The sequence below is a fragment of the Wenjunlia vitaminophila DSM 41686 genome (genome assembly GCF_000380165.1).
GTDB classification, from domain to species: domain Bacteria; phylum Actinomycetota; class Actinomycetes; order Streptomycetales; family Streptomycetaceae; genus Wenjunlia; species Wenjunlia vitaminophila.
The window spans coordinates 1-48,609 of the sequence record NZ_KB904681.1 but is presented as its reverse complement, the minus strand read 5'-3'; the positions used below and the strand labels follow the sequence as shown (position 1 = coordinate 48,609).

The 48,609-nt window shown below is 70.8% G+C and carries 40 protein-coding genes; 13 read left to right on the top strand and 27 right to left on the bottom strand.

All coding sequences use genetic code 11. The features are described from left to right. Nucleotides 1–432: 432 nt before the first annotated feature. From A3IG_RS0118005 to thyX, 3 genes are all read right to left on the bottom strand, one after another. Nucleotides 433–2,118, bottom strand: a complete 1,686-nt coding sequence (locus tag A3IG_RS0118005) for a ribonuclease J (RefSeq protein ID WP_018384983.1) — start codon at nucleotides 2,116–2,118, stop codon at nucleotides 433–435. Between the two features lie 206 nt (nucleotides 2,119–2,324). Further along, complete coding sequence (dapA, locus tag A3IG_RS0118000; protein WP_026220383.1) at nucleotides 2,325–3,224, bottom strand: 4-hydroxy-tetrahydrodipicolinate synthase; 900 nt, start codon at nucleotides 3,222–3,224, stop codon at nucleotides 2,325–2,327. 210 nt (nucleotides 3,225–3,434) lie between these two features. Then, entirely contained in the window at nucleotides 3,435–4,193 is a 759-nt protein-coding gene (gene thyX / locus A3IG_RS0117995) for an FAD-dependent thymidylate synthase (RefSeq protein ID WP_018384981.1), read from the bottom strand. Between the two features lie 178 nt (nucleotides 4,194–4,371). On the opposite strand from thyX, the gene A3IG_RS0117990 reads away from it, so the two are divergent. Beyond that, nucleotides 4,372–4,923, top strand: coding sequence for a hypothetical protein (locus A3IG_RS0117990; protein WP_018384980.1), 552 nt, complete (start codon nucleotides 4,372–4,374; stop codon nucleotides 4,921–4,923). 13 nt (nucleotides 4,924–4,936) lie between these two features. Here A3IG_RS0117990 and A3IG_RS0117985 read toward each other — a convergent pair whose 3' ends face one another. From A3IG_RS0117985 to eccD, 6 genes are all read right to left on the bottom strand, one after another. Then, nucleotides 4,937–5,401: a tetratricopeptide repeat protein gene (locus A3IG_RS0117985; RefSeq protein WP_018384979.1), complete on the bottom strand. Its 465-nt coding sequence runs from the start codon at nucleotides 5,399–5,401 to the stop codon at nucleotides 4,937–4,939. 3 nt (nucleotides 5,402–5,404) lie between these two features. After that, entirely contained in the window at nucleotides 5,405–6,205 is an 801-nt protein-coding gene (gene dapB / locus A3IG_RS0117980) for a 4-hydroxy-tetrahydrodipicolinate reductase (RefSeq protein ID WP_018384978.1), read from the bottom strand. 98 nt (nucleotides 6,206–6,303) lie between these two features. After that, nucleotides 6,304–7,629 (bottom strand): M16 family metallopeptidase, encoded by a 1,326-nt coding sequence (locus A3IG_RS0117975; RefSeq protein ID WP_407701031.1) that lies wholly within the window; start codon nucleotides 7,627–7,629, stop codon nucleotides 6,304–6,306. Between the two features lie 143 nt (nucleotides 7,630–7,772). After that, nucleotides 7,773–10,028, bottom strand: a complete 2,256-nt coding sequence (locus A3IG_RS0117970) for a polyribonucleotide nucleotidyltransferase (RefSeq protein WP_018384976.1) — start codon at nucleotides 10,026–10,028, stop codon at nucleotides 7,773–7,775. A gap of 462 nt (nucleotides 10,029–10,490) precedes the next feature. Then, nucleotides 10,491–10,778 (bottom strand): 30S ribosomal protein S15, encoded by a 288-nt coding sequence (gene rpsO / locus A3IG_RS0117965; RefSeq protein WP_018384975.1) that lies wholly within the window; start codon nucleotides 10,776–10,778, stop codon nucleotides 10,491–10,493. A 156-nt stretch (nucleotides 10,779–10,934) separates the two neighbouring features. Beyond that, complete coding sequence (gene eccD / locus A3IG_RS0117960; protein WP_018384974.1) at nucleotides 10,935–12,401, bottom strand: type VII secretion integral membrane protein EccD; 1,467 nt, start codon at nucleotides 12,399–12,401, stop codon at nucleotides 10,935–10,937. Nucleotides 12,402–12,791: 390 nt separating this feature from the next. Between eccD and A3IG_RS0117955 the strand changes: the two genes are divergently transcribed. From A3IG_RS0117955 to A3IG_RS0117940, 4 genes are read left to right on the top strand one after another with little or no spacing between them, the layout of a single operon-like run. Then, a complete protein-coding gene (locus A3IG_RS0117955) occupies nucleotides 12,792–16,754 on the top strand; it encodes a type VII secretion protein EccC (RefSeq protein WP_026220382.1) in 3,963 nt (1,320 codons plus the stop codon). 48 nt (nucleotides 16,755–16,802) lie between these two features. Beyond that, a complete protein-coding gene (locus A3IG_RS30245) occupies nucleotides 16,803–17,246 on the top strand; it encodes a WXG100 family type VII secretion target (RefSeq protein ID WP_018384972.1) in 444 nt (147 codons plus the stop codon). A gap of 22 nt (nucleotides 17,247–17,268) precedes the next feature. Further along, a complete protein-coding gene (locus A3IG_RS0117945; RefSeq protein ID WP_018384971.1) occupies nucleotides 17,269–19,605 on the top strand; it encodes a DUF6571 family protein in 2,337 nt (778 codons plus the stop codon). Beyond that, a complete protein-coding gene (locus tag A3IG_RS0117940; protein ID WP_018384970.1) occupies nucleotides 19,605–20,306 on the top strand; it encodes a hypothetical protein in 702 nt (233 codons plus the stop codon). The genes A3IG_RS0117945 and A3IG_RS0117940 overlap by 1 nt, the downstream gene beginning before the upstream one ends. Nucleotides 20,307–20,395: 89 nt before the next feature. Here A3IG_RS0117940 and A3IG_RS0117935 read toward each other — a convergent pair whose 3' ends face one another. The 4 genes from A3IG_RS0117935 to eccB all read right to left on the bottom strand — a co-directional run bounded on the left by A3IG_RS0117935 (nucleotide 20,396) and on the right by eccB (nucleotide 24,219). After that, nucleotides 20,396–20,692 carry a WXG100 family type VII secretion target gene (locus tag A3IG_RS0117935; RefSeq protein WP_018384969.1) on the bottom strand — a complete coding sequence of 99 codons (297 nt, stop codon included), beginning with the start codon at nucleotides 20,690–20,692 and terminating at the stop codon, nucleotides 20,396–20,398. 73 nt (nucleotides 20,693–20,765) lie between these two features. Beyond that, nucleotides 20,766–21,104, bottom strand: coding sequence for a WXG100 family type VII secretion target (locus A3IG_RS0117930; RefSeq protein ID WP_018384968.1), 339 nt, complete (start codon nucleotides 21,102–21,104; stop codon nucleotides 20,766–20,768). 118 nt (nucleotides 21,105–21,222) lie between these two features. Next, a complete protein-coding gene (gene mycP / locus A3IG_RS0117925; RefSeq protein WP_026220381.1) occupies nucleotides 21,223–22,428 on the bottom strand; it encodes a type VII secretion-associated serine protease mycosin in 1,206 nt (401 codons plus the stop codon). A gap of 234 nt (nucleotides 22,429–22,662) precedes the next feature. Continuing rightward, entirely contained in the window at nucleotides 22,663–24,219 is a 1,557-nt protein-coding gene (gene eccB, locus A3IG_RS0117920; RefSeq protein WP_018384966.1) for a type VII secretion protein EccB, read from the bottom strand. 292 nt (nucleotides 24,220–24,511) lie between these two features. Here eccB and eccE point away from each other — a divergent pair, with 292 nt between their 5' ends. The 3 genes from eccE to A3IG_RS0117905 all read left to right on the top strand — a co-directional run bounded on the left by eccE (nucleotide 24,512) and on the right by A3IG_RS0117905 (nucleotide 29,497). Beyond that, the gene (gene eccE / locus A3IG_RS0117915; RefSeq protein WP_078500628.1) at nucleotides 24,512–25,801 is read left to right on the top strand and encodes a type VII secretion protein EccE; all 1,290 of its coding nucleotides are present in this window, start codon (nucleotides 24,512–24,514) and stop codon (nucleotides 25,799–25,801) included. Further along, nucleotides 25,801–26,577, top strand: a complete 777-nt coding sequence (locus tag A3IG_RS0117910) for a hypothetical protein (RefSeq protein ID WP_104530791.1) — start codon at nucleotides 25,801–25,803, stop codon at nucleotides 26,575–26,577. Before eccE ends, A3IG_RS0117910 begins: the two co-directional genes overlap by 1 nt. A gap of 328 nt (nucleotides 26,578–26,905) precedes the next feature. After that, on the top strand, nucleotides 26,906–29,497 hold the full coding sequence (locus A3IG_RS0117905) for a MinD/ParA family ATP-binding protein (RefSeq protein ID WP_018384963.1): 2,592 nt from the start codon (nucleotides 26,906–26,908) through the stop codon (nucleotides 29,495–29,497). A gap of 160 nt (nucleotides 29,498–29,657) precedes the next feature. Here A3IG_RS0117905 and map read toward each other — a convergent pair whose 3' ends face one another. Beyond that, complete coding sequence (gene map, locus A3IG_RS0117900; RefSeq protein ID WP_018384962.1) at nucleotides 29,658–30,425, bottom strand: type I methionyl aminopeptidase; 768 nt, start codon at nucleotides 30,423–30,425, stop codon at nucleotides 29,658–29,660. A 58-nt stretch (nucleotides 30,426–30,483) separates the two neighbouring features. Here map and A3IG_RS0117895 point away from each other — a divergent pair, with 58 nt between their 5' ends. Continuing rightward, on the top strand, nucleotides 30,484–30,759 hold the full coding sequence (locus A3IG_RS0117895; RefSeq protein WP_026220380.1) for a helix-turn-helix domain-containing protein: 276 nt from the start codon (nucleotides 30,484–30,486) through the stop codon (nucleotides 30,757–30,759). 130 nt (nucleotides 30,760–30,889) lie between these two features. On the opposite strand, the gene mycP (A3IG_RS32705) is transcribed toward A3IG_RS0117895, so the two are convergent. The 11 genes from mycP (A3IG_RS32705) to rimP form a co-directional block, all read right to left on the bottom strand. Next, entirely contained in the window at nucleotides 30,890–32,197 is a 1,308-nt protein-coding gene (mycP, locus tag A3IG_RS32705) for a type VII secretion-associated serine protease mycosin (RefSeq protein ID WP_236719047.1), read from the bottom strand. Between the two features lie 1,684 nt (nucleotides 32,198–33,881). Continuing rightward, nucleotides 33,882–34,355 (bottom strand): hypothetical protein, encoded by a 474-nt coding sequence (locus tag A3IG_RS30240; protein WP_018384959.1) that lies wholly within the window; start codon nucleotides 34,353–34,355, stop codon nucleotides 33,882–33,884. Nucleotides 34,356–34,492: 137 nt separating this feature from the next. Then, nucleotides 34,493–35,446: a bifunctional riboflavin kinase/FAD synthetase gene (locus tag A3IG_RS0117880; RefSeq protein WP_018384958.1), complete on the bottom strand. Its 954-nt coding sequence runs from the start codon at nucleotides 35,444–35,446 to the stop codon at nucleotides 34,493–34,495. Nucleotides 35,447–35,796: 350 nt separating this feature from the next. Further along, nucleotides 35,797–36,717 (bottom strand): tRNA pseudouridine(55) synthase TruB, encoded by a 921-nt coding sequence (truB, locus tag A3IG_RS0117875; protein ID WP_018384957.1) that lies wholly within the window; start codon nucleotides 36,715–36,717, stop codon nucleotides 35,797–35,799. Nucleotides 36,718–36,743: 26 nt separating this feature from the next. Beyond that, on the bottom strand, nucleotides 36,744–37,943 hold the full coding sequence (locus A3IG_RS30235; protein WP_018384956.1) for a DHH family phosphoesterase: 1,200 nt from the start codon (nucleotides 37,941–37,943) through the stop codon (nucleotides 36,744–36,746). 2 nt (nucleotides 37,944–37,945) lie between these two features. Further along, nucleotides 37,946–38,500, bottom strand: a complete 555-nt coding sequence (gene rbfA / locus A3IG_RS0117865) for a 30S ribosome-binding factor RbfA (protein ID WP_018384955.1) — start codon at nucleotides 38,498–38,500, stop codon at nucleotides 37,946–37,948. Between the two features lie 117 nt (nucleotides 38,501–38,617). Continuing rightward, nucleotides 38,618–38,911 carry a DUF503 domain-containing protein gene (locus tag A3IG_RS0117860; RefSeq protein WP_018384954.1) on the bottom strand — a complete coding sequence of 98 codons (294 nt, stop codon included), beginning with the start codon at nucleotides 38,909–38,911 and terminating at the stop codon, nucleotides 38,618–38,620. A 179-nt stretch (nucleotides 38,912–39,090) separates the two neighbouring features. Continuing rightward, complete coding sequence (gene infB, locus A3IG_RS32700) at nucleotides 39,091–42,129, bottom strand: translation initiation factor IF-2 (RefSeq protein ID WP_026220379.1); 3,039 nt, start codon at nucleotides 42,127–42,129, stop codon at nucleotides 39,091–39,093. A 135-nt stretch (nucleotides 42,130–42,264) separates the two neighbouring features. Further along, a complete protein-coding gene (locus A3IG_RS32695) occupies nucleotides 42,265–42,609 on the bottom strand; it encodes a YlxR family protein (RefSeq protein ID WP_078500624.1) in 345 nt (114 codons plus the stop codon). Nucleotides 42,610–42,673: 64 nt separating this feature from the next. Beyond that, nucleotides 42,674–43,663, bottom strand: a complete 990-nt coding sequence (gene nusA / locus A3IG_RS0117845) for a transcription termination factor NusA (protein ID WP_018384951.1) — start codon at nucleotides 43,661–43,663, stop codon at nucleotides 42,674–42,676. Nucleotides 43,664–43,665: 2 nt separating this feature from the next. Next, entirely contained in the window at nucleotides 43,666–44,277 is a 612-nt protein-coding gene (gene rimP, locus A3IG_RS0117840; RefSeq protein ID WP_018384950.1) for a ribosome maturation factor RimP, read from the bottom strand. A gap of 148 nt (nucleotides 44,278–44,425) precedes the next feature. On the opposite strand from rimP, the gene A3IG_RS30220 reads away from it, so the two are divergent. The 4 genes from A3IG_RS30220 (at nucleotide 44,426) to A3IG_RS30210 (ending at nucleotide 47,107) form a co-directional block, all read left to right on the top strand. Then, nucleotides 44,426–44,920: a hypothetical protein gene (locus A3IG_RS30220; protein WP_018384949.1), complete on the top strand. Its 495-nt coding sequence runs from the start codon at nucleotides 44,426–44,428 to the stop codon at nucleotides 44,918–44,920. A 5-nt stretch (nucleotides 44,921–44,925) separates the two neighbouring features. Continuing rightward, entirely contained in the window at nucleotides 44,926–45,471 is a 546-nt protein-coding gene (locus A3IG_RS30215; protein ID WP_018384948.1) for a ferritin-like domain-containing protein, read from the top strand. 29 nt (nucleotides 45,472–45,500) lie between these two features. Then, a complete protein-coding gene (locus A3IG_RS0117825; RefSeq protein ID WP_018384947.1) occupies nucleotides 45,501–46,475 on the top strand; it encodes an aminoglycoside phosphotransferase family protein in 975 nt (324 codons plus the stop codon). Nucleotides 46,476–46,537: 62 nt separating this feature from the next. Continuing rightward, nucleotides 46,538–47,107 (top strand): GNAT family N-acetyltransferase, encoded by a 570-nt coding sequence (locus A3IG_RS30210; RefSeq protein WP_040911840.1) that lies wholly within the window; start codon nucleotides 46,538–46,540, stop codon nucleotides 47,105–47,107. 55 nt (nucleotides 47,108–47,162) lie between these two features. Here A3IG_RS30210 and A3IG_RS0117815 read toward each other — a convergent pair whose 3' ends face one another. Next, a complete protein-coding gene (locus A3IG_RS0117815; protein ID WP_026220378.1) occupies nucleotides 47,163–48,008 on the bottom strand; it encodes a GNAT family N-acetyltransferase in 846 nt (281 codons plus the stop codon). 161 nt (nucleotides 48,009–48,169) lie between these two features. Further along, a partial coding sequence (locus tag A3IG_RS0117810; RefSeq protein WP_018384944.1) for a flavodoxin-dependent (E)-4-hydroxy-3-methylbut-2-enyl-diphosphate synthase occupies nucleotides 48,170–48,609 on the bottom strand: 440 nt, incomplete at its 5' end.

The window sequence follows — 48,609 nt, the reverse complement described above, 5'->3', positions numbered from 1 at the left end:
CCTCGGAGGTCACATACGCGGCAGAGCGGCGGTCCGTCACCGGGAAAAATCGGCGACCACCACCAGCGTCCCTGCATATGTTGTTTCAAAGGAACCACCCGACAGGCAGCCCCAGCCCACACCACGCGGGCCAGAACCCACCCATCCGGGGGTATCAACTAATCTGGCGTTGATTTTTGGTACGCTGTTGAGTTCTCAAGGAACGAACGCTTCCTTCAAGACCCTTTCACCGGTCTCTCCGGGCGCTTTCCGTTCGGTGATCCAGACTCTATCAGATCTCCTGAGGTCTGAATTTCCCTCCGCTTGGGGCGCACGGAACCCCGTGCACTCCCTCTGCGGTGCCGCAAACATACTGGCACGCTCACGGGGAAGCAAATCCGCCCCGGCCCGGGCTGGAACGCGGGGCCGGGGCGGATCCACTCCCGCGTCGGCTCAGACCTCCACGACCACCGGAAGGATCATGGGGCGGCGCCGGTAGGTGTCGGACACCCACTTGCCGATGGCCCGCCGCATCATCTGCTGGAGCTGGTGCGGTTCGGCGACGGCGTTCGAGGCCGCCGTGGCCAGCGCCTCCTCGATCTTCGGGATCACCGCGCCGAACGCCTCGTCGTCGATCCCGGAGCCGCGGGCCTGCACGTGCGGGCCGCCGACGACCTTTCCGGTGGTGGAGTCGACCACGACGAAGACGGAGACGATGCCCTCCTCCCCGAGGATGCGCCGATCCTTCAGCGAGGCCTCGGTGACGTCACCGACCGAGAGGCCGTCCACGTAGACGTAGCCGGCCTGGACCTTGCCGCTGATCTTGGCGACACCGTCCACCAGGTCCACCACCACTCCGTCCTCGGCGATGACGGCGCGCTCCCTGGGGACGCCGGTGAGGACGGCCAGGTCGGCGTTGGCGCGCAGGTGCCGCCACTCCCCGTGCACGGGCATGACGTTGCGCGGCCTGCAGATGTTGTACAGGTACAGCAGCTCCCCGGACGACGCGTGCCCGGAGACGTGGACCTTGGCGTTCCCCTTGTGCACCACGTTGGCGCCCCACCGGGTCAGCCCGTTGATCACGCGGTACACCGCGGTCTCGTTCCCCGGGATCAGCGAGGAGGCGAGGATCACGGTGTCGCCTTCGACGATCCTGATCTGGTGGTCGCGGTTGGCCATCCGGGACAGGGCGGCCATCGGCTCGCCCTGGGAGCCGGTACAGACCAGGACCACGTCCTCGTCCGGCAGGTCGTCCAGGGACTTGACGTCGACCACCAGACCCCCCGGCACGTGCAGGTACCCGAGGTCGCGGGCGATCCCCATGTTGCGGACCATCGACCGGCCGACCAGGGCGACCTTGCGGCCGTACTCGTGGGCGGTGTCCATGACCTGCTGGATGCGGTGCACGTGGCTGGCGAAGCTCGCCACGATGATCCGGCGCTCGGCCCGGGCGAAGACCTGCCTCAGCACCGGGGTGATGTCACGCTCGGGGGTGACGAACCCGGGCACCTCGGCGTTGGTCGAGTCGGCGAGCAGGAGGTCGATGCCCTCCTCTCCGAGCCTGGCGAACGTCCTCAGGTCGGTGATGCGGCGGTCCAGGGGGAGCTGGTCCATCTTGAAGTCACCGGTGTGCACGACCAGGCCGGCCGGGGTGCGGACGGCCACGGCCAGGGCGTCCGGGATCGAGTGGTTGACGGCGATGAACTCGCACTCGAACGGGCCGATGCGCTCCCGCTGGCCCTCGGTGACCTCCAGTGAGTAGGGGCGGATGCGGTGCTCCGCCAGCTTGGCCTCGATCAGGGCCAGGGTCAGCTTGGAGCCGATCAGGGGAATGTCCGGCTTCTCCCGGAGCAGGAAGGGCACCGCCCCGATGTGGTCCTCGTGCCCGTGGGTGAGCACGATCCCGTCAACCTCATCGAGGCGGTCCCTGATGGAGGTGAAGTCGGGAAGGATCAGATCGACCCCGGGCTGCTCTTCCTCCGGGAAGAGCACACCGCAGTCGACGATCAGCAGGCGACCGCCGTACTCGAAGACGGTCATGTTGCGCCCGATCTCTCCGAGCCCACCCAACGGGGTGATGCGCAGGCCACCCTCGGGCAGGGGCGGCGGTGGGCCGAGTTCAGGATGCGGATGACTCAAAAGACTCTCCTCACCACACGCGCCACATGCCCCGGGGTCCCCGAGTGCACGTGGCGCGCATGACCTTCGTTGCACTTGCTCTGCATGGGTGCTGTGTACGGGTTGTTGCTTTCCTTGCCCTCGCGAGCCATGACGGCGAATGAGGCGGTGCCTCCCCTGGCCGTCGGCGCGCGCACGTCTGTGGGGGTGGGAGCGACGGGGGTCTGCTAGAGCTCTACCCCGCCTGCTGCCAGATCCTTCTTGAGCTGGACGGTCTCGTCGTCGGTCAGGGCGACCAACGGAAGTCGCAGGGGGCCCGCGGGCAGGCCCAGCAGGTCGAGTGCCGCCTTGCAGGTGATGACGCCCTGGGTACGGAACACACCGGTGTAGACCGGGAGCAGACGCTGGTGGATCTCGGCCGCCTTGCTGACGTCCCCGCTGGTGAACGCGTCCACCAACAGGCGCAGCTCGGGGGTGACCACGTGGCCCACCACGGAGACGAAGCCGACCGCGCCGATGGAGAGCAGCGGCAGGTTGAGCATGTCGTCACCGGAGTACCAGGCGAGGCCCGAGCGGGCGATGACCCAACTGGCGGCCCCGAGGTCGCCCTTGGCGTCCTTGTTGGCGACGATCCGGGGGTGTTCGGCGAGCCGCACCAGGGTTTCGGTCTCGATGGGGACACCACTGCGGCCGGGGATGTCGTACAGCATGACCGGCAGGTCGGTGGCGTCGGCGACCGCGGTGAAGTGCCGGTAGAGCCCTTCTTGCGGCGGCCTGTTGTAGTAGGGCGTGACCGCGAGCAACCCGTGGGCGCCCGCGGCTTCGGCCCGGCGGGCGAGTTCGATGGTGTGGGCGGTGTCGTTGGTCCCTACTCCGGCGAGCACGAAAGCACGGTCGCCGACGGCCTCGAGGACCGCCCGGATCAGCTCCGTTTTCTCGACATCGCTGGTGGTGGGGGACTCGCCGGTGGTGCCGCTGAGGACCAGTCCGTCATTGCCGGCGTCCACCAGGTGGGCGGCGAGGCGCTGGGCGCCGTCGACGTCTACAGCGCCGTCCGCGGTGAACGGCGTGACCATCGCGGTCAGCACCCGCCCGAAGGGGGTTTGCGGTGTGGAGGTCGGAGCCATGGTTCCCACGCTACTCGCAGCAGGGCACACGGCGCCTCCCAGGGGCCGCGTGATCTTCGATCGTCGCTGGTCGGAGTGGGGGCACCGAGGCGGAGTCGGGGATTCCGGCACTGCCTGCTCGGGGGTCCAAGCAGTACCGGAATCACTGCCCACCCTAGATGAATCCCCTCAAAACGCGCAATTCGGGCATCGGTCGGGTGGGGCTGTCGATCAGGGGCCCACCCGACCGTTGGCGTTGAACGCCGCGTGGGTCAGCGGCATCAGCCCCGCCCACAGCCCTTCCATCTGCTCGCCGACCATCTCGATCTCCCGCTGGGGGAACGTGGGAACGGTGGCCCTCGGGTCCTTGGTGCGCAACGACAGGAAGCTCATCAGTGACCGTGCGTTGCAGGTCGCGTACATCGACGAGTACAGGCCCACCGGCAGGACCGATCGAGCCACCTCGCGGGCCACCCCGGCCTCCAGCATCTCCTGGTAGGCCGCGTACGAACGCTGGTAGGACTCGCGCATGGCCTCGTCGGCGAGCTTGAACTGCTCGGGGGTGCCGTCCACGAACTCGTACTTGCCGGGACGCCCGCGCTGCACCAGCTTCCGGTCCGGACCCGGCACGTAGAACACCGGCTGGAGCTCCCGGTACCTGCCGGACTCCTCGTTGTACGACCAGCCCACCCGGTGCCGCATGAACTCCCGGAAGACGAAGATCGGGGCGCTCACGAAGAAGGTCATCGAGTTGTGCTCGAACGGGGTGCCGTGCCGGTCCCGCATCAGGAAGTTGATCAGACCCTTGGAGCGCTCCGGGTCCTTGGTCAGCTCGTCCAGGGACTGCTCGCCGGCCGTGGACACCCGCGCGGCCCACAGCACGTCCCGATCGGACGCGCTGTGCTTGACCAGCTCGACGGTGACCTCACTGCGGAAGCGGGGGGTGGGCGGCTCAGTGGGGCTGGACGGTTCCTTGGGGGGCGTGGTCACCTGCGCGTTCCTCTCGCCGGACGATTCAGGGGCCGCCGACCAGACTAATGAGGCGCTCCGACAACGGAGCCGGCTGGGCCACCCTGACCAGTCCGATGTGGCTCCACCGGGGGCAGGCCGATAGCCTCACCGCCACAACCATTCAGGCGTCGCAGTGGAAAGCAGTGGTGCAGCAGCCGTGACCCTCTCCATCCTCTCCGCAGACCGCGACCAGGACGGACAGCACCAGGACAGAGCACTCCCGCACACCCCCCAGGAGGGGTGGGTCCGCCCGTACCGGCCCGGTCCCTACCGGGTGGTGGCCGCGGCCCTGATGCTGATGCTCGCCTCGTTCCTGCTGTTCGGAGCGTTGATCACCGCAATGTCCGGAGACCTGACCGGAGCGCTCGTCATCCTGGGCAGCGCGGTGGCGCTGATCGCGCTGACCCTGCGCACGCTCCGGACGGGGATCTGGGTCAGCACCCGCGGTCTGCGGCAGGTGAGGCTCTTCCGCACCACCACGCTGAGCTGGCAACGGATCGGTCACGTGCGCACGTCCCAGCAGCCGGTGCGGGTGCTGGGCCTGCCCCGCACCGTGAACGGCCAGGCGCTGGTGGTCACCCGGGCGGACGGGCGTGTCCTGCCGATGGTGCTCACCGACCACAACGTGGACTTCCTGGGACGCCCATCGGCGTTCGACCGGGCCGCGGACGCTATCGAGGACTGGGCAAACCCCGCGAGCCGGTCGTGAGTCACCCCCCGCGTCAGGTCCCGGAACGCTCGGCCTCGTGCAGGGCGATGGCCCGCTGCATGGCCTTGCGGGCCCGGGGAGTGTCCCGCGCGTCGTGGTAGGCCACGGCCAGGCGGAACCACGAGCGCCAGTCCCCCGGCGCGGCCTCCGTCTCGGCCTTGTACCGCTTGAACACCGCGTCCGCCGAGTCCCGGTCGATCCGTCCGCCAGCGGTGCGCACCAGCTCGTCAGGGGGCAGGCCGCCTTCGGCCTCCAGCTCCTCGGCGAGGCGCTGGCTGCGGCGGACGAAGCGGAACGCCTGCCACAGGAACCAGCAGCCGATCAGCGGTAGCACCAGCACCGCCACTCCGAAGGCCACGGTGACCAGCCGTCCGTCGCGGATCAGCAGCACCCCTCGACTGCCGGCGAGGACGAAGTAGAACACCAGCGCCGTCGCCATGACGACGAACGTGGTACGGCCCTTCGTGCCCTGGCTCATGGCTCACTCCACGTCCGTGCCGTGGGATCGGCCGCCGACCGGGTCGCCCGGCTGGTCGAACAGGAAGTGCTCGAGGCCGATGGTGAGCCCTGGTGCGCCGGGGACCCGGCGCACGCCGAGCAGAACGCCGGGCATGAACGAGCCGCGGTTCATCGAGTCGTGCCGAATGGTGAGGACCTCCCCCGCGTCACCGAACAGCACCTCCTGGTGGGCGACGAGGCCGCGCAGCCTGACCGCGTGCACCGGGACCCCGTCGACGTCCGCGCCGCGGGCCCCGGGCAGGGCGGTGGACGTGGCGTCGGGCTGCGCGCCGAGCCCCGCCTCCCGCCGGACCTCCGCGACGAGCTGCGCCGTGCGGACCGCGGTGCCGCTCGGGGCGTCGGCCTTGTCGGGGTGGTGCAGTTCCACGATCTCCACCGACTCGTAGAAGCGGGCCGCCTCACGGGCGAAGCGCATGGACAGGATCGCGCCGATGCCGAAGTTGGGGGCGATCAGCACACCGGTGCCCGGGGCGTCGGCGAGCCAGCCCCGCACCAGGTCGAACCGTTCGGGCGTCCAGCCGGTGGTGCCGACCACGCCGTGGATCCCGTTGCGCACGCAGAACTCGAGGTTGGTCAGCACCGACTCCGGCCCCGTCAGCTCGACGGCGACCTCGGCCCCCGCCTCGACCATGGCGGACAGGTCGTCCCCCCGACCGAGCGCGGCCACCAGCTCCAGGTCGTCCGCGGCCTCCACGGCCCTGACCGCCTCGGTGCCCATCCGGCCCCGAGCGCCAATGACACCCACGCGCAGCTTGCTGCTCAACGGTTCCTCACCTGATCGAATGCTGGGATGGCTGGGTCAGTGGTCCGCCCGCCCGACGGCCGGACGCCGCGCCGGAGGGCGGTACCCGCACGCCCCGGTCATGACACGGCCTCGTGCAGGGCGGCGGCCTGGCGGTCGTCGAACGGGCCGATGGCGGCCAGTGACGGGCGCTGGCCCAGCACCGTCGCGGCGACCTCCCTGAGCTCGTCCTGGGTGACCGCGGCGAGCCTGGTCAGCAGGTCGTCCACGGAAAGCTGTTCGCCCCAGCACAGCTCCCCCTTGCCGATCCGGCTCATCAGCGAGCCGGTGTCCTCCAGGCCCAGGACGGTGGAGCCGGCGAGCTGGCCGACCGCCCTGCGCAGCTCCTCCTCGGGCAGCCCGTGCTCGACGACCCGGTGCAGCTCGTCCCTGCAGATCTTGAGGACCTCGCCCGCCCGGTCGGGCTGGCAGCCCGCGTAGATGCCGAACAGGCCGAGGTCGGCGTAGCTGGAGGTGTACGCGTACACCGAGTAGGCCAGGCCGCGCTTCTCCCGGATCTCCTGGAAGAGCCGGGAGCTCATCCCCCCGCCGAGGGCGGTGGTCAGCAGGCTCAGCGCCCAGCGGCGCTCGTCGGTCCTGGAGACCCCCGGGAGTCCGAGGATCAGGTGGGCCTGCTCGGTGGAACGGTCCAGCAGCCCGACCCTGCCCGCGGTGTGCAGCGGGCTCTCGCCCCCGCGTGGCGGCGCGGGCGCGGTGTCCCCCGCACCGAGCGCCCCCGCGTCGTTGAACGCCTGCTCCACCCGGTGGACCACGTCGTCGTGGTCGACGTTGCCGGCGACGGCCACGACCAGGTGGTCCGGGCGGTACCGGGTGCGGTAGAAGTCGGCGATGCGGTCCCGGGTGAGTGCGTTGATCGTCTCCACGGTGCCCAGTACCGGCCGGCCCAGCGGGGCGTCACCGAACATGACCGAGGCGAACAGGTCGTGGACCTGGTCACCGGGGTCGTCCTCGGTCATCGCGATCTCCTCGAGCACCACCCCGCGTTCGGAGTCCACGTCCTCGGCGCGGATCAGCGAACCGGTGAGCATGTCGGAGACGACATCGACGGCGAGCGGCAGGTCGCTGTCCAGCACCCGGGCGTAGTAGCAGGTGTACTCCTTGGCGGTGAAGGCGTTCATCTCGCCGCCGACCGCGTCGAGCGCCGCGGAGATCTCCAGGGCGCTGCGCCGTGCCGTGCCCTTGAAGAGCAGGTGCTCCAGGTAGTGGGTGGCCCCGTTGAGCTCCGGCGTCTCGTCCCTGGAGCCGACGCCGACCCAGATGCCGAACGTGGCCGAGCGCACCGTGGGCAGGGACTCGGTCACCACGCGCAGGCCCCCCGGGAGCACGGTGCGGCGGACGGTGCCGGTGGCGTGGCGGCTGGCCACCAGGCCGCGCCCGCTGTCCAGGGGGCGGACGGCGGGTACGGGACCGGTGGCGGAGCGCGGCGTGGCACCGGTGGTCTGGTCCCCGTGTCGGGACGGGGCCCGGTGCCGCGGGACGGCCCGCCCCTCCCAGGAGGAGCGGGCCGTCCCGCGGGTGGAACCGGTGGTCACTTGGCGCTGCCGCCCTTGCCCGCGGCGGGAGCGGCGTCCGCAGGCTCGGGTGCCGCCTCCTCCTCGATCACCGGGATCAGCGAGAGCTTGCCGCGCTGGTCGATCTCGGCGATCTCGACCTGCACCTTGTGGCCGACGCTGACCACGTCCTCGACGTTCTCCACCCGCTTGCCACCGGCGAGCTTGCGGAGCTGCGAGATGTGCAGCAGACCGTCCTTGCCGGGCAGCAGCGAGACGAAGGCCCCGAAGGTGGTGGTCTTCACCACGGTGCCCAGGTACCGCTCGCCGACCTCGGGCATCTGCGGGTTGGCGATGCCGTTGATGGTGGCGCGGGCCGCCTCGGCGGACGGGCCGTCGACGGCGCCGATGTAGATGGTGCCGTCGTCCTCGATGGTGATGTCCGCGCCGGTGTCCTCCTGGATCTGGTTGATCATCTTGCCCTTGGGGCCGATGACCTCGCCGATCTTGTCCACCGGGATCTTGACGGTGATGATCCGGGGGGCGTTCGGGGACATCTCGTCCGGGGTGTCGATGGCCTCCATCATCACGTCGAGGATGTGCAGGCGGGCGTCCCTGGCCTGCTTGAGGGCCGCGGCCAGCACCGACGCGGGGATGCCGTCGAGCTTGGTGTCGAGCTGGAGGGCGGTGACGAACTCCTTGGTGCCGGCCACCTTGAAGTCCATGTCACCGAACGCGTCCTCGGCACCCAGGATGTCGGTGAGGGTCACGTAGTGCGTCTCGCCGTCGACCTCCTGGGAGATCAGGCCCATCGCGATGCCGGCGACCGGTGCCTTCAACGGCACACCGGCGTTCAGCAGGGACATGGTGGAGGCGCAGACCGAGCCCATCGACGTGGAGCCGTTGGAGCCCAGGGCCTCGGAGACCTGGCGGATGGCGTAGGGGAACTCCTCGCGGCTGGGCAGCACCGGCAGCAGCGCCCGCTCGGCCAGCGCACCGTGGCCGATCTCCCGCCGCTTGGGCGAACCCACCCGGCCGGTCTCACCGGTGGAGTAGGGCGGGAAGTTGTAGTTGTGCATGTAGCGCTTGCGGGTCTCCGGGGACAGCGTGTCGAGCAGCTGCTCCATCCGCAGCATGTTGAGGGTGGTGACACCGAGGATCTGGGTCTCGCCACGCTCGAACAGGGCCGAGCCGTGCACCCGCGGGACGACCTCGACCTCGGCCGCGAGGGTGCGGATGTCGGTGACGCCACGGCCGTCGATGCGCACCCGCTCGGTGATCACGCGCTCGCGGACCAGCTTCTTGGTCAGCGCGCGGTAGGCCGCGGAGATCTCCTTCTCCCGGCCCTCGAACTGGGGCAGCAGCTTCTCCGCGGCCAGCGCCTTGACCCGGTCCAGCTCGGTCTCCCTGGCCTGCTTGCCGGCGATGGTCAGGGCGTTCTTGAGCTCGTCGGTGACGGCGGTGCTCAGCGCCTCGTAGACGTCGTCCTGGTAGTCGAGGAAGCGCGGGAACTCGGGCAGTGCCTTCTCGCCCTGGACCTGGGCTGCCTTGGCCGCGAGGTCGCTCTGGGCCTTGCACAGCACCTTGATGAACGGCTTGGCGGCGTCCAGACCCGCGGCGACGACCTCCTCGGTCGGGGCCTCGGCGCCACCCGCCACCAGCTTGATCGTCCGCTCGGTGGCCTCGGCCTCGACCATCATGATCGCGACGTCGCCGTCGGGCAGGGTACGGCCGGCGACGACCATGTCGAACACGGCCTCGTTGAGCTCGGTGTGGGTCGGGAACGCCACCCACTGGCCGCGGATCAGGGCCACCCGGACGCCACCGATGGGCCCGGAGAAGGGCAGCCCGGCGAGCTGGGTGGAGGCCGAGGCGGCGTTGATCGCGACGACGTCGTAGAGGTGCTCCGGGTTGAGCGCCATCACGGTGGCCACGATCTGGATCTCGTTGCGCAGCCCCTTGGCGAACGACGGGCGCAGCGGTCGGTCGATCAGCCGACACGTGAGGATGGCGTCCTCGGACGGCCGTCCCTCACGACGGAAGAAGGAGCCGGGGATGCGCCCGGCGGCGTACATCCGCTCCTCGACGTCCACCGTCAGCGGGAAGAAGTCGAGCTGCTCCTTGGGGTGCTTGGAGGCGGTGGTGGCGGAGAGCACCATCGTCTCGTCGTCCAGGTAGGCCACCGCGGACCCGGCGGCCTGGCGGGCGAGGCGACCGGTCTCGAAGCGGATGGTGCGGGTGCCGAAGGAACCGTTGTCGATCACGGCTTCGGCGTAGTGGGTCTCGTTCTCCACAGGGAGTTCTCCTCTTTCTCCTCCGGCCGGTGCCTGGGCGTCGGCCGGATCCATGCGGAGCTTCCCCTTCTCGCCGGTGGTGACGCCGGCCGGGCCGGTCATCGATCGAAGCCCCCGGGACCTCGCGCACCGGTGGGTGCGGTCCGTTCCCGGCGGCCACTACCGAGGACCGGCGCCTCCTGGCGCCGACGCCGGGATGGTGGGTCGCTCCTGGTGTTCACATGTGACGTGTTTGCGGTCCAGACTACAAAGCTTCGGCGGACCGCACGACGGCAAGATCCGAGCGGGTGCTCCCGCCAGGTCCGTCTCCACCGGTACGGACCCGTGTCGCACGGGAACCGACCGGTGGCCGGGCGGGGACTGCGGGACGCTGGGGGTGTCCCGGTGTGTGCCGGGCGTCCCGTCCGGCACACACGCGAAAGGGAGCGGCCCCGGTGGGGAACCGCTCCCTGGCGCGCCGTACTACTTGGCGCCCGCGGCGCCGCGGCGGATGCCCAGTCGCTCGACCAGGGACCTGAACCGCTGGATGTCCTTCTTGGCCAGGTACTGCAGCAGACGGCGGCGCTGGCCGACCAGCAGCAGCAGACCACGACGGCTGTGGTGGTCGTGCTTGTGGGTCTTCAGGTGCTCGGTGAGGTCGCTGATGCGCCGGGTGAGCAGCGCGACCTGGACCTCGGGGGAGCCGGTGTCGCCCTCCTTGGTGGCGTACTCGGCGATGATCTGCTTCTTGGTGGCAACATCGAGGGACACTGCGGCTCCTTGGGGTTCCCGCACGCGTGAGTGCTCCTGGTCTTCTTCACAGGAATGCTTCGGTGACTCGCGCGGCGTGTGGCACGGTCCGTCGTTCGGGAGCCCCTTCGGTCACTCTGCCGAGGGAGGATCCCGAAACGGATCCCGCCCAGCCTATCAGCCGCTGGTCATGCCCCGGGCCTCGGCGTACACGTCGAGCACGGCCAGGCACAGCGGGACCAGGCTGAGGAGCACCAGCGCGTCGGCGAGGTCCAGCGCCCTCCCCCAGAACGGGGACACCCCGCGGCGGGGCACGATCAGCGCAACGGCCACCAGTACCGCGGCGCCGGCGGCGACACAGCCGGACAGCCACAGGAGGCGGATGTCCGCCGCCGAACCGGTGTCCTGCGTGATCGCCCGGACCACCTCGTACGGGGGGTTCAGCGCCAGGCCCAGCAGCAGCAGGGAGATCGTCACGATACCGGAGACCAGGAGGCACGCGACCTGGACGGTGTACCGGAACAGCCGGGCGCGCAGCAGCGCCGCGACCCCGACGGCCAGCGCCAGCAGCTCCGGCAGGGTGCTCTCGCTGAACCCGAGGACCGTGCCGCTGCCGACCACCACCGCGGAACAGCCGCCCACCAGGCCGAGCAGCAGCTCGTGACCGCGCCTGGCCTGGGCGGCGATCCGCTGAAAGTCGATCGGCTCGTCGTCGGTGCGGGGGTCGGTGCCGTGTTCCTCCTCACGGGCCAGCTCCTCGGGCGAGCGGAACCCGATCGGCAGCCGGGCGAACCGGGCCGACCAGCCGGGGAGGAACGCCACGAAGGCGATGGCGGTGACGGCGGTCACCGCGGCGGCGTCGCTGGGCCGGGAGTCCGTGACGATCGCACCGAACGTGGCGAGGGTGCCGGCGGTGGACACGAAGGCCGCCGCGACGAAGGCCGAGTCCCCCCGCGGCGTCAGCGCGATCAACAGCACCGAGGCGACCAGAACCGCGACGCAGCCGGTCAGGAACTGGAGGCGTCCGGGGCCCTCGCCGGCGTCCGGGGCGAGGACGCCGGAGCCGGCGAGCAGCAGGTGCGGCAGCGCGCCGAGGCCGAGCGCCAGCGCGGAGGCACGGTCGTCGTACACCCGGGCCCGCACCCCGGACAGGGCGACCAACACCACCCCGGTGCTCCCGGCGACGATGCCGGGCAGGCCGTGCATGTCGTGGCCCACCGGGTCGCCGTACCACAGCACCAGGCCCATCATGACCAGCAGCAGCACCCCGCCGACCAGCCCGGCGACCCGCATCAGGTCGTCGCTCCAGCGACTGCGGTCCCGGTCCACGGCGGAGGCGATGGCGTCCGCCACGTCGTCGTAGACCGCGGGGGGCAGGGAGTCGGCGAAGGGCCGCAGCGCGAGCAGCTCGCCGTCGAGCACCCGCTGCGCGGCCAGGGTCATCCCGGCGTCGAGCACGGTGCCGTCCCGGCGCACCAGGTGGAAGCCGGTGGGCTCGCCGGTGGCCTGGGTCTGCCCGGACAGACGCAGGATCTCCGGGTAGACGTCGGCGAGCGGCACGTCCTCCGGGAGCGCGACGTCGATCCGGCTGTCGGGGGCGACGACGGTGACCCGGCAGTAGCCGGTCGCTGCGGTGATGCTCACCGGTTCTGATCCCCTCGGTCACAACGGGTGGTGCTCGGCGGTGCGCCACCCTACCGCTGCGCCCACCGCCCGAGCCGGCAGTGTCCCGCGCTGACGGGCCGACAGGTCACGTTCCAGCCAGGCTCGTTGGTGGGGGGCCGCGTCCGTGAGGCGACCGGCACGGGTGCGCACACGCACAGTAGGATCGTGGTTCGCGCAGCGTCACCGGGGGGTCGGCGGGAGGGTGCGGTGGAGGTGCCGCGGAAGGTCCGCCCTCCCTGGTCTCCCGCACGGCGAGCCGGCCGGAACCACCCGGTTCGGTGATCCGGTGCGCACCCAGACACGTACGGCGGTTCCCGTCCCCCGGGCGGTGGGACGGCCACGGCGACGAGCGACAGGGCTGGTGCGAAGGTGAGCGTGGTCATCGTCAAGCGGCCGGCGCGGGCGCTGCCCCCCGCGGTTCCCAGCGAGGAGATCCACCTGGAGCCACCGCCGCAGATCCCGCGCAACCAGGACCAGGGCTGGCTGATGAACCTGCTGCCCCTGCTGGGAATGGGCGGGTCCGCGGCGTTCTTCTTCATGCCGAACTCGGCGCCGTTCATGAAGGTGATGGGCGGCATCATGATCGTCTCCACCCTGGCCATGGTCATCGCGCAGATCGTGCGGGCCCGCCAGGGCACGGCCGGCCAGATGGCGGACATCCGGCGTGACTACCTGAAGTACCTGGCCCAGGTGCGCCGGCAGGTGCGCCGCACCGCGCACCAGCAGCGCGCGGCGCAGTTCTACATCCATCCGGCGCCGGACCAGCTGTGGTCGGTGGTTGCCGAGGGCCGCAGGGTGTGGGAGCGGCGGCCCGGCGACGCGGACTTCGGTCAGGTCCGGCTCGGCCTCGGCCCCCAGCAGTTAGCCACCGCCCTGGTGGCGCCGCAGACCGCGCCGCTGGACGAGCTGGAGCCGCTGAGCGCCAACGCGATGCGCCAGTTCCTCACCGCGCACGGCACCCTGGACGGGCTGCCGCTCGCGGTCTCACTGCGGGCGTTCTACCACCTGACGATCTCGGGGGCCCCGGACACCGTCTACGGGGTGTCCCGGGCGATGCTGGCCCAGCTGGTGACCCTCCACTCGCCCGAGGACCTGGTCGTCGCGGTGGTTGCCGCGCCGGGCTCGGCGGCGGAGTGGGAGTGGGTCAAGTGGCTGCCGCACACCCAGCACCCGGAGCGGACGGACGGCGCGGGAGCGGTGCGCCTGGTCAGCGGCGACCTCGCCGAGCTCGAGGCGCTGCTCGCCACCGAGCTCGAGGGGCGCCCGCGGTTCCACCGCGAGGGCCCGCCACTGGTGGACCAGGCGCACCTGGTGGTGGTCCTGGACGGCGGGGTGGTCCCCCCGGACTCGGCGTTCGCCGCCGCTGAGGGGCTGCAGGGGGTGACCGTCCTCGAGGTGATCCCCGGCGACCTGGACGAACTGCGCGGCGGCCTCTGCGTGCAGGTGAGGCCGGACAGGCTGGAGCTGGTGTCGGGTACCGGGCGCTACACCGGCAGTCCGGACGTCCTCGGCGCGGTGCAGGCGGAGGCGCTGGCCCGGCAGTTGGCCCCGCTGCGCCTGGGCAGCGGCGCTGACCGCGACGAGCCGCTGCTGGCCAACCTCGACTTCACCGACCTCATGGCGATCGGTGACGCCGACGCGGTGGACGTCACCCGCACCTGGCGTCCGCGTTCCCTGCACGACCGACTGCGGGTGCCGATCGGCGTCGGCGAGGGCGGCGACCCGGTGGTGCTTGACCTGAAGGAGGCCGCGCAGGAGGGCATGGGCCCGCACGGCCTGTGCGTGGGGGCCACCGGCTCGGGGAAGTCGGAGCTGCTGCGCACCCTGGTGCTCGGTCTCGCGGTGACCCACTCCTCCGAGACGTTGAACTTCGTCCTGGCCGACTTCAAGGGCGGTGCGACCTTCGCCGGGATGTCGCAGCTCCCGCACGTGGCTGCGGTGATCACCAACCTCGCGGACGACCTGGCGCTGGTCGACCGGATGCGGGACGCGATCACCGGGGAACTGCAGCGCCGCCAGGAACTGCTGCGGGCGGCGGGCAACTACGCCAACATCCACGACTACGAGAAGGCACGGGCGGCCGGTGCGCCACTGGAGCCGCTGGCCACCCTGGTGATGGTGCTGGACGAGTTCAGCGAGCTGCTGACCGCCAAACCCGAGTTCATCGACATGTTCGTGCAGATCGGGCGGATCGGGCGGTCGCTCGGGGTGCACCTGCTGTTGGCGTCCCAGCGGCTCGAGGAGGGACGGCTCCGGGGGCTCGACACCTATCTGTCCTACCGGATCGGGCTGCGGACGTTCTCCGCCGCCGAGTCCAGGGCGGCGCTCGGCGTGCCCGACGCCTACCACCTGCCGTCGGTGCCCGGATCGGGATACCTCAAGGCCGGCACCGAGTCACTGGTGCGGTTCAAGGCCGCCTACGTCTCCGGGCCGTACCGGACCGGTGTGCCCGGGGAAGGCGGGCCACGCCGCTCCGTCAGCCGCCGGCCGGTGGTGTTCACCGCGGCTCCGGTGGCCCTGCCCCCGTCCCTCCCCGATCCCGACCCAGAGCCGCAGCCGCAGCCGCAGCCGCAGCCGCGTCCCGACGACGCGCTGGCCGACACCGTCCTCGACGTCATCGTCCGGCGCCTGGAGAACCAGGGCGCGCCGGCGCACCAGGTGTGGCTGCCCCCGCTGAACGAACCGCCGTCCGTTGACCAGGTGCTGCCGCCGCTGTCCGTGGCCCCGGAACGCGGACTGACCGCTCCGGAGTACCCCGGCCTCGGCAGGCTCGTGGTGCCGCTCGGCATCGTGGACAAGCCGTTCGAGCAGCGTCGTGACCTGCTGTACCGGGACTTCTCCGGGGCGGCGGGGCACGGCCTTGTGGTCGGCGGCCCGCGATCGGGGAAGTCCACCCTGCTGCGGACCCTGATCGCGGCGTTCTCGGTCACCCACACCCCGGCCGAGGTGCAGTTCTACTGCCTCGACTTCGGCGGCGGCTCGATGTTGGCCGTCGCCGGCCTGCCCCACGTCGGCGGGGTTGCCAGCCGGCTGGACGCAGAACGGGTGCGGCGCACCGTGGCCGAGGTCGCCGGGGTCCTCAACCGCCGTGAGGAGTTCTTCCGCACCGCCGGCATCGACTCCATCGCCACCTACCGGCAGCGCCGGGCCGCCGGACAACTGCCCGACGAGCCGTGGGGCGACGTGTTCCTGGTGATCGACGGCTGGGGTTCGTTCCGGCAGGACTACGAGCTGCTGGAGCCCGTCATCACCGACATCGCGACCCGTGGCCTCAACTACGGCGTGCACGTGGTGGTCTCCGCGGCACGTTACATGGAGGTCCGGCCGGCGCTGAAGGACCTGCTGCTCAACCGCCTCGAGCTGCGCCTGGGCGACACGATGGACTCCGAGGTGGACCGCAGGTTGGCGGCGAACGTGCCGGTCAACGTGCCCGGTCGTGGCCTGACACCGGACCGACTGCACTTCCTGACGGCGCTTCCGCGGATCGACGGCTCCTCGGACCCGGACGACCTGCCGGACGGCACCGCGGCGCTGGTCCGGGCGGTGGAGGAGAGCTGGGCGGGTCCGCCCGCGCCCAGGGTGCGGACGCTGCCCACGCTGTTGCGCGTCGACGCACTGCCCAAGGGTTTCGAGCAACCGGACCGGGGCGTGGCGATCGGTGTGGACGAGACCGAGCTGGCTCCGGTCTTCGTCAACTTCGAGACCGACCCGTTCTTCGTCGTCTTCGGCGACAGCGAGTCCGGCAAGACGGCGCTGCTGCGGTTGGTCGCCAAACAGATCGCCGAGCGGTACACCCGGGAGGAAGCCCTGATCGTCGTCGGTGACTACCGGCGCTCCCTGCTGGGTTCGGTACCGGAGAGCCACCTGCTGGAGTACGCGGCGACGGCCTCCTCGATGGAGGTCCACATGACCGAGCTCAACCGGCTGATCGGCCGCCGTGCGCCCGGCCCCGACGTGACGCCCGCACAGCTCCGGGCCCGTGACTGGTGGTCGGGCCCGCAGGTGTTCGTACTGGTGGACGACTACGAGCTGGTCGCGTCCGGCAGCAACCCCATGGCCCAGCTTGCCGACAACCTGCCGTTCGCCCGGGACGTGGGGCTGCGCTTCGTCATCGCGCGGAGCTCGGGAGGCGCCGGGCGGGCCATGTACGAACCGTTCCTGCAACGGGTCAGGGAACTCGGCGCCCAGGGGGTGCTGTTGTCCGGCGACCCGGCCGAGGGCGAGCTGCTGGGCTCGGCCCGCCCCCGGCCGATGCCCCCGGGCCGTGGTCTGTTCGTCTCCCGGCGCCGCGGCACACCACTGGTCCAGCTCGGTTGGCTGCCCGACCGGTGAGCGACGCCCCCCACCGATGCCGCGCAGGACAGAAGGGACAACCCGACCATGACCCCGGAGAAGGACTGGGACCGACTGCTCAACCCGTTCCGGTATGACGAGGACGGCAACCTCACCCGAGCCGCCCGGGAGCAGGACACGCGGATGCGGTTGAACAGCATCGACGGGAAACGCCCCACGGGGCCCAAGCTGCACCTGAGCCCGGCTGAACTCCGCGCCGTCGGCAGGGCGGCTGAGAAGGTCAAGTCCGACTTCGAGGAAGCCGACGACGCCGCGGAGAAGGCGACCCGCCGGATCGCCTCCGGGCTCGGCGGCTGGCGTTCGGCAGACGCGTTCGCCGAGTTCCAGGAGCGTTGGAAGGTGCAGGTCGCCCACGTCAGCCGGATGCTGAAACACAACATCGCCAGTCCGTTGAAGAACACCGCTCTCGACCACGAGGCCCACGACACCGAGCAGAGCAGCCAGTTCGGTCAACGAACCCAGGGGAACTGAAGCACAGGGGAGGCTCACCGGCATGCTCGGGTTCGACACCGTCAAGAACGCGAAGTTAGGTCCGCTCAAGGCAGCGCTCGACGACTGGAAGACACTGCCCGGAAAGTTCCACGGCATAGCGGACAGCTACCAGTCCACCGTCCTCAAACGGCTCCAGGACGTGGAGTTCGAAGGCTGGACGGCCACCGCGGCGTGGCCGCGGCTCCGACTGGTGAAGCAGGAGATCACCGCCGCGGCCGACGAGGCGGCCGACGTCCACCGACTGCTCAGCAACGCCTACCACGTGTTCCGCGGCGCCCAGAAAACGCTCCTGGACACCCTGGACGAGGTCGAGGGCTGGAACGCCGACCATCGGCGCAGCGCCGGCAGCGACGTGCTGAAGATCGACGCCACAGGCGTCGTCTCGCTGGCCATCCCGAGCAGTGACCCGCAGTACGACGAGTACTCACGGGGTTACGCCGAGGCCATCGCGGGGTGGAACGACCGGATCCGACGGGCGCTGCGCACCGCGACCGACGCCGACGACGCGCTGTACTGGGCGCTGTCGCAGGACCCCAACGGCGATGCGGACCCGGGATTCAACCCGAACGCCTACAACAGCATCGCCGGCGCCCGCAAGGGCCGCGCCGCCGTGCTCAGGGACGCCAGGAGGTTCGTCGAGCTGACCGGCGAGGGCCACCGCGTGTCCGACGAGCAACTCACCGAGCTCAACGAGCTCACGGCGACCCACCGCAACGACCCGGTGTTCGGGCAGCACGTCGCCACTGCGCTGGGATCGAAGGGAACCCTGGAGTTCTGGGCGGAACTCGCTGATCCGCAGCGGCCCGGTACCCGTCCCGACGACAGCCGGATGGCGCTGCTCGGCACCTTCCAGAGGAACCTCGGCACCGCCCTGGCAGCCGCCACACGGTACGACAGCCCGGCGATGGACACCTGGGAGAAGGAGATCGTCAGACTCGGCCCCAGGACCCTCGAGGCCGACTTCGCGGGTAAGCCCAGCTACTTCCAGGTCATGAGCAACCTCATGCGGTACGGGAAGTACGACAACGGATTCCTCAACACCTACGGTCACGCCCTGCTGGAGCACGACCAGCGTCGCACGAGCGGCTCCCACTCGGTCTGGACGAGCGGCGCCAACACCTCGTACCTGAACTTCACCGACAAGAACGACCGGGGCCGGGACCCGGTGAACGGGTTCCTGGCTGCCCTGGGGCACAACCCCGACGCAGCCGCCGAGTTCTTCAGGAAACCGAAGGACGACGACGCGCTCGACCATTTCGACTACCTGGTGGAGGAACGCAACTGGCAGCCGGACCCCGCTGAGGGTGGCAACCCCGACAAGGTCCAGGGGCACAACTATCTCGGCAGCGCCCTGGAGGCCGCGACAACGGGCCACCAGAGCGACCCCGGCCACCCCGACGCACTGCTGGACGACCACGTCGACAACCGCACGCGGGAGAACGCGGACATCATGAAGCGGGTCGTCAGCGCGTTCGGCGGGGACAACGACCTGATGCACCGGCTGCCGGGCATCGGGGACAACCTCGGCCGCATCGGCGGAGCGTGGATCGACGAGCTCAACCGGGGGCTCGACGACTACGGGGGCGCCACGCGGATCGCCGAGGGAAACGACGAGATCGATGTTCCTCCTTCTCCCTTCGCCAAGAAGTTCGGAAACGGGGTGCCGCTCTTCAGCTATGAGGACTCGGCGCAGTTCCTCTCCACTGTGGGGCAGAGCAAGGCCGGGCACGAGGCGCTGTCCGCGGCCCAGCAGATCTACACGGTGAGCGTCCTGGACGCCAAGGCCCCACCACCCGGCACACCGGGGCCGGTGTCGGACATGGACCTCACGGACTCGTTGACAGCGGTCCGCGTGGGCGCGCAGACGCACGCAATCCTCGACCACGCACGCATGGAGCAGATCACCCAGGACTACGCCGGCGACGACGAGCAGCAGAAGAAGGAACTGGGCCGGCTCGGCGAGTGGGGCAAGTGGGTGGTGGGCGCGGCGGTCGGCACGGGCGTGACCGTGTACTCCGGCGGTGCCGCCGGCGCGGTCGCCGTCCCGGTGGCAGCGGACACCGTCGGTTCCGTCTTCACCACGTTTATCGGCCAACAGATCGACGACGGGGCAAGTAAGCACGAGGCTGACAGCGGCGACACCGTCGAGACACTCCAGAGGAAGATCTTGCTAGAGGGGCATGGCGCGACTACTGCGGCGAGCATCAGTTACTGGGGTGACACGGAGTGGACCGATAAACAGAGGAAAGAGCTTCACAGCAAGTTCCTCGGAGAGATGCTCGACGGCCGTGCAGCATGGAATGACGCACCGATCAACAATCCTCATGAGGACGAGTGATGAAGCGGCGTGAGCATGAAAGTGTTAAGGGCATCCGCATCTTGGTGACACTTCTCACCATGCTCGCCGTTCTGGTCGCGAGCGCGTGCTCAGATGGCGACACCGAGGACAGACTGTCCGCGCGAGAGGTGTGTGATGGCACACTCAGCCCCCCCGCGTCGGCAGCCCTGGAACGACTCGCGGAGGATGAAGGGTTCCATGAGTCCACACCACGCACATTGAACGGAGTCGTTCGTGAGTTGTCCAGGCTGTGGAAACGGAACAATCCCCGCCAGTACGCCGAGTACGCCACGCTTTGCCTACTCGAGGATACCGACAGCATCTATCCGGCGCTTGTCATCGAGTTCCGCTGGTCCGATGTCGATCCTCGCAAAATGTCGCCGGAACGAGGCTTGAAACCCGAACTCACATATTATCGGATCGGGGTTCGCGCAGAGTCGTCACGCCGCTACGGCGCCCGTCTCGAGTTCGCGTGCGAGGGTCCGAAACAGCCGGAAACAGGCGCGAAATGGATCGAAGCCCATCTCACCGTCGCATACCGCCACGCCGACCCCGAGGCGCAGGCCAAGGACCAGATGCTCATCCTCCACTCCGTGTCCCGCCGGCTGGCCGCCGCACTGAAGTGCTCCGACGCCAACCTCCCGGCCAGTCCCGACCTCCGCCCCATTTCCGTCGAGGAAGTACTCAAAGACGTCCGTTGAGACGGCACTACCCGGATGAACGGCTGGGGCGGTCAGCAAGGAGCGGGTGCCCCCCGTGAGGGAAGCACCCGCTCCCGCGGGTGGACCAATCAGTACCCGCCGTCGAAGTACGTCGAGGTCTTTCGGTCGGTCGCCGCGTAACTGCCACTGGCGTTCTGGACCCGGGTGGCGACGTCGTTGAGTACCTGCTGCATGTGCTCGGCCCGCCGGTTCCACTCGTTCTGCGTGGCCTGGAAAGCCTGGAAGGTGTCGCCCTCCCAGGTGTTGGCGACCCTCCTCACCTTGCTCAGCAGGTCGTCGAGCTGTCGGCGCAGGTCACTCGCGGCGGCACGGATGTCGGCAGCCGCCGTGTCCAGGGACGCGTAGGTGACTTTGAGTTCGGACATGACTCCCCCTCGGTGAAGAAGTTCGAACGGTGCCGGTGAGCAGCGCGTCGAACGCACGCCCCCACCGGCGCCCTCACAGTCCGGCGATTCCGCTGCCGGAGGCGCTGCCGTTGATGTCGATGGAACGCAGGCTCTGCAACACGTCGGACTCGTTCGCCTGGCTGCTCAGGTTGGTGTCGTGAACGGCCTGCTTGATACCGTCCAGAATCCGGCGGAGCGCGTCGTGGTCGTCGTTGAGCTGCATTTGCTGGCTACGAAAGGTGTTGGCCGCGATGCCGCGCCAATCCGCTTCGAGCTGGGTGATGACATTAGCGAGTTTCTGAAGCTGGTTGGTCATCGAGACGCTGACACTGTCGATCTCGTTTTCCAGCGTCCGCAGTTCGTCGTATGTGACCTTCTGGGTTCCTGCCATGGTCCACCCCCTGGAGTCCGCGGCACGCCGTTTCCGGTGCGCCTCGTTCTGCTTACTCTAGTCATCGGGGACCCCATACCCAACTCACCGTTGACCGCGATAATTGGCCGAAAACAGCTCACTGTTTTCTTCTGCGCCAGTCCCGCAGCGCCACGCTGCCCCCCACCAGGAGGGCAACTCCGGCTCCGCCCGCGGCAACGGTGTAGACGGCGATCCGTTCCTTGCGTTCCTGGGGGGTCTCCCCGAGGGTCAGCGGTCGCGGGACCACCTCGTGCGAGCTCTTGACCAGGCCGGTGTCGGGCACCGGCTCCGGGAGGGGCCGGTCGTCTTCGGTGAGGGCCTTGACCGGATCCACCACACCCCAGCCCACGAACCGGTCGTGCCCCAGCGCGGTGCGCTGGGCGGTCTGCTGGATCTGCGCGATGACCTCGTTGTTCTTCCAGTCGGGGTGCTTGGCCCTGAGCAGGGCGGCGACCCCGGCCACATAGGGGGCGGAGAAGCTGGTGCCGTTGTCCACGCAGTGACCGCCGAGCGGCACGGTGGAGACCATGTCCACGCCGGGCGCGGTCACGCCGACGAACTCACCGGCCTGGGAGAAGGTGGCCCGCTCGTTGTTGCGGTCCGAGGCACCCACCGCAAGGACACCGGGCAGCGCGGCCGGGTACGTGTTCCGCGCCTTCCCGTCGGCCCCGTCGTTCCCCGCGGAGGCCACCACCACGACGTCCTTCTGGACCGCGTACTGCACGGCCTGTGCCAGCACGGAGTCGTTGCGCAGCGGTTTGGTGGTGTCCTGGGAGATGTTGATGACGCCGGCGCCCTCGTCCACGGCGTGTCGGATGGCTGTCGCCATGTTGGACGCGGTGCCGTTGCGCTGACCGTCGTTCTGCCTGATCGGCATGATCGTGGCCTCCGGGGCGAGCCCCACGAAGCCGGTGCCCTCGGCCTCCCTGGCGGCGATGATGCCGGCGACCTTGGTGCCGTGGCCGACCAGGTCGTTGGTGCCGTCGCCCTTCTTCTCGATGAGGTCCAGTCCGTGGTCGGGGTCAACGGCGTCGCGCAGTTGGTCGTTGCTGTCGTCCACACCGGTGTCGATGACCGCCACGGTGACACCGCGGCCCCTGGTGTCCTGCCAGAGCTGGTCGAGCAGCACCCGCTGCAGTGCCCACGGAGTCCCCCTTATGGGTTTGGCCGGAAACGTGCACTGCTCGTTGCCGGTCGTCCGGGTGCCCGCACCGTTGGGTGATCCCGCACCGGCGGCGGCATCAGGGGCGGCCGAACCCGCTGCCAGCACCAGGGCGGCTGCCGCGCCCGTGCTCGCGAGCACATGGCCGACCCGACCGCTTACGACGTGGGTTCCCAAGTGGACTCGTTTCCCTCCCCGGTACCCGGCAGGCCAACCGGCCGGCCGACGGCACCCGCGCCGGCTGCCCCCGGTGGCACCCTAGCCACCCGTGTCTGACCGCCCAAAGCCGAGCGTCCCAACGGTTACCTGGCCATGACGTTCCCGGCCAGGCGGGCTCGGTCCCCGGCGGTCCGGGGGTTGAACCAGGCCGCACCGTCAGGACCCCTGCGGCTGGGCGGCGCTGCGGGTGTTCAGGGCCGGTCCTTTGGACAGGAACTCCGACCAGTTCAACGGAACCCGCGGCAAGGGGTCAACCTTGTCGTAGCCCAGTCGGATCTGCGCCGCACGTTCGCCCGCCTGCTGCTCGTCGCGGTCGCCGGTGACTGGTCGTTCCGCCTCGCTGTCGTCGTTGTTCGACACCGAGTAGCGCAGGCCGGTGTCGGTGACCAGGTAGAGGGGACCACTCTTCGGGTCGCCGGTGACCTCGCGGTACAGGAGCCCGGTGCCGGGCGTGACGTAGGCGCTGGTGGCGCCCTCCACGATCGTGGTGGGGTAGTCGGTGCCCGCCCACACACTGAGGCCGGGGCGCCCCTTGCTGTTCACCGAGCCCCGGTACACGCTGCATGCGACGGTGCGCCTGCCGTCCCTTGACTCCTCGGTGTTGACCGGGTCCGGGATCTCCTCCGGCCAGTCCATGCCGCCGGGGAACGGGGTGCGGTCCGGATGGATCGACGCCAGCGCCACCTCGCGCGCCCGGGGTGCGGCGCCGTCGTAGGCGTCCAGCGTGCGCTCGTCCTTCAGCAGCAGGTTGGCGGTGAAGTCGGAGACGAGCTCCACCCGGTCGCGCAGCACCGCGTAGTACTGCACCCGTCCCCCGGGCGACGCCTTCAACACCATGCCGACCGTGTTGTGGTCCTCGTCCAGCCCCTGCGCTGTCGACGTCTCGCCCAGGCCCGGGACCTGCGGGAAGAAGATGGCGCCGCCGTCGTTGAGCGAGTCCAGCCACGCCTCGGTCACCTGCTGCGGACGGGCCTCCTCGCCGAACAGGGCGCGGCGCAGCAGGTCCATGGTCTCCCCGGGTTGGGACCTCCAGTGCTCGCCCCCGAGCAGGAACCTGGTGCCGTCGGGGTCCACCAGGTAGGTGGCGCCGTCCGGACCCGTCACGTAGAGCGCCTGGGCTCCGCTGAGCCGCCGCTCACCCTCGACCTTGGAGGAGTCCTTGCCGCCGAGGACGAACACCGCGGTGTCGGTCGCCCGGTCCCTCCCCGCGACCGGGCGCACGCAGGCCGCCCACTTCTTGGTGCTGCCGGCGTCGTCCGCCTTGGGCAAGCGGTCCGGAGCGTAGGGGATGCCGATGGTCGCTCCGTGCGGCAGTTTGTCGATCTCGGACTCCTTGACCTTGATGACTTTGCCCTTGCCCTGGTCGAGGAGGAGTTTGGCGGAGGCGAAGTTGAGCACCGGGTGCAGTTGCTTGGGCAGTTTCTTGCCGTTCTCGTCCCGGTCCTCGAGGACGACGTAGCGGGTGGTGGACTCGCTGCCCACGATGATGTACTCGCCGGGCGTGTCCCAGCCCTTGGGGGCGGCGGGGCGGATGATGCCCCAGGCTCCGAACCCGGCCAGCACCAGGGCTCCCACCACGACACTCGGCAACACCGCCCGCAGCGGGCGGGGGGCTCCCTCTTCCGAGCCCGAGGGGGTCGGTTGGAGGAACGCCGCAACGGTGCGCCGCCTGGCGAACGTGTAGGCGTTGAGCTTGTCCTTGCGCGAAGCCATGGATGCCGTCTCCCGTGGTCGGTCGGGCTCGGGGCGTGGGCACTCACCATGCCGCCCGCCGTCGGGCGGCCGTCAGGGGCCGCGGACCCGGGTACCGGACGGGCCGGTGGGCCTGACGAAGATCAACGAGCTTACCGGGCAACCGAGTTGTCCACAGGGCGTTGTCGTGGGATCACGCACGACTTGGTGGTTGTCCACAGGCGGTCGGTGTCGGCTGTCGCGGCGGGGCGCGGTGACGGTACGGTTCGGAGACGTTACAGCAAGTTCATCGCAGCCGAGGGGGCGGACCGGCATGGGCAGCGCTACCAGGGCACGGCGGGCGACCGCGCCGCGGTCGGGCGGGCATCCCCCCGCGCGGCGTCCACGCCCGTCCGCGGTGCCCCGACCGCATCCCCGGCCGGGCACCCTGGGTCCGTTGCGGCTCCAGCAGGTGGTGCTGGTCGAGGTGGCTGCCGCGCTGGTGCTGGTGGGCATGGCGGGGGGCTCCGTGGTGCTGGTGCCACTCGCCGCGGTCGCCGCGGTGCTGGTGGTCCTGGCCGTGGTGAGCAGGCACCGCCGGCCGCTGCCTGAGTGGTTGGGCACGGTCCTGGCGCTGCGGTCCCGCCGCCGGGCCGCCGCCGCGGAGCCGCCGCCGGTGGGGGTCGACCCCGGTCTGGCGCCGGCCGTCGAGTGCGACCCGGCGCTGCGCACCTACACCTACATCGACCGTGACCACCGTTCGGTGGGCATGGTCGGCGACGGCACGTTCCTCACCGTGGTGCTGCTCGTGCAGGGCAGGGACGCCCCGCTCCGGCCGCTGCGGGGTCAGCGCCCGCTCCCCCTGGAGGTGCTGCACGACGCCCTGGAGGTGGACGACATCGTGCTGGCGTCGGTCCAGGTGGTGCAGCACACCCAGCCAGCGCCGGCCACGCACCTGCCGGAGCAGTCGGTCGCCGCCCGTTCCTACACGCCGCTGCAGGCACAGACCGGCACCCCCGGGCTGCGGCTGACCTGGGTCGCCCTGAAGCTGGACCCTGAGCTGTGTCCGGAGGCGGTGAAGGCACGGGGCGGGGGCCTGGGCGGGGTCCAGCGGGCAGTCCTCAGGGCAGCCGACCAACTGGCGAGCCGGCTCGTCGCGGCCGGGTTCACGGCCACGGTGCTGGACGAGCCGGAGCTGGTCTCGGCCCTCTCCACCTCGGCCTGCGCCAATCCCCGGGCCAGCACCCACCGCGGGGACCAGCAGACGTCCCGCCGCACCGTGGAGACGTCACGGACCTGGCGCTGTGATGACCGCTGGCACACCACCTACTGGATAGGCCGCTGGCCGCAGCTCCCCGCCGGCCGCAGTCCCGACCTGGTGAACCTCTTGACCTCCGTCCCCACCCTGGCCAGCACATTCAGCCTGATCGCGACCAGGGGCACGGGGCACTCACCCGCGCTCACCGGCTACGTCCGGCTCACCGCCCGAAGCGACACCGAACTGGTCACCGCGCGACGGCAGTTGGAGCGGCACGCCAACGGGGTGCGGGTCGGCCTGGTGCGGCTGGACCGCGAGCAGCTCCCGGGCCTGTTGGCCACCCTGCCGTTGGGAGGAACCCGCTGATGGCTGTCCCCACCGTCCCCCCCGCGGTACGCCGTCCTGCCCCTTCTCCCGGGGGCCCGGGCGACCGTCCGCGTCGGGCGAGACGGGGTTTCGGACTCCTCGGGCCGCGGCGGAACCGGCACGTGGTGCCGGCTGACCAGACGTCAGGGATCGCCCTCCCGGTGAGCGACGACGGCGTGGTCATCGGCATCGACCGCCACGAGCAGCCGGCGGTGCTGGGCCTCTTCCGCCCCGAGCAGTTCGACGTGCTGCTGGTCGGCGGGTTGTGGACGGCGCAGGTGTTCGCGTTGCGGGCCGTGGCGACGGGCGCGCGGGTGGCGGTGGAGACCGGACGCGGCCCGGTGTGGCAGCCCATGGCGCAGGCGGCCGGCGGCGGCATGCAGTGCGTGTCGGTGCACGCGGTGGGTCAGGTGGCCCCGCAGGGCCCCTCGGTGTCCAATCCGGTGCTGGTCGTGCGGGACTGTGGGGCCCGCCCACCGCGGAGTCGGCTGGCCGCCGGGCCCTGGCAGTCGGTGCTGACGGTCCTGCCCTACCTGGGTCCGACGGCGCCCCGACTGATCGCCTCCGCCGCGTTGGTCGGTGTGCAGCGGGTGTCCCCGCAGGAGGCCGCCGTGGTCGGCGATCTGCTGCGGCTGCCGCAAGCAGAGGTGCGGACGCTGTCAACGCTCGGTGACAATGTCACCCTGTGGTGCACCAGACGCGACCGGCAACTCGTCATGACCCAGCCGACGGAGGCGGAGACGGCGCTCTTGGGGGCGCCACGGCGGGTGGACTGACACCACCGTTACGCACCCGTTGTCTGGGCGCGGTGTGCTGGGCGCGAGGCACTGACGAGGCATGACACCGGTTTCTCAGGAGAGCCGGCAAACAGTGGGCATGCCGTCGTGACGACGTGCACGATTAGGCTGTGTCCTGCGGCGGCAAAGGACAGACAGGCAGGCCCTTGACTGCTCCCGGCCGGGTTCGGCGGATCACGCCGGGCGGGCCACCCAGGTGAACGGAAGGGAACCGCGTGGGCGTCGCCTCTCTGGAGCCGCGACACGTGCGCACAGGGGGCACCGGCCTGGGGTCGGTGAGCGAGGAAGCAACACAGGAGGCGCAGCAGTGAGCAGCGATCGGGACGACGTCTACGAGGGCGAGAACGCCCCCGAGGAGGACGAGGAGTGGTCCGGCGCCGACTACACGCCTCCCGCCTGGTACATGCAGGGTTCGGTCGGAGCCAGGCCGGCACCGCCCGCCGCGGCACCTGACCCGCCCTCGGCGGCTCCGTCCGCGGTTACGGTGCCGGAGGACGAGTCCGCGCCCGAAGAACCCGCCGCCGCTGTGCGGGTACCCGCCCCCCGACGGACGGTGACCCCCGCGACCCAGCGGTTCGCGCCTCCTCCGCCCACGGGTTCCCCGGTGCTGACGCCCGAGGTGTCGCCCGGTCACAACGACAACCACGACGGCGACAGTGCGTCCGGCGACGGGTCGCCGCCGTCCGTGGCGGTCGGCGGCGACCCCGCTCCGTCCCCGCGGCCCGCGGCGGGCGGCACCCCGCAACCTCCCGGCCCCACCCAGTCCGGCTCCGGGGACCCCAGCGACAGGGTGCCGGACTCGGGAACCACCGGTTCTGGTGGGTCGGGCTCTGGTGCGGTGGGGTCGTCCCCCGCCGACGCTCGGCCGTCCGACGGCGACGACGGCCAGGCCGCGAGGCCCGACCGCAAGGCGCCGCCGCCCGACGCCACCATGCGGTTCTCCCAGGTGACGGAACCGTCGGAGGAGCCTGGTGGCGGCAACGCCCACCCTCAGTCCGGCATGCCCGCTCCGGGCGGACCGGGCCCCGCCTGGCCGGGTTCGCCGGGTGCCGGCCAGGCCCCGCACCCGGGCGCGCCGCCCAACGGTCCTTACCCGTCGCCTGGCCCCGTGGCTCCGCCACACACCCACCAGCCGATGGCCGGCCAGCCGTGGGCCACCCCCCAGGCCCAACCGAACAGCGGCTACGGCTACCCCCAGCAGCCCGTGGGCTGGCCCCCTTCGCAGGCCCAAGCGTCACCCGCCCCGGCCCCCTTGCCCGCGGACGCCCAGGGACAGGTGCCGCCGACGGCCGCCCCCGCGCAGCCGACGGCGCCGTACGCACAGCCGCAGGCCCAGCAGCCACAACCGCAAACCCCCGAGCAGCAGGCCCCCGCACCGCAACCGGGCGGGATGCCCCTGCCCCCGCTGCCCCCGAACTACCAGGCGTCCCAGCAGTCCCAGCCTCCGGGTGGTTACGGCTACCCCCAGCAGCCCGCGGACCCGTGGGGGCAGCAACCCCACCCGCAGGCGCCGTCGATCTCCCATCCTTCCGCCGCTCAACCGCCACAGCAGGCGCAGCAACCACAGTCAACGGCACCGCCGCCACAGGCTCACCAGCCCGCGCCACCGCCCGGCCAGGGACAGGCACCGGTCGACCCACGACAGGGCGGCTGGCCGCCGTCCACCGGCGCCCAGCCGCAGGCGGCGGCTCCCACCCCAGGCGCGCCCCTGGGCTATACGGCCGCCGTGGAGCTGTCCTCTGATCGCCTGCTGCGCAAGCAGCCGCAGGTGAGGAAGAGCCCGACGCCCCGGTTCAAGATCGGCGGAAAGGCCGCGGAGGCGGAGCGCCGACGCAAGCTGGATCTCATCCGCACCCCTGTCCTGAGCTGCTACCGCATCGCCGTGATCAGCCTCAAGGGAGGCGTTGGCAAGACCACGACGACCACCGCGCTCGGCGCCACACTGGCAACGGAGCGACAGGACAAGGTCATCGCCATCGACGCCAACCCTGACGCGGGTACCCTGGGCCGCCGGGTGCGCCGGGAGACCGGGGCCACCATCCGCGACCTCGTCACCGCCATCCCGTACCTGCACAGCTACATGGACATCCGCCGTTTCACCTCCCAGGCGCCCAGCGGCTTGGAAATACTGGCCAACGACGTGGACCCGGCGGTGTCCACCACGTTCAACGACGAGGACTACCGTCGCGTCATCGACGTCCTCGGACGGCAGTACCCCATCATCCTCACCGACTCGGGCACCGGGCTGCTCTACAGCGCCATGCGTGGTGTTCTGGACCTCGCTGACCAGCTCATCATCATCTCCACCCCGAGCGTCGACGGGGCGAGCAGCGCGAGCACCACCCTCGACTGGTTGTCCGCGCACGGGTACGCGGACCTGGTGCAGCGCTCCATCACGGTGATCTCCGGGGTGCGGGAAACCGGGAAGATCATCAAGGTCGAGGACATCGTGGCGCACTTCGAGACCCGTTGCCGCGGGGTGGTGGTGGTCCCGTTCGACGAGCACCTGTCGGCCGGAGCCGAGCTGGACCTGAACATGATGCGGCCGAAGACCCGCGAAGCGTACTTCCACCTCGCGGCCATGGTCGCCGAGGACTTCTCCCGCGCCCAGCAGGCGCAGGGGCTGTGGACCGGCGAGGGCGGAGCCCAGCCCCCACAGGTCGCTCCCCCTTATCCGCAACAGCAACAGGCCCCGGTGGACCCACGCACCGGCCTACCCCACCAGGCGCCGCCGCAGTATCCCCAGCAGCACCCCCACGGACCTCAGCCCGCTCAACCGTGGAACCAACCGGCACCGCCCCCCGGCGCCTACGGCTACCCCCAGCCCGGGCACCAGCAGCCCGACCAGCACTCACAGTCGGGCTACGGCTACCCCCTTCAGCCCCCGGCCCAGCAGTAACGGCTTCCCGCACGGGCGGGCTCACGGACCAGGCCCCGGCAGGCGCTCGCCGTCGAGCACGCCCGCCGGGGCCGTGGCTGTCCGCCCCCGTCTCCGGGGCTGTCCACCACCGCGGTGTGCCCACGGCTCCCGAGCAGCCACATCGAGAGGTGGCGGGAGTTCAGGGCACGGTCAGGATGCACGGGCCCTCGTCGGTGACGGCGACGGTGTGCTCGATGTGCGCGGCCCGGCTGCCGTCGGTGGTCAACAGCGTCCAGCCGTCCGCGCCGGTGGTGTAGGCGTCGTCCCCGCCCGCCATCAGCATGGGCTCAATGGCCAGGACCAGGCCGTGGCGCAGTGGGAAACCGCGTCCCGGCCGGCCACGGTTGGGCAGGTGGGGATCCTCGTGCATGCGGCGACCGATGCCATGCCCGCCGAAGTCCCTCGGCATGCCGCAGCGGGCGGCGCGAGCGACCGTGTCGACGGCGTGGGAGATGTCACCGGTGCGCTGGCCCACGACGGCCGCTGCGATGCCTGCGTCGAGGGCACGCTGAGTGGCGTCGATGAGCGCCAGGTCCGCGGGGCGCGGCGTGCCGACGGTGAAGCTTATGGCCGCGTCGCCCGTCCACCCGTCCAGTTCCGCGCCGCAGTCGATGCTGACGAGGTCGCCGTCACGCAGACGGTAGTCCGTGGGGATGCCGTGGGCCACCGCGTCGTTGACGGAAGTGCAGATGACGGCCGGGAAGGGTGTCGGCGCGAACGAGGGACGGTAGCCCAGGAAGGGCGACCCGGCTCCTGCCTCGTCCAGGACGGACCTAGCGACCTCGTCCAGCTCCCGGAGTGACACCCCGACGGCTGCCGCGTCGCGGACGGCGGCCAGCGCGCGAGCCACCACCCGTCCGGCCTCCCGCATGGCCTGCAAGGCGACGTCTGTCTTGATTTCCACCATGGCGCGACTCCTCGGCCCGCTAGGCTCCAATTCTTATACCGGTATTAGTATCACGGGTATGGTGAGGACCCCATTGACCCCAGAGGAAAGGCGCCGCGGTGAGCGCCTCGGCGCCCTGCTGCGAGAGGCCCGCGGCGACCGCAGCATGGTGGAGGTGGCCGCGGCCGCCGGAGTGTCGGCCGAAACCCTGCGGAAGATCGAGACCGGACGTGCACCCACCCCGGCCTTCTTCACCGTCACGGCCTTGGCCACCGCGCTGGGGATCTCCCTGGAGCACTTGGCCGCGGCCTGCGCGGAACCCACTACCGAGGACGACCAGGCGCTCACCGCGTGACCGCGGGTGCTCCCCAGCGCGACCGAGCCGCGACGAACACGGGAGGCGCTCCGAAACGCAAGAGCCCGGGAGATCGCAACCTCCCGGGCTCACCGTGCCCCCGCCTCAGGCAAGGGTCAATGGCTGACGTTCAGCGCCATGAGCTCGGCGGTGGCCCGAACCCCGCGGCCGACTGCTGCGCACTCCTCCGCCGCCGCGTCAACACGAAGCCGAGTCCAGCGCCGACCACGAGCACTCCGGCCCCGGCAGCCGCCCACATCACCGGACCACCGTCGTCCTCGCCTTGCACCGCGACCGCCGAAGCACTCTCCTTCACCGCCGGCCCGCGCCCGTCGGCGTCCGGCTTCGCCGACGCCTCACGCTTGTCCTGCGCCTTCTCCTCCGCCTTCTGCGCGGCTACAACCTCGGGCAGGGGGCTGACATCCGGCGGCCCCGGGTCACCGGGATTGGTCAGAGCGATCCGAGGACGGACGGCGCCGTAACCGATGTAGTAATTTCGCTCGACACCATCAGTTGGTCCACCAGCAGTATTGATCATGACCCGAAGGACCTGGTTCGCCGTCCAGTCCGGGTGCTTGGACCAGATGAGGGCAGCGGAAGCCGAGGCAAGAGCAGTGGCGTCGCTTGTGCCTTCCCCAATGCAGTAGCCGCTACGGTGACCACAGGAGGTCACAATCTCCTCACCAGGCGCAGAGAGATCAACCTCGGGTCCATGTTGGGACGATGCGGTCGCCCGAACGTCACGCCCAAGAGCCGCCACAGCGACGACCCCAATAGTGGCCGCAGGGTGATCGACGGGAGCATCATACTCCCCCGCATTGCCCGCAGCAGCAAAAAGTAACACGTCCTTGGACATCGCATATCGAACAGCTTCGGAAAGCTCTCGACTCCCGACAGCAAAACCCAGAGACATATTGATAATCCGAGCATCACTGTCAGCCGCGTGGCGAATTGCCTTAGTAACCTGGGACCGGAAGTCGGCCGAGGCGTCTGGCCCTTCGTATGTCACACGAAGAGGTAAAATCTTGGCGCCGGGGGCAAGGCCATACCCACCTTGACGCCCTTCCCCAATTCCTGTACTCGCGATCAGTTCTGCCATTTTGGTTCCATGCCCTTGGGAGTCTACACGGGCATCACCTGGAAGAGAGGTGAAATCCTTCCCTTCGAGGACCTGACCGCGCAGCTCCGAACGCCCAGCGTCGACGCCGCTATCGATGACAGCAATCACGACCCCTTCACCAGTGCTTGTTTTCCACATTTCTTCGGCCTTCATGGCATCAAGGTGCCACTGGTGATCACGTACAGAATCTGCGTATGCTGGTGGCGCTAACATGCCACCGCAGACCAACAAGGCACCGCACACACCCAGGAAACGCAGAAAACCACTACCTGAATACCCGTTCTTGCAGTACCCCATTAACTGCTTGTCACCCTTCAAGTAATGTGCCGGTGGCCTCGCAGTCAGAACTTGCGAGGCCACCGGTGTAGAAGATCGTCGAAAGCACTGCTTACTCAATCACTGGCGGGGCAGTCCTATGCCTAGCTGCAATCCAACTGCCATCACCTTCCGCCGAATTACCACCCAAAGCGTGTCGACTTTCCTGTCTCTCTTCACCGGCATCACTTGTTGACCTTCGCCCACTTTGCCCAGCTCCCCGAGAAGAGTGGGGCTGACTCTGACGCCTCACCAACCCAGACCCACCAGGCGTGAATACCTTTCCGGTCGAATTTTGAGAGCCCCGGGGTGAGCCAACCACCCCCCCTGGCTCGTTGGCCAGCCGACGACCACTTGCCGAGTTGTCAGAAGGTTGCCCGCCAACCACATTCCCCATTCCACCAACCAGCGGTGGACGCCCCCCGGTCTGCGACATTCCTTGTTCCGATCCAACTACGGTTCCACGTGGAATCTGGTTTCGCGGTCCCGACTCGGATACAGGAAGACCTCCGTAGACGCCAGTACGGGGCCCGAGACGCGGTGTGGTAGCCGGCCCAGAGCTTCTCGACATGAATGGAACATCCAGGCCACGACGAGATCTGGTTTCTATACTTCCAGCGCGAATCCCTCGCGACGGGTTCGGGGGACTGGGCGCAAACGTGCTATTCGGCGGAACAACTGGTCCACCTGGCACGTCAGTCGGTGCCGGCGTTCTCGCCACTGATTGATGGGTCACTGGATCTGACAACGCGGCTGGTACCGAAACGGAGTCCGTACGGGTGGCTGGCTCAGGAACCTGTGGAAGACCGGTGTTGGGAGACAAAGGGAGCCCACCATTAATTCCGTCGCCACCGGGCTGCATAATTCTAGCAGCGGTAGCACTCGCATCCCCGACCCCACTGCGAGGCGAGTGCGGTGAATTATCTACAATTCCACCGCTATCACCCGCGTAACGAGTAAATTCAGAAGAATATTCGCGCGCACTGGAGGCCACCTGACCATGAGAGGCATACTCGTCCCCTCCAGAATAGACTGATGGCATTGGCTCGGTCGGTGGTGGCGGGATCTCCGGTGGCTCGAGGTCGCTGATGATCTCCCTGGACATGTTGTACGCCTGGCCCAGTTTGGTCATCTGGCGGACGGCCTCGGCATGGGCGTCGGTCGTGTCCTGCTTGGCCCTGGTCACCGCCTCCGGGCTCGGGCAGTACCCCAGCTTGGCCATGCTCTCTTCCTCGGACATGCCCGGGGCGTACGCGTCAGCGATGCGCTTGGACTCCGTGGGGACTTCCGGCATGGCACTCTTCACGTCGGCGAGGGTCGCACCAGCGTCCTTCATGAAGCGCCCGGCGGTGTCGCTGTAGTCGGCGAGGTACTCGGCTGCGATGGCCACTTTGTGGCCCCACGCCCGGAAGGCGTCGCCCGCCTTGCCCTCCCACAACAATGCCCCCATGTCCCTCTTCAGGTCACTGCCGATCTGGTCCAGGTCGGCCCCGGCATCGACCAGCGTCTGACCTAACTGGGACACGCGTTCACTGTTCGCATCCCGCACCATCCGCAGGAGTTCCTCATGTGATTTTGACTCGAAGTCCGTTGTTGCGCTGTAACTCGGCGCCTCATTCGCACCTGGATCACCCATGGCTCCCCCTTCTCCGCGTTCTCCTCGTTGGGAGCGGGACGAGCGCGCCCGTCAGGCCGTGCCGCCCGCGGTGCTCTCTTCCGGCGTCGGCTTGCCCGTGTCCTTCGGGTGCTCGTCGGCGGCCTGGCGGTGGGTCTCGGCGTACGCCTTCGTGGATCGCCTGATCTCCCACAGGCGCAGACGTTGTTCCTCGTCCACGTTCCGGTAGTCGTTGTTCGCCATGTTGACCAACATGCTCATGGCTTCGATCTGGTCGGCGAAGACCTTGGACAACTTCTCCAGTTCACTGTGAACCGTCCGGTAGGCCCCGAACAGCGCCGACGCCTCGCTGAAGCCGACCCCGAAGTGGCTCGAGGACAGGGCGTCCTGGCCAATATTGTTCGGTCCGGCCGCGGAAGTCTCCAGGTCGGACAAGACATTGTCGATGCGCTTCTTGAAACTTTCCAGCGTCTGTAAGTCCGCTAGAAAGTTCATGATTCCCTGACTGCCCGCGTCCAACTGGTCGCGGACTTCACCGAACCCCACCCCTGGCCCCCTCCACTCCCGTGTGTGGTCCGCTGCCACCGGTCCCGGCGCGCCGGGACCGGTGGCGACAACCCAAGGGTACTCGTCGGCCAGGGTCGTTATGGGGTTTGTCGAGGGGGTGATTCCGGACGACTGTCCTACGCGTTGTCGTGGGCGTCCAACAGCTCGCGGCAGCGCTTGATGTCGGCCGCGACCTGTTCGACGAGGTCGTCAATGGAGGTGAACTTCTCCTGGCCCCGCAGGAACGTGAGGAATTCCACTGCGGCGTGCGTTCCGTAGAGTTCCAGGCCCACCCGGTCGATGGCGTACGCCTCCACCGTGCGGGAACGGCCGTCGAAGGTCGGCTTGGTGCCCACGGAGATGGCCGCCGGCATCCGCTCGCCCGCGGCCACGAGCCAGCCGGCGTAGACGCCGTCCACAGGGATGGCTGAGTGCGGCAGCGGGTCCACGTTGGCGGTGGGGAAGCCCAGTTCGCGGCCGCGCTGGTCGCCACGGACGACGACGCCCTCCACCCGGTGCGGGCGGCCCAGTACCTCGGCTGCCCCTTCCATGTCGCCCTCGGCGACAAGGGTGCGGGTCAGGGTCGAGGAGAACGGGGTGCCGTCGCCGGCCCCTCCCCGGACGTTGAGCTCCACGATCTCCACCTCGTAGTCGTAGGTGGCACCCAACTCGGCGAGCAGTTCCACATCTCCGGCCGCACGGTGACCGAACCTGAAGTTGCGCCCCTCGACCACCGCCCGGGCGTGCAGGCCGTCCACCAGCACCTGACGGACGAACTCGTCCGGCGACAGCTTGGAGAACTCCATGGTGAACGGCAGGATCAACACCGCGTCCACGCCGAGCTCCCCCAGCAGCTCCGCGCGCCGGTGGTGCGGGGCGAGCAGCGGCGGGTGGCTGCCGGGGCGCACCACCTCGCTGGGGTGCGGGTCGAAGGTGACCACCACGGACGGCACGCCGAGCTCCCCGGCCAGTTCGACGGTCCTGCCGATGATGAGTTGGTGCCCCCGGTGGACGCCGTCGTAGGAGCCGATGGTGACGACGCTGCGTCCCCAGTCCTCGGGAACGTCCGCCAAGCCCCGCCAGCGCTGCACAGTGACCGCTCCTCCAGTGAATCCACAACATGCAGGAACAAGACTGCCATGTCTGCGGTTCTCCGACCTCACCGGCAGGCAGCAAAAACGGACGGGCGGTGGGGTGCCGGGGGCGGTCCGTGTCCCTCCCGGGGGGTTCGACGGAAGGCTCCGGCACCCGTGCTCCGGACGTTCCCACAGGCAGCAGCGGGTGTGCCGGTTCCTGGCCCCGGACGAGCACACCGGAAAACAGTGACGAGACGGGCGAACCCGGTTGAGTCGGATGCGAGTCGGGCTGGACGCCCGTCGAAGCCGTCGGGGCGGCTCCACGGTCCCCGCGAACGGGACCGCGACGGACGACCAGGGTGCCGTTACACGAACACGGCGATGCTGCGTGCCTCGCCGCCGCGCTCCTCCACAAGGGCGACGAAGCGGTCACCGGGGCCGAAGACCGCGATGGGTCCCCCGCCCATGCCCGCGGCCTTCAGCCGCACGCCGTTGGCGAGGCGCCGGGCCTCCTCCTCGTCCACGTCGCGGCGCGGGAACGCGGCGACCACCGCCTCGCCGATGGGCAGGTAGGAGAACGACTCCGTCAACTGTTCCAGGGTCCTGGCGGAGTCCAGCCCGTACGGGCCGACCCGGGTGCGGCGCAGTGCCGTCAGGTGGCCGCCCACGCCGAGCCCGGCGCCGAGGTCACGGGCGAGCGCCCGGACGTACGTACCGGAGGAGCAGACGACCGAGACGTCCAGGTCGAGGAGTTCGGTGCCGTCGGGCAGGGTGACCGGTCGCCACGCGTGGACGCTGAACGAGGAGACGGTGACCGGGCGGGCGGCGAGTTCGACGTCCTCGCCCGAACGGACCCGGGTGTAGGAGCGCCTACCGTCGACCTTGATGGCACTGACCTTGGACGGTACCTGGAGGATGTCCCCGGTGAGGGCGGCCAGTCCGGCCTCCACGGCCTGCCGGGTCGCCGGGCCTGGCCCCCCGGGGCCGCCGGTGACCGGGACGGTGGCGGTGACCTCCCCCTCGGCGTCGTCGGTGACCGTGGTCTGGCCGAGGCGGATCGTCGCGTCGTAGGCCTTGTCGGTGAGCGCGAGGTGGCCGAGCAGCCGGGTGGCCTTCTCCACGCCCAGGATGAGGACGCCGGTGGCCATGGGGTCGAGGGTGCCGGCGTGGCCGACCCGTCGGGTGCCGGCCAGGCGGCGCACCTTGCCCACCACGCCGTGCGAGGTGATCCCGGCCGGCTTGTCGACGATGACCAGGCCGTCGGGGCCGGTTCCCTTGCGTTTCATCAGGTGTTGGACCAGTGATCTGTGAGTCAGGCGTCCGTGGGGACGCCGTCGGTGGCGGCCGGAAGGGTGTCGTGGGGCGGGGTCTGGTGGTCGGACGGCGCCGGCGAGGGGGGCGGAGCGGACGGCGCCGGCGGCGAGGCGCCCGCGGGGGTGTCGGCGCAGGCCGCCTCCAGCAGTGCGCGGAACCGCCGCACGGTGGTGGCGGCGTCCTGGTGGGAGGTGAACCCGGCGGCGTAGGCGTGTCCGCCGCCGCCGAGCCCGGAGCAGACCGTGCCCAGGTTGACCGCGCCCCTGCCGCGGGACGACCCGTAGTAGGAGCCGTCGTCGTTCTCCTTGAGCACCAGCGCCACCTCGGCCTCCGCGGTCCTGCGCACGACGTCGATGAACCCCTCGATCTGGTCCATGGGCACTTGGTGTGCCGCGCGGTCGGCCCGGGGGACCACCGTCCACACCAGGCCGCGGCCACCCGCGGCGGTCAGGTCGAGCTCGGCGCGCTGCAACGCCGAGGCGAGCACCTTCAGACAGCCGAACGAGGAGGTGTCCCACAGTTGGCGGGAGATCTGGTCCGGGCGGAGCCCGGTGCCCAGCAGCCGGGCGGCGAGCTGGTGGCTCTCGGGGGTGGTGGCGGCGTTCTTGAACGAACCGGTGTCGGTGGCCACGCCGGTGTAGAGGCAGGTGGCGACGTCGCGGGTGAGCGGGGCGCCCAGCCGCCGCAGCAGTTCGTCCACGAGCATCGCGGTGGCGGGGGCCGTCGGGTCGATCAGCCGGCAGTCACCGAAACCGTTGTTGGAGCTGTGGTGGTCGATCACCAGCAGGGCGCGGGCGGCCAGGGCCTTGTCGCGCAGCAGCCCCAGGCGGTCCTCCGAGGCGACGTCGCAGACGACCACGAGGTCGGGGCGGTCCGGCACCGCGGCCGCGGGAACCAGCAGGTCCTGGCCCGGCAGGAAGGTCAGCGAGGTGGGCACCACCTGCGGGTCGTCGCCGAAGGAGACGTGGGCCTCGATGCCGAGGGAGCGCAGCGCGAGCGCGGCGGCGAGCGCCGAGCCGAGGGCGTCACCGTCCGGGCACACGTGGCACACCAGGTGGACCGCCCTGGCCTGGCGCACCAGCCTGACCGCGGCCGCCCAGGTGTCCTCGTGGATCGGGGGGGCGGCATCCGGTGCCTGGCGGGGCGCGGGGAGCACCGTGCCGCCGGACGCCGCCCTGGGTACGACATGGCCCGGCATGGTCAGGCGTCCTCGTCGGTTCCGGGGTCCGACGGCGCCCGGCCGGGGCCGGGGTCCCGCTGCGCGCCGGGGCCCGCCTCGTCCCCCGCGGCGGCCGGGGCGGTCGCCTCGTCCTCGTCCTCGGTCTCCTCGTCGCCCTGGGCGGGCGAGCGGTACGGGTCCGCCTCCCCCGCGTAGCTGGCCCCGGCGGCGGCGCTGCGTACCCGCTCGTCGGCGGCCCTGGCCTTGGCCAGCAGGTCGTTGATGTTCCGGGCGGTGTCCGGGACGGCGTCCAGGACGAACGTCAGCGAGGGGGTGTACCGCACCCCGGTCTGCCGTCCGACCTCGGACCGCAGCACTCCCTTGGCGCTCTCCAGGGCGGCGGCGGAGGCCTCGCGCTCGGTCTCGTCGCCGAAGACCGTGTAGAAGACGGTGGCCTCCCGCAGGTCACCGGTGACCCGGGTGTCGGTGATGGTCACGAAGCCCAGCCGGGGGTCCTTGATCCGCCGGTCCAGGGTCTCCGCCACGACCACCCGGATGCGGTCCGCCAGCTTGCGCGCCCGCGCGGTGTCGGTCACTTGAGGTCCCTCCTCCTACTGCGAGCCCGGGTGCCGTGTCACGTCACGGCACGGCACCCCAACGTACTCGCCTGTGCGCCGGTGAGGCGCCTGTCGTGGTGTTGTATCGCGCGGCGGTCAGTCGCCGTCGCCGTGGAGCCGCCGCCGCACGGACAGCAGTTCCACTTCCGGGCGGGCGGCCACCAGCCGCTCGCACCTGTCGAGCACGTCCGTGCAGTGCCCGAGGTCCCCGGAGACCACCGCGAGCCCTATCTCGGCCCGGCGGTGCAAGTTCTGGCCGCCCACCTCGGCCACGCTCACCGCGTACTTGCGGTGCAGCTCGGCGACGATGGGCCGGACGACGGAACGCTTCTCCTTCAGCGAACGGACGTCGCCGAGAAGCAGGTCGAAGGACAGGGTCCCTACGTACATGCGTGGCGGGTCAAGCCGACCCGTGGGCCTCGTGGTGACGCCTCCGGGGGGAGGCGCTGACATGTGTGGGCCGGGCGGTTCCGAAGCCGGTGCCCGGCGTCCTGCCGGCACGGTACACGCCCACGGCCGGGGCCGATCGGCGGGAACACCCGCCGATCGGCCCCGGACCGCTGTGGTGACTACACCCGCGGCTTCTCGCGCATCTCGAACGTCTCGATGACATCGTCGACCTTGATGTCGTTGTAGTTCGAGAGCTTGATGCCGCACTCGAAGCCCTCGCGGACCTCGGTGGCGTCGTCCTTGAACCGGCGCAGGGTGTCGATGGAGAGGTTCTCCGCGACCACCGAGCCGTCCCGGACCAGGCGGGCCTTGGCGTTCCGCCGGACCAGACCGGTACGGACCAGGCAACCGGCGATGTTGCCGAACTTGGACGAGCGGAACACCTCGCGGATCTCCGCCGTGCCGAGTTGGACCTCCTCGTACTCCGGCTTCAGCATGCCCTTCAGGGCCGCCTCGATCTCCTCGATCACCTGGTAGATGACCGAGTAGTAGCGGACGTCCACGCCCTCGCGCTCGGCCAGCGAGGTCGCCCGGCCCTCGGCGCGGACGTTGAAGCCGATCACGATCGCGTCCGAGCCCGCCGCCAGGTTGATGTCGTGCTCGGTGACGGCACCCACCCCGCGGTGCAGGATGCGCAGGTCGACCTCGTCGCCCACGTCGAGCTGGAGCAGCGAGCTCTCCAGTGCCTCGACCGAACCGGAAGCGTCGCCCTTGAGGATGAGGTTGAGCTGCTGCACCTGGCCTTCCTTGAGGACCATGTCCAGGTCCTCGAGGGAGATCCGGCGGCGGTTCTTGGCGAACGCCGCGTTGCGCTCGCGGGCGGCCCGCTTCTCGGCGATCTGCCGAGCGGTGCGGTCCTCGTCGACGACGATGAAGTTGTCACCGGCACCGGGGACCGAGGTGAGGCCGAGCACCAGCACCGGGGCCGAGGGGCCGGCCTCCTCCACGTTGTTGCCGTTGTCGTCGAGCATCGCCCGGACCCGGCCGTACGCGTCCCCGGCGACCATGGTGTCGCCGACCCGCAGGGTGCCGCGCTGCACCAGGACCGTGGCCACGGCGCCGCGCCCGCGGTCGAGGTGCGCCTCGATCGCGATGCCCTGGGCGTCCTGGTCCGGGTTGGCCCGCAGGTCCAGGGCGGCGTCCGCGGTGAGGATGACGGCCTCGAGCAGCCCGTCGATGTTGATGCCCTCCTTGGCGGAGATGTCGACGAACATGGTGTCGCCGCCGAACTCCTCCGCCAACAGGCCGTACTCGGTCAACTGGCCACGGACCTTCATCGGGTCCGCACCATCGACGTCGATCTTGTTGACCGCGACCACGATGGGCACGTCGGCGGCCTTGGCGTGGTTCAGCGCCTCGACCGTCTGGGGCATCACGCCGTCGTTCGCAGCCACCACCAGGATGGCGATGTCGGTGGACTTGGCACCGCGGGCACGCATGGCGGTGAACGCCTCGTGGCCCGGGGTGTCGATGAACGTGATGGCCCGGTCCTCGCCGTTGACCGCGGTGGTGACCTGGTAGGCACCGATGTGCTGGGTGATGCCCCCGGCCTCGTCCGCGGCGACGTTGGTCTTGCGGATGGCGTCCAGCAGACGCGTCTTGCCGTGGTCGACGTGACCCATGACGGTCACCACCGGCGGACGCGCGACCAGCGCGTCCTCGCCGCCCTCGTCCTCGCCGAACTCGATGTCGAAGGACTCCAGGAGCTCGCGGTCCTCCTCCTCGGGGCTGACGATCTCCAGGACGTAGTTCATCTCGTCGGCGAGCAGCTTGAGCGTCTCGTCGGAGACCGACTGGGTCGCGGTGACCATCTCGCCCAGGTTGAACATCACCTGGACCAGGGACGCCGGGTTGGCGTTGATCTTCTCCGCGAAGTCGGTCAGTGACGCGCCGCGGGACAGCCGTACGGTCTGGCCGTTGCCGCGCGGCAGCATCACCCCGCCGATGGACGGGGCCTGCATGGCCTCGTACTCCTGGCGGCGCTGCCGCTTGGACTTGCGCCCACGGGTGGGACGGGCGCCGGGGCGACCGAACGCGCCCTGGGTGCCGCCACGGCCACCGGGACCGCCGGGACGACCGCCGAAGCCACCGCCACCGCCGGGACGGCCACCGAAGCCACCGCCACCACCGGGACGACCGGCGAAGCCGCCGCCACCACCGGGACGACCGCCGCCGCCACCGCCGGGACGACCGGCGAAGCCGCCGCCACCACCGGGACGACCGCCGCCGCCACCGCCGGGACGACCGGGACGACCGGGAGCACCACCGGGACGGGGAGCGCCGCCGCCCGCGGCGGGGCGCTGCGGCATCATGCCCGGGTTGGGGCGGGGGCCGCCGGGCGCCTGCGGGCGCGGCATCGAGCCCGGGCTCGGCCTTGGCCCTCCGGGCCTGGGGCCGCCGGACGGGGCGCCGCCGGGCCTCGGGGCACCGGGACGGGGACCTGGGGCGCCACCGGGGCGCGGCGCCTGGGGGCGCGGCATTCCGGTGCTGCCCGAGGTGAAGGGGTTGTTGCCGGGGCGGGGACCCGCGGGACGCGGGGCCCCCGGACGGGCACCGCCCTGGCCGGGACGCCCACGGTCCCCACCGGGGCGCGGGGCACCGCCACCGGGGCGCGGCCCACGGTCCGGACGCGGCGCGGGCCGCGGGCCGGGGGTGGCGCCGGGGCGCGGGGCCCGCTGCGGGGTGGAGTCCGCGGCCGGGGCCGGGGGCGCCTGGAACTCGGCCGGCGCCGGGGCCTTGGGGGCCTCAGCGGCGGGGGCCACCGGCTGGGCCGGACCGGGGCGGGGACCCGGGCGGGGCGCGCCGGGGCGCGGGCCGGGGGTCGCGCCCGGCGCGGGCGGCTTGGGAGCCGCCGGACGGGACGGGACGGCCGCGCCGGGCTTCGGGCCCGGCGCAGCGGGACGAGCCCCCGGACGGCCGGTGGCGGCCGGCGCGGAGGGCTTGGCAGGCGTCGCCTTGCGGGGCGCCGGCTTGGCGGGGCCGCGGCCACCGCCGCCGTTCCCCTGCTGGAAGGCATCTGTCAGTTTGCGGACAACCGGCGCCTCGATCGTCGATGACGCCGAACGGACGAACTCACCCAGTTCCTGGAGCTTGGCCATGACGACCTTGCTCTCCACACCGAACTCCTTGGCGAGCTCGTATACCCGGACCTTTGCCACGTCGCTCCTTCTGGTCCGGGGTGGTCGTCCGCCGGACCGTCGCTACTTCACGGGCGTACTCATCGCGTACTCATCGAGTGCTCATCGCAATCTCGACCTACTTCCGACTCGCGAGGTACCTGACGATCACACGCATCAACGCGTGACCTCTTGCTGTTCTTCCGCCCCGTTCGCTCTGGGGGGCGGGGCCTCACTCTGGGGCGGGGCCTGGTGCCGCTCGACCCACTCCCGAAGCCGCCCGATCGTGAGCGGCCCCCGTGCCCGCAGGGCCCGGGGGAGTGACCGGCGGCGGACCGCCAGGTCGAGACATGCCTCGTCGGGGTGCACGTAGGCGCCCCGACCGGGCAGCGTACCGCGTGGGTCGGGGACACACTCATCCCCGACCAGCGTGGTGCGCAGCAGATCGTCCTTGGCCGCACGGGCCCGGCACCCCACGCAGGTGCGCTCAGGGCGGGCACGGGCACGCGTACGACTCGACACTATTAAGTCTACCTCCCCGTGCCAACGCCGCCCCGACGCGTCAGGGCGGCGTTGGCACGCGTTCCTACGATGCCGTCTGCTGCTCGGTGTCCGGACGGATGTCGATGCGCCACCCGGTCAACCTCGCGGCGAGACGGGCGTTTTGGCCTTCCTTGCCGATGGCCAGCGAGAGCTGGTAGTCGGGCACGGTGACCCGGGCCGCCCGGGCGCCCATGTCCACGATCTCCACCTTGCTCACCCTGGCGGGTGACAGGGCGTTGGCCACCATGTCGGCCGGGTCGTCCGACCAGTCCACGATGTCGATCTTCTCGCCGTGCAGCTCGGCCATGACGCTGCGCACCCGACCGCCCATCGGCCCGATGCACGCCCCCTTGGCGTTGAGTCCCTGCCGGGTGGACCGGACCGCGATCTTGGTGCGGTGTCCGGCCTCCCGGGCGATCGCGGCGATCTCCACCGAGCCGTCGGCGATCTCCGGAACCTCGAGGGCGAAGAGCTTCCTGACCAGGTTGGGGTGGGTGCGGGACAGCGTGATGGACGGACCGCGGACCCCCTTGGCCACCCTCACCACGTAGGTGCGGATCCGGGCACCGTGCTCGTACCGCTCGCCCGGCACCTGCTCCTGCGCCGGCAGGATCGCCTCGACCTTGCCGATGTCGACCAGGACGTTCCTGGGGTCCTTGCCCTGCTGCACCACACCGGCGACGATGTCGCCCTCTCGACCGGCGTACTCGCCGAAGGTGATCTCCTCCTCGGCGTCCCGCAGGCGTTGCAGGATGACCTGTTTGGCGGTGGTGGCGGCGATCCGGCCGAATCCGGACGGGGTGTCGTCGAACTCCCGCGGCTCGGCACCCTCGGCGACCTCGTCGGGGTCCTCCCGCGCCCAGACCGTCACATGGCCCGTGGCCCGGTCCAGCTCCACCCGTGCCCGGTCACGGCTGCCCTCGGTGCGGTGGTACGCGATGAGGAGGGCCGACTCGATTGCCTCCACCAGCAGGTCGAACGAGATCTCCTTCTCCCGTACAAGACCGCGCAGAGCGCTCATGTCGATGTCCACGGCTACGCCTCCTCCTTCTCCTCGTCCTGGTGCGGTGCGTTCATGTCGTCGTCGTGGTCGGCGGCCGCGGTCGGTTCGGCGTCCTGGCCCCCGGACCCACTCCCGCCCGCTTCGGGGCCGCTCGCCGAAGGCTCGGACGTCGGGCGGCTGAACTCCACCTCGACCCTCGCCCCGGCGACCTGCTCCAGGGGGACCCGGCGGGCGGTGGGCCGGCGTCCCTTGACCCCCGGGACCTGGAGGTCGAGGCCGGTGTCGTCGATCCCGGTGATCCTCGCGGTCAGCTCCTGGCCGTCCACCAGCTTGATCCTGACCATCCGACCGAGCGCGCGCCTGAAGTGGCGGGGTTCGGACAGCGGGCGGTCCACCCCGGGCGAGCTGACCTCGAGCAGGTAAGGGGCGGAGCCCATCGCGTCGGACTCGTCGAGGACGCGGGAGAACTCCCGGGTCAGCTCGGCGATCAGGTCGAGGGAGACCCCTCCGTCGGCGTCCACCACCACCAGGAGCTGACGGCGCTTGCCGACCGTGGTGACGCTGACCTCCTCCAGCTCCGCACCGGCCCCGGCCACGAGCGGATCCAGCAGTTCACGCAGCCTGTCGGTCTGGGTGGTCCTCATCCGGGTGACTCCTCGGCCGCGTGTGCTGTTGTCGGAAGGTCGCTGGTGCGCCCGCCCAGCCTATCGGGTCGCGGCAGCGCGTGCCGGCTCCCTCGCTCCGGGCAGGTAATCTCATCACCGGTGATCACTCCCGTAGAGGACGAGGAACGTGCTGTCCAGGACCAAGCGCCAGCCCCTCACCAGACCCCCCTCCCGCAGGACCCTGCTGACCGCCGGCCTCGCCGGCACCAGCCTGCTGGCCGGCGGCTGGGGCCTCACCGCCTGCTCGTCCACCGACCGGCAGGAGGCCGCCGTGGCGGCCGACTCCGACCGGCTGCGGAAGCGGGCGGCGAAAGACACCGCGGCCCTGCTCGCCGCGTACGACGCCACCGTCTCGACCCACCCCCGGCTCGCCGGTGAGCTGCGCCCGATCCGCGCGGACCTGGCCCGGCACCTGACCGCGTTCGGTGGCTCCCGCACCCCAGCCGGCTCCGCCAGGGTTCCCGCCCGGCCGGACGCCGCCCGCGCCGCCCTGGCCGACGCCACCCGGCGCTCGGCCGACCGGGCCGCCACCGACCTGCTGACCGCCCCACCCGACCTGGCCAGGCTGCTCGCCTCCGTCGCCGCGGCGCGCGCCGGCCACGTGCTGCTCCTCGGGAGCTGATCCTCGTGCCCTCCCCGTCCACCCCACCCGCCGCCGGCCCGGACGCGCCCGCGGGCCGCGGGGCCCCCGCCGCGCAGCCACCCACCGCGCTCCCCGCGCTCCAGTCCGCACTGGCCGCGGAGCACGCCGCGATCTACGGCTACGGGGTGCTTGGCGCCCGCCTCACCGGTGAACGGCGCAACCAGGCCCGGGACGCCTACCAGGCGCACCGCTCCCAGCGGGACGCACTGCGCCGCTCCGTGCGCGGCCTCGGAGGTGAGCCGGAGGCCGCGGCCCCCGCCTACGGCCTGCCGTTCCCCGTCCCCGACCAGGAGGCGGCGATCCGACTCGCCGCGGAGCTCGAGGACCGGGTGGCCGCGGTCTACGCGGACCTCGTCGCCCGGGCGGAGGCCGACCTGCGGCGCGACGCGGCCCGGGCGCTGCGCGAGGCGGCGGTGCGCGCGGTGCGCTGGCGGGGCCGCGGCGTGCCCTTCCCCGGGCTGCCGGAACGGGCCGGCACCGCGTCCGGAGCGCCGACCACCCCAGGGGCCGTTTCCCCGGGCTCCGGATGACCGTTCACCGACCGCAGGAGGCCCCATCCATGCCCCAGGTACCGCTGCAGCCTCCCGCGCGACTGGTGCGCACCGTCTCCGCCTGGGAGGGGGAACCGGGCCAGAGCTGGGCACACGGCCTGCCCGAGCGGGCGCGGCGGGTCGTCGAACGCTGGGAGCTGACACCGGAACGGGTGCTGGAACCCGGCGGGAACATCAGCATGGTGGTCCTGGTCCTCCAGGCGGACGGCACCCCGGCGACGTTGAAGCTCGGCCTGGTGACCCCCGAGACGGCTCAGGAACCCGCCGCGCTGGCCCGGTGGGACGGCAGGGGGGCGGTACGGCTGCTCCGGACCGAGCCGGACGAGGGCGCACTGCTGTTGGAACGGCTCCAGGGCGAGGTCAGCCTGCGCTCGCTGCCCGAGTCCAAGGCGATGCTCGAGGCCACGGGGGTGCTCCGCCGGCTGTGGGTCCACCCGGGCGACGACCACCCGTTCCGCGGCGTCCCGGGGTACACCGGCGGGCTGGTCGACACGTTGAGTGCCCGGGCGGCCCAGCCGTGGGCCGCCGAGCTGCGCCCCCTGGCCGACGAGGCGTTGCGGGTCCGGGCGGACCTGGTGGCCAGCGAACCCGAGCGGGTGCTGCTGCACGGCGACTACCACCACGGCAACGTGCTGGCCGCCGGTCCCTCGCCCTCCCGTGGGCCGGACCGGGCCGACGTGCCGGGCGGCGGCTCCGGGGAGCGCCCGCCGTGGCTGGCGATCGATCCCAAGCCGCTGGTCGGGGAGCGCGCCTACGACCTCGCCTGGCTGGTCCGGGACCGGCTGGACACGCTCGTGGCGTCCCCGGGGCCGGCAGCGGCCACCCGGCGGCGGCTCCACCGGCTCGCGGACGACCTGGAGGTGGATCGCGAGCGGCTGCGCGGCTGGTCGCTGTTCCGCGCCGTGGAGGCGGGGCTGTGGTCGCTGGCCGTGGGTGACCGCGACGCCGGCGAACTGCTCCTGGAGTTCGCCACCTGGCTGTGACGCGGCGGGTCGGCCGGCCCGTGGACTCCACTCGCGAGAGGAGCCAAGTAGGGTGCCCGACCATGGAAGAAGTGGCCGTGCGGGCGATCGACCTGGCCTCGAGGGTGCACGAGGTGCTGGCCGTGCAGGCGGTCGCCTTCGGGTTGAGCAACGACGAGGTGGCGATCCGGACCCAGGTGGTGCTGCGGCACGCCGCCTATCCGGGGGTGCGGGCCCTGGGCGCGTTCCCGCCGGGCGGTGAGCTCGTCGGGTTCACCTACGGCATGCCCAACAGCCGGGAGCACTGGTGGAGTTCGGTGATCGAGCCCTATCTGGTCCGGGCGGGGAACGACGAGTGGCTGGACGACGCGTTCGGCGTCACTGAGCTGCACGTGCGTCCCGACTTCCAGGGGCGGGGCCTGGGCCGGGCGCTGATCACCCGGTTGACCGACGGCGTCCCCCAGCACCGCAGCATCCTGTCCGCGGTGGAGGGGCCCAGCCGGGCCCGCCGGCTGTACCACTCCCTGGGGTACGTGGACCTGGCCCACTCGGTGCGGTTCCTCAGCGCGCCGACGCTGTACGTGGTGATGGGCGCCCCGTTGCCGTTGCGCGGCCCGCGGCCCGCGTTCCCGGGGGACACGACCGCCGGGTGAGCGGGCGCTCGGGTGGCGCTCGGCCGCCGTACGGGGGCGTGCCGCGGGCGCGGGTTCAGAACAGCACGCTCATGAACGCGCCGACCTGCTGGAAGCCCACCCTGCGGTACGCCGCCCTGGCGGGGGTGTTGTAGTCGTTGACGTAGAGGCTGACCACCGGCGCCACCTCGAGCAGCGCGTACCTCATCACGGCGGCCATCCCCGTCACGGAGAGGCCCTCCCCTCGGCGGTCCGGCGCGACCCAGACCCCCTGGATCTGGCAGGCCCGGTCGGTGACCGCGCCGATCTCCGCCTTGAACACCACCCGGCCGCCCTCGAACCGGGCGAACGCCCTTCCGGTGGTGACCAGTTCCGCGATCCTGGCCTGGTACAGCAGCCCGCCGTCCCCGGCCAACGGGGAGACCCCGACCTCCTCGGTGAACATGGCCACGCAGGCAGGCATCAGCAGGTCCATCTGGTCCCGGCGGACCCGTTGGACCAACGGGTCCGCGGGTATGCCGTCCGGGAGCGAGGTGGCGACCATCAGGGGCTGGTGGGCGCGGACCTCCCGGGCGGGTCCCCAGGCCGGCTCGAGGTGGGCCCACAGCTCCGCGGTGGCCTCGGCGGGGCCCACGATCGACGAACAGTTCCGGCCACTGCGGCGGGCCCGCTCGGCGAACGCCCGGACGGCGGCGGGGGTGGCGCAGATGGGGACGAGGTTGGCCCCGGCGTAGCAGAGCGACTCCAGGCGACCCGCGTCGTACCAGCCCCACAGTTCCCCACCGAGGCGCCAGGGGTCGAGTCCGGCGACGCGGATCCGGGAGGCCACGAACGCGTTGGCCACGGGGTCGCGGTCGAGCACCTCGAGCACGTCGTCGAGGTCGCCCGGGCCCAGGGCCCTGGTGGTCGCCTTGGTCAACACTGTGGGAGCCTACCCGCGCCGTCGCCCTGTCATCGTGTGGCCATTGGCCTGGTCCTGTCTGGCGGCCCGGCCGCCAGACGGCCCTAGCACTGTACTGCGCCCGACGCGGGCGTCCAACGGGCGGTCGTCGACCGTCCCGGTCGGTGCGGGTCGGAGGCGGATCAGCTCACCGAGACGCTGGGCTCACCGGACGCCACACCCTCACGTTCCATCTGCTCAGCGATCTTCAACGCCTCCTCGATCAACGTCTCCACGATCTTCGACTCCGGAACCGTCTTGATCACCTCNCCCCGAACGAAGATCTGCCCCTTCCCATTACCCGACGCCACCCCCANATCAGCCTCCCTGGCCTCACCAGGACCATTGACCACACACCCCATCACCGCCACCCGCAACGGCACCTCCATACCATCCAGCCCCGCCGTCACCTCATCCGCCAACCGATACACATCCACCTGCGCCCGACCACACGACGGACACGACACGATCTCCAACCGCCGCTCCCGCAACCCCAACGACTCCAGAATCTGCGCCCCCACCTTCACCTCCTCCACCGGAGGCGCCGACAACGACACCCGAATCGTGTCCCCGATCCCCTCCG

Excerpts from the sequence above, each read along its gene's own strand:
- A3IG_RS0117930 (WP_018384968.1), bottom strand. The coding sequence starts at position 21,104 with ATGGCAGGAACCCAGAAGGTCACATACGACGAACTGCGGACGCTGGAA.
- map (WP_018384962.1), bottom strand. The coding sequence starts at position 30,425 with ATGGTGGAAATCAAGACAGACGTCGCCTTGCAGGCCATGCGGGAGGCC.
- A3IG_RS0117895 (WP_026220380.1), top strand. The coding sequence starts at position 30,484 with ATGGTGAGGACCCCATTGACCCCAGAGGAAAGGCGCCGCGGTGAGCGC.
- A3IG_RS0117945 (WP_018384971.1), top strand. The coding sequence starts at position 17,269 with ATGCTCGGGTTCGACACCGTCAAGAACGCGAAGTTAGGTCCGCTCAAG.
- A3IG_RS0117985 (WP_018384979.1), bottom strand. The coding sequence starts at position 5,401 with ATGAGCCAGGGCACGAAGGGCCGTACCACGTTCGTCGTCATGGCGACG.
- truB (WP_018384957.1), bottom strand. The coding sequence starts at position 36,717 with ATGAAACGCAAGGGAACCGGCCCCGACGGCCTGGTCATCGTCGACAAG.
- eccB (WP_018384966.1), bottom strand. The coding sequence starts at position 24,219 with ATGGCTTCGCGCAAGGACAAGCTCAACGCCTACACGTTCGCCAGGCGG.
- A3IG_RS30210 (WP_040911840.1), top strand. The coding sequence starts at position 46,538 with ATGGAAGAAGTGGCCGTGCGGGCGATCGACCTGGCCTCGAGGGTGCAC.
- A3IG_RS0117910 (WP_104530791.1), top strand. The coding sequence starts at position 25,801 with ATGGCTGTCCCCACCGTCCCCCCCGCGGTACGCCGTCCTGCCCCTTCT.
- rimP (WP_018384950.1), bottom strand. The coding sequence starts at position 44,277 with ATGAGGACCACCCAGACCGACAGGCTGCGTGAACTGCTGGATCCGCTC.
- dapA (WP_026220383.1), bottom strand. The coding sequence starts at position 3,224 with ATGGCTCCGACCTCCACACCGCAAACCCCCTTCGGGCGGGTGCTGACC.
- A3IG_RS0117825 (WP_018384947.1), top strand. The coding sequence starts at position 45,501 with ATGCCCCAGGTACCGCTGCAGCCTCCCGCGCGACTGGTGCGCACCGTC.
- A3IG_RS0117860 (WP_018384954.1), bottom strand. The coding sequence starts at position 38,911 with ATGTACGTAGGGACCCTGTCCTTCGACCTGCTTCTCGGCGACGTCCGT.
- A3IG_RS30245 (WP_018384972.1), top strand. The coding sequence starts at position 16,803 with ATGACCCCGGAGAAGGACTGGGACCGACTGCTCAACCCGTTCCGGTAT.
- A3IG_RS0117935 (WP_018384969.1), bottom strand. The coding sequence starts at position 20,692 with ATGTCCGAACTCAAAGTCACCTACGCGTCCCTGGACACGGCGGCTGCC.
- eccE (WP_078500628.1), top strand. The coding sequence starts at position 24,512 with ATGGGCAGCGCTACCAGGGCACGGCGGGCGACCGCGCCGCGGTCGGGC.
- A3IG_RS0117940 (WP_018384970.1), top strand. The coding sequence starts at position 19,605 with ATGAAGCGGCGTGAGCATGAAAGTGTTAAGGGCATCCGCATCTTGGTG.
- A3IG_RS30235 (WP_018384956.1), bottom strand. The coding sequence starts at position 37,943 with ATGCCGGGCCATGTCGTACCCAGGGCGGCGTCCGGCGGCACGGTGCTC.